The sequence below is a fragment of the Streptomyces silvisoli genome (assembly GCF_029269905.1).
GTDB lineage: Bacteria > Actinomycetota > Actinomycetes > Streptomycetales > Streptomycetaceae > Streptantibioticus_A > Streptantibioticus_A silvisoli_A.
The window spans coordinates 1-57,671 of the sequence record NZ_JARJBC010000011.1 but is presented as its reverse complement, the minus strand read 5'-3'; the positions used below and the strand labels follow the sequence as shown (position 1 = coordinate 57,671).

General features: G+C 70.6%; 46 protein-coding genes and 2 tRNA genes (1 of these 48 running past the window's edge). 30 read left to right on the top strand and 18 right to left on the bottom strand.

Annotated features, from left to right (window positions below; genetic code table 11):
- On the bottom strand, nucleotides 1–980 hold the 5' portion of the coding sequence (locus P3G67_RS18820) for an ROK family transcriptional regulator (RefSeq protein ID WP_276094533.1). 187 nt of this gene lie to the left of the window's left edge; 980 of the gene's 1,167 nt are visible here — the first part of the coding sequence; its start codon is at nucleotides 978–980; the stop codon falls past the left edge of the window.
- A gap of 250 nt (nucleotides 981–1,230) precedes the next feature.
- Nucleotides 1,231–2,295, bottom strand: a complete 1,065-nt coding sequence (locus tag P3G67_RS18815; RefSeq protein WP_276094532.1) for a mechanosensitive ion channel family protein — start codon at nucleotides 2,293–2,295, stop codon at nucleotides 1,231–1,233.
- A gap of 317 nt (nucleotides 2,296–2,612) precedes the next feature.
- On the opposite strand from P3G67_RS18815, the gene P3G67_RS18810 reads away from it, so the two are divergent.
- On the top strand, nucleotides 2,613–3,149 hold the full coding sequence (locus P3G67_RS18810; protein WP_269853978.1) for an HNH endonuclease: 537 nt from the start codon (nucleotides 2,613–2,615) through the stop codon (nucleotides 3,147–3,149).
- A 342-nt stretch (nucleotides 3,150–3,491) separates the two neighbouring features.
- Nucleotides 3,492–3,668 carry a DUF397 domain-containing protein gene (locus P3G67_RS18805; protein WP_269853979.1) on the top strand — a complete coding sequence of 59 codons (177 nt, stop codon included), beginning with the start codon at nucleotides 3,492–3,494 and terminating at the stop codon, nucleotides 3,666–3,668.
- Here P3G67_RS18805 and P3G67_RS18800 read toward each other — a convergent pair.
- Together P3G67_RS18800 and P3G67_RS18795 are read right to left on the bottom strand one after the other, a co-directional pair.
- Nucleotides 3,607–4,131, bottom strand: coding sequence for a hypothetical protein (locus P3G67_RS18800; RefSeq protein ID WP_276094474.1), 525 nt, complete (start codon nucleotides 4,129–4,131; stop codon nucleotides 3,607–3,609). The two genes, P3G67_RS18805 and P3G67_RS18800, sit on opposite strands and share 62 nt — an antisense overlap.
- A gap of 81 nt (nucleotides 4,132–4,212) precedes the next feature.
- Nucleotides 4,213–7,662, bottom strand: a complete 3,450-nt coding sequence (locus P3G67_RS18795; RefSeq protein ID WP_276094473.1) for a beta-N-acetylglucosaminidase domain-containing protein — start codon at nucleotides 7,660–7,662, stop codon at nucleotides 4,213–4,215.
- A gap of 219 nt (nucleotides 7,663–7,881) precedes the next feature.
- Here P3G67_RS18795 and P3G67_RS18790 point away from each other — a divergent pair, with 219 nt between their 5' ends.
- The 4 genes from P3G67_RS18790 (at nucleotide 7,882) to P3G67_RS18775 (ending at nucleotide 11,964) form a co-directional block, all read left to right on the top strand.
- Nucleotides 7,882–9,327, top strand: coding sequence for an amidase (locus tag P3G67_RS18790; protein WP_276094472.1), 1,446 nt, complete (start codon nucleotides 7,882–7,884; stop codon nucleotides 9,325–9,327).
- A 72-nt stretch (nucleotides 9,328–9,399) separates the two neighbouring features.
- Nucleotides 9,400–9,603, top strand: coding sequence for a hypothetical protein (locus P3G67_RS18785; protein ID WP_269853983.1), 204 nt, complete (start codon nucleotides 9,400–9,402; stop codon nucleotides 9,601–9,603).
- A complete protein-coding gene (malQ, locus tag P3G67_RS18780; RefSeq protein WP_276094471.1) occupies nucleotides 9,603–11,681 on the top strand; it encodes a 4-alpha-glucanotransferase in 2,079 nt (692 codons plus the stop codon). Before P3G67_RS18785 ends, malQ begins: the two co-directional genes overlap by 1 nt.
- Before the next feature lie 49 nt (nucleotides 11,682–11,730).
- Complete coding sequence (locus tag P3G67_RS18775; RefSeq protein WP_269853985.1) at nucleotides 11,731–11,964, top strand: hypothetical protein; 234 nt, start codon at nucleotides 11,731–11,733, stop codon at nucleotides 11,962–11,964.
- Between the two features lie 76 nt (nucleotides 11,965–12,040).
- On the opposite strand, the gene pepN (P3G67_RS18770) is transcribed toward P3G67_RS18775, so the two are convergent.
- The 3 genes from pepN (P3G67_RS18770) to pepN (P3G67_RS18760) form a co-directional block, all read right to left on the bottom strand.
- Entirely contained in the window at nucleotides 12,041–14,638 is a 2,598-nt protein-coding gene (pepN, locus tag P3G67_RS18770; RefSeq protein ID WP_276094470.1) for an aminopeptidase N, read from the bottom strand.
- A gap of 87 nt (nucleotides 14,639–14,725) precedes the next feature.
- Nucleotides 14,726–15,733, bottom strand: a complete 1,008-nt coding sequence (locus P3G67_RS18765; protein WP_276094469.1) for a hypothetical protein — start codon at nucleotides 15,731–15,733, stop codon at nucleotides 14,726–14,728.
- Between the two features lie 254 nt (nucleotides 15,734–15,987).
- On the bottom strand, nucleotides 15,988–18,525 hold the full coding sequence (gene pepN / locus P3G67_RS18760; RefSeq protein ID WP_276094468.1) for an aminopeptidase N: 2,538 nt from the start codon (nucleotides 18,523–18,525) through the stop codon (nucleotides 15,988–15,990).
- Between the two features lie 188 nt (nucleotides 18,526–18,713).
- Between pepN (P3G67_RS18760) and P3G67_RS18755 the strand changes: the two genes are divergently transcribed.
- Entirely contained in the window at nucleotides 18,714–19,352 is a 639-nt protein-coding gene (locus P3G67_RS18755; protein WP_269853989.1) for a mycothiol-dependent nitroreductase Rv2466c family protein, read from the top strand.
- Between the two features lie 118 nt (nucleotides 19,353–19,470).
- On the opposite strand, the gene P3G67_RS18750 is transcribed toward P3G67_RS18755, so the two are convergent.
- The 3 genes from P3G67_RS18750 to P3G67_RS18740 form a co-directional block, all read right to left on the bottom strand.
- Nucleotides 19,471–20,109, bottom strand: a complete 639-nt coding sequence (locus tag P3G67_RS18750) for a superoxide dismutase (RefSeq protein WP_276094467.1) — start codon at nucleotides 20,107–20,109, stop codon at nucleotides 19,471–19,473.
- Between the two features lie 126 nt (nucleotides 20,110–20,235).
- A complete protein-coding gene (locus P3G67_RS18745) occupies nucleotides 20,236–21,639 on the bottom strand; it encodes an amino acid permease (protein WP_391858291.1) in 1,404 nt (467 codons plus the stop codon).
- A gap of 164 nt (nucleotides 21,640–21,803) precedes the next feature.
- Nucleotides 21,804–23,201 carry an amino acid permease gene (locus tag P3G67_RS18740; protein WP_276094466.1) on the bottom strand — a complete coding sequence of 466 codons (1,398 nt, stop codon included), beginning with the start codon at nucleotides 23,199–23,201 and terminating at the stop codon, nucleotides 21,804–21,806.
- A gap of 256 nt (nucleotides 23,202–23,457) precedes the next feature.
- On the opposite strand from P3G67_RS18740, the gene P3G67_RS18735 reads away from it, so the two are divergent.
- Entirely contained in the window at nucleotides 23,458–24,057 is a 600-nt protein-coding gene (locus P3G67_RS18735; protein WP_276094465.1) for a biotin transporter BioY, read from the top strand.
- A gap of 58 nt (nucleotides 24,058–24,115) precedes the next feature.
- Here the strand turns inward: P3G67_RS18735 and P3G67_RS18730 are convergent, their stop codons facing one another.
- Complete coding sequence (locus tag P3G67_RS18730; RefSeq protein WP_269853993.1) at nucleotides 24,116–25,576, bottom strand: amino acid permease; 1,461 nt, start codon at nucleotides 25,574–25,576, stop codon at nucleotides 24,116–24,118.
- Between the two features lie 220 nt (nucleotides 25,577–25,796).
- Between P3G67_RS18730 and P3G67_RS18725 the strand changes: the two genes are divergently transcribed.
- Nucleotides 25,797–26,285 carry a ribose-5-phosphate isomerase gene (locus tag P3G67_RS18725; RefSeq protein ID WP_276094464.1) on the top strand — a complete coding sequence of 163 codons (489 nt, stop codon included), beginning with the start codon at nucleotides 25,797–25,799 and terminating at the stop codon, nucleotides 26,283–26,285.
- Between the two features lie 8 nt (nucleotides 26,286–26,293).
- Entirely contained in the window at nucleotides 26,294–27,103 is an 810-nt protein-coding gene (locus tag P3G67_RS18720; protein WP_276094463.1) for an Fpg/Nei family DNA glycosylase, read from the top strand.
- 237 nt (nucleotides 27,104–27,340) lie between these two features.
- On the opposite strand, the gene P3G67_RS18715 is transcribed toward P3G67_RS18720, so the two are convergent.
- Nucleotides 27,341–28,570: a GNAT family N-acetyltransferase gene (locus P3G67_RS18715; RefSeq protein WP_276094462.1), complete on the bottom strand. Its 1,230-nt coding sequence runs from the start codon at nucleotides 28,568–28,570 to the stop codon at nucleotides 27,341–27,343.
- A 413-nt stretch (nucleotides 28,571–28,983) separates the two neighbouring features.
- Here P3G67_RS18715 and P3G67_RS18710 point away from each other — a divergent pair, with 413 nt between their 5' ends.
- Together P3G67_RS18710 and P3G67_RS18705 are read left to right on the top strand one after the other, a co-directional pair.
- Entirely contained in the window at nucleotides 28,984–30,102 is a 1,119-nt protein-coding gene (locus tag P3G67_RS18710; protein ID WP_276094530.1) for a PP2C family protein-serine/threonine phosphatase, read from the top strand.
- Nucleotides 30,103–30,256: 154 nt separating this feature from the next.
- Nucleotides 30,257–30,451, top strand: coding sequence for a hypothetical protein (locus tag P3G67_RS18705; RefSeq protein ID WP_269853997.1), 195 nt, complete (start codon nucleotides 30,257–30,259; stop codon nucleotides 30,449–30,451).
- A gap of 121 nt (nucleotides 30,452–30,572) precedes the next feature.
- On the opposite strand, the gene P3G67_RS18700 is transcribed toward P3G67_RS18705, so the two are convergent.
- A tRNA-Gly gene (locus P3G67_RS18700) sits at nucleotides 30,573–30,643 on the bottom strand.
- A gap of 117 nt (nucleotides 30,644–30,760) precedes the next feature.
- Between P3G67_RS18700 and P3G67_RS18695 the strand changes: the two genes are divergently transcribed.
- The 5 genes from P3G67_RS18695 (at nucleotide 30,761) to clpX (ending at nucleotide 35,495) form a co-directional block, all read left to right on the top strand.
- A tRNA-Pro gene (locus tag P3G67_RS18695) sits at nucleotides 30,761–30,837 on the top strand.
- A 158-nt stretch (nucleotides 30,838–30,995) separates the two neighbouring features.
- Nucleotides 30,996–32,384: a trigger factor gene (gene tig, locus P3G67_RS18690; RefSeq protein ID WP_269853998.1), complete on the top strand. Its 1,389-nt coding sequence runs from the start codon at nucleotides 30,996–30,998 to the stop codon at nucleotides 32,382–32,384.
- Between the two features lie 320 nt (nucleotides 32,385–32,704).
- Complete coding sequence (locus tag P3G67_RS18685) at nucleotides 32,705–33,307, top strand: ATP-dependent Clp protease proteolytic subunit (protein ID WP_269853999.1); 603 nt, start codon at nucleotides 32,705–32,707, stop codon at nucleotides 33,305–33,307.
- A 76-nt stretch (nucleotides 33,308–33,383) separates the two neighbouring features.
- Complete coding sequence (locus P3G67_RS18680) at nucleotides 33,384–34,055, top strand: ATP-dependent Clp protease proteolytic subunit (RefSeq protein WP_269854000.1); 672 nt, start codon at nucleotides 33,384–33,386, stop codon at nucleotides 34,053–34,055.
- Between the two features lie 150 nt (nucleotides 34,056–34,205).
- Nucleotides 34,206–35,495 (top strand): ATP-dependent Clp protease ATP-binding subunit ClpX, encoded by a 1,290-nt coding sequence (gene clpX / locus P3G67_RS18675; protein WP_269854001.1) that lies wholly within the window; start codon nucleotides 34,206–34,208, stop codon nucleotides 35,493–35,495.
- Nucleotides 35,496–35,593: 98 nt separating this feature from the next.
- Here clpX and P3G67_RS18670 read toward each other — a convergent pair whose 3' ends face one another.
- The gene (locus P3G67_RS18670; protein ID WP_276094461.1) at nucleotides 35,594–36,643 is read right to left on the bottom strand and encodes an MDR family NADP-dependent oxidoreductase; all 1,050 of its coding nucleotides are present in this window, start codon (nucleotides 36,641–36,643) and stop codon (nucleotides 35,594–35,596) included.
- A gap of 142 nt (nucleotides 36,644–36,785) precedes the next feature.
- Between P3G67_RS18670 and P3G67_RS18665 the strand changes: the two genes are divergently transcribed.
- The gene (locus tag P3G67_RS18665; protein ID WP_276094460.1) at nucleotides 36,786–37,757 is read left to right on the top strand and encodes an Lrp/AsnC family transcriptional regulator; all 972 of its coding nucleotides are present in this window, start codon (nucleotides 36,786–36,788) and stop codon (nucleotides 37,755–37,757) included.
- On the opposite strand, the gene P3G67_RS18660 is transcribed toward P3G67_RS18665, so the two are convergent.
- Together P3G67_RS18660 and P3G67_RS18655 are read right to left on the bottom strand one after the other, a co-directional pair.
- Nucleotides 37,741–37,971, bottom strand: coding sequence for a DUF7848 domain-containing protein (locus P3G67_RS18660; protein ID WP_276094459.1), 231 nt, complete (start codon nucleotides 37,969–37,971; stop codon nucleotides 37,741–37,743). The two genes, P3G67_RS18665 and P3G67_RS18660, sit on opposite strands and share 17 nt — an antisense overlap.
- Nucleotides 37,968–38,147 (bottom strand): hypothetical protein, encoded by a 180-nt coding sequence (locus P3G67_RS18655; RefSeq protein ID WP_276094458.1) that lies wholly within the window; start codon nucleotides 38,145–38,147, stop codon nucleotides 37,968–37,970. Before P3G67_RS18655 ends, P3G67_RS18660 begins: the two co-directional genes overlap by 4 nt.
- 71 nt (nucleotides 38,148–38,218) lie before the next feature.
- On the opposite strand from P3G67_RS18655, the gene P3G67_RS18650 reads away from it, so the two are divergent.
- On the top strand, nucleotides 38,219–39,469 hold the full coding sequence (locus tag P3G67_RS18650) for a helix-turn-helix domain-containing protein (protein WP_276094529.1): 1,251 nt from the start codon (nucleotides 38,219–38,221) through the stop codon (nucleotides 39,467–39,469).
- Between the two features lie 108 nt (nucleotides 39,470–39,577).
- On the opposite strand, the gene P3G67_RS18645 is transcribed toward P3G67_RS18650, so the two are convergent.
- On the bottom strand, nucleotides 39,578–40,426 hold the full coding sequence (locus tag P3G67_RS18645; protein ID WP_276094457.1) for a DUF3824 domain-containing protein: 849 nt from the start codon (nucleotides 40,424–40,426) through the stop codon (nucleotides 39,578–39,580).
- Nucleotides 40,427–40,576: 150 nt separating this feature from the next.
- Between P3G67_RS18645 and P3G67_RS18640 the strand changes: the two genes are divergently transcribed.
- From P3G67_RS18640 to P3G67_RS18590, 11 genes are all read left to right on the top strand, one after another.
- Nucleotides 40,577–43,201: a valine--tRNA ligase gene (locus P3G67_RS18640; RefSeq protein WP_276094528.1), complete on the top strand. Its 2,625-nt coding sequence runs from the start codon at nucleotides 40,577–40,579 to the stop codon at nucleotides 43,199–43,201.
- Nucleotides 43,202–43,292: 91 nt separating this feature from the next.
- Entirely contained in the window at nucleotides 43,293–44,807 is a 1,515-nt protein-coding gene (gene folC / locus P3G67_RS18635; protein WP_276094456.1) for a bifunctional tetrahydrofolate synthase/dihydrofolate synthase, read from the top strand.
- 6 nt (nucleotides 44,808–44,813) lie between these two features.
- Nucleotides 44,814–45,146, top strand: a complete 333-nt coding sequence (locus tag P3G67_RS18630; protein ID WP_276094455.1) for a DUF4233 domain-containing protein — start codon at nucleotides 44,814–44,816, stop codon at nucleotides 45,144–45,146.
- A gap of 77 nt (nucleotides 45,147–45,223) precedes the next feature.
- Nucleotides 45,224–45,637 carry a nucleoside-diphosphate kinase gene (ndk, locus tag P3G67_RS18625; RefSeq protein ID WP_269854009.1) on the top strand — a complete coding sequence of 138 codons (414 nt, stop codon included), beginning with the start codon at nucleotides 45,224–45,226 and terminating at the stop codon, nucleotides 45,635–45,637.
- Between the two features lie 280 nt (nucleotides 45,638–45,917).
- Nucleotides 45,918–46,937, top strand: a complete 1,020-nt coding sequence (locus P3G67_RS18620; protein WP_255932338.1) for a rod shape-determining protein — start codon at nucleotides 45,918–45,920, stop codon at nucleotides 46,935–46,937.
- A 188-nt stretch (nucleotides 46,938–47,125) separates the two neighbouring features.
- Entirely contained in the window at nucleotides 47,126–48,112 is a 987-nt protein-coding gene (gene mreC / locus P3G67_RS18615; protein WP_269854010.1) for a rod shape-determining protein MreC, read from the top strand.
- 3 nt (nucleotides 48,113–48,115) lie between these two features.
- The gene (gene mreD, locus P3G67_RS18610; protein ID WP_276094454.1) at nucleotides 48,116–48,781 is read left to right on the top strand and encodes a rod shape-determining protein MreD; all 666 of its coding nucleotides are present in this window, start codon (nucleotides 48,116–48,118) and stop codon (nucleotides 48,779–48,781) included.
- A gap of 211 nt (nucleotides 48,782–48,992) precedes the next feature.
- Nucleotides 48,993–51,218 (top strand): penicillin-binding protein 2, encoded by a 2,226-nt coding sequence (gene mrdA, locus P3G67_RS18605; protein WP_269854012.1) that lies wholly within the window; start codon nucleotides 48,993–48,995, stop codon nucleotides 51,216–51,218.
- Entirely contained in the window at nucleotides 51,215–52,420 is a 1,206-nt protein-coding gene (rodA, locus tag P3G67_RS18600) for a rod shape-determining protein RodA (protein ID WP_276094453.1), read from the top strand. Before mrdA ends, rodA begins: the two co-directional genes overlap by 4 nt.
- Before the next feature lie 145 nt (nucleotides 52,421–52,565).
- Nucleotides 52,566–54,074 carry a CYTH and CHAD domain-containing protein gene (locus tag P3G67_RS18595; protein WP_276094452.1) on the top strand — a complete coding sequence of 503 codons (1,509 nt, stop codon included), beginning with the start codon at nucleotides 52,566–52,568 and terminating at the stop codon, nucleotides 54,072–54,074.
- A 73-nt stretch (nucleotides 54,075–54,147) separates the two neighbouring features.
- Nucleotides 54,148–56,100, top strand: coding sequence for a TIGR03960 family B12-binding radical SAM protein (locus P3G67_RS18590; protein WP_276094451.1), 1,953 nt, complete (start codon nucleotides 54,148–54,150; stop codon nucleotides 56,098–56,100).
- 353 nt (nucleotides 56,101–56,453) lie between these two features.
- Here the strand turns inward: P3G67_RS18590 and P3G67_RS18585 are convergent, their stop codons facing one another.
- Nucleotides 56,454–57,539, bottom strand: a complete 1,086-nt coding sequence (locus P3G67_RS18585; protein WP_276094450.1) for a methyltransferase domain-containing protein — start codon at nucleotides 57,537–57,539, stop codon at nucleotides 56,454–56,456.
- Between the last annotated feature and the right edge of the window lie 132 nt (nucleotides 57,540–57,671).

The following is a 57,671-nucleotide window of genomic DNA, read 5'->3' as shown; positions in this document are numbered from 1 at the left end:
ACGCCACCGGAGAGCACGACGAGCTGCGGGTCCAGCACGGCGACGATCGAGGCCAGCCCGGTGGCGAAGCGCACCGCCAACTCCTCCAGTACCGCCAGCGCGTCCTGGTCGTCCGGGTTGCCGGTGGCCTCCGCGACCGCCCTGGCGACCGCCTCCTGCGGGGTGCGGGCCTTCAGCCCGTTGAGCCGGGCCAGTTTGAGGACGGCCTCGCCGCCCGCCAGTTCCTGGAAGCCGCCGGTGTTGGCGCGGCTGACGTTGTGCAGTACGGGCGCCCCGGGCAGCGGCATGTAACCGACCTCGCCCGCGCCGCCGGTCGCGCCGCGGTGCAGCCGACCGCCGAGCACTATGGCCGCGCCGAGCCCCTCCTCCGCCCAGAACAACACGAAGTCCTCGCAGCCGACGGCCGCGCCGATCCGCTGCTCGGCGACGGCGGCGAGGTTGACGTCGTTCTCCACCGCGAGCGGCACCCCGAGCGTCTCGCGCAGTTCGTCGAGCAGGGTGGGGGAGTGCCAGCCGGGCACATGGCCCGCGTACCGCAGCTTGCCGGAGACCGGGTCGAACGCGCCGGGGATGCCGATGACCACGCGGTTCAGCCTGGACCGGTCGGTTCCGGCGGCCTTGGCCGCCGCGTCCACCGCCTCGATCACCTGGCTGAGAGTCCGGCCGGCGCGCCGCCCCTTGGTGCTGATGGTGTGCTGGCCGCGCGGTTCGCCGCCGATGTCGGCGACGGCGGCGAGGATGCGGTCCGGGGTGACGTCGAGCGCGGCCACGTATCCGGCGTCCGGGTTCACCCGGTACAGCTGGGCGCTCGGCCCGGGGCGTCCGGCGGTGGTGCCGGTGGCGACTACCAGGCCCGCGGCCTCCAGCCGGGCGAGCAGCTGGGAGGCGGTGGGCTTGGACAGGCCGGTCAGCTCGCCGATCCGGGTGCGGGACAGCGGGCCGTGCTCCAGCAGCAGGTCGAGCGCGGCGCGGTCGTTCATGGCGCGCAGCACGCGCGGTGTTCCCGGTGTCCCGGCCACGGTCCTGATCCCTCCCTCGCGGGTCCCTGGTGATCGTAGGTGAAGCGACGGTGCGGGCACCGGCGAGTGCACTATTAGGAAACTTTCCTATCGATGACTGGAAAGTTAGGGCCCGCCGATTGCCCCGTCAAGGGGCGTGCACCGGGAAATCGAAGCGCTGCCGGAAACGCGAGCGGCGCCCGGCATCGTGCGGGGCGCCGCTACTGCTCTGTCACTTCTCCAGATGCGGGGCCGTCGGCGGCTCCGGCGGCAGCGGAGCGGCGGCCGTCGACTGCGGGGAGGTCGGGTTGGCCAGCGCCGAGGGGGCGGCCATGGCGGCCGACGGGTCGGCGGCGGTGTCCTCGGTGAGCGCGGTGGGCGCACCGCCGACGATCACTATGCCCTCCGCGTCGAACGCCTTCTTGATGCGCCAGCGCAGTTCGCGCGCGACGGCGGCGGCCTTGCCCGGCATGGTCTTCGCCTGCGCCTGGATCACCACCGAGTCCGCGGAGACGGACTCAAGGCCGAGCACATCCACCGGCTCCCAGAGCGTCTCGTCCCACGGCGCCTCCTCGCTCATCTCCTTCGCGGCCTGCCCGATCACCGTGCGCGCCCGGTCCAGGTCCTCGGAGTAGCCGACCTGGACGTCCACCACGGCCGTCGCCCAGCCCTGGCTCAGGTTGCCGATCCGCTTGACCTCGCCGTTGCGCACGTACCAGATCTCACCGTTGTCCCCGCGCAGCTTGGTCACCCGCAGGCCGACCTCGATCACCGTGCCCTGGGCGACACCCGCGTCGATCACGTCACCGACGCCGTACTGGTCCTCAAGGATCATGAACACGCCGGAGAGGAAGTCGGTGACCAGGTTGCGCGCGCCGAAACCGACCGCCACACCCGCGACACTGACGCTGGCCAGCACCGGGGCGAGGTCGATCCGCATCAGGGAGAGCACCATCAGTGCCGCGGTGCCCATGATCAGGAACGACGCGACGCTGCGCAGCACGGAGCCGATCGCCTCGCTGCGCTGCCGCCGCCGCTCGGTGTTGACCAGCAGTCCGCCCAGCCCGCCGATCTGCCGGTGCTCGGAGTGCTTGTTCATCCGGGCGATCAGCTGGGTGATCATGCGGCGGACCATGGCCCGCAGGACCATGGCGATGACCACTATCAGCACGATCTGCAGACCGGTGGTGAGCCAGTTCGCCCAGTTGTTCTCCACCCAGGTCGCGGCGTTGGAGGCCGACTTCTGGGCGTGGTCGAGGCTTGCGGCACCGGGGGTGGAGTCGGCAGCCGCGATCAAGGACCAGGGCCGGAGCACAGATGAAACCTTCCTTAGCGGGATGCGTCCGGCCTTCGGGCCGGATCGGGCCGCCACGCTGCGGCGGGCCGAACAACCACCCTAACGGGGTAACGCGGTCAACCTGACGCGTTGATCGTGGCTGATCAGGGCTGGTCGCCTGGTGGGCTGTCCGTAATGCTCTGATGTAAGGAAGTGTGCGGGAAAACACCCTGAGGTCGTTACCCGGTCATGGTGGCGCCATGACCAGGCTTGCGGCGACACTGGGAGAGATCGTCCCGGCGCGAGCCACGCGCCGCCGGCGTATAAGGGAGGCATCCGTGCCGCATGTCCTTGTCCTCAACGCGTCGTACGAGCCGCTCGGCGTCGTACCGCTCCGCCGCGCGCTCATCCTCGTACTGAACAACAAGGCCGTATGCCTAGAGGAGTCCGGCGCCCTGATGCACAGCGCGACCCGCGTCCTTCCGGCGCCCAGCGTCGTCAAGCTCACCAAGTTCGTACGCGTCCCCTTTCGGGGGCCTGTTCCACTCACCCGTCGCGCGCTGTTCGCGCGGGACGGCGGTAAATGCGCCTACTGCGGGTGCGCCGCAACCAGCGTCGACCACGTCATTCCGCGCAGCCGCGGTGGTCAGCACTCCTGGGAGAACGTGGTCGCGGCCTGCCGCCGCTGCAACCACGTCAAGGCCGACCGCCATGTCGCCGAACTCGGCTGGCGGCTCCGCCATCAGCCAGCTCCGCCGTCCGGCCTGGCCTGGCGGATCATCGGCACGGGCCATAGGGACCCGCGCTGGCTGCCATACCTGCAGCCATACGGCGCGGACGACGCCATGGCCCGGATCGACGGCATCTCCGCCTGACATCCGGGCCTTCGTGTGTCCGGCGATCCCCGGACCGCAGCGGGTGCGGTCCGGGGGTTCGCCTGTGCGGGCGGCCTGGGCGGAGCTTGGGCTCGGCCAGCTCGCCGTACGGGCATGAGCGGAACGCCGAACCCCTTGTGAGCGTCCGGCTGGGTCGCGGTGATCTCCCAGCCGGTGGCCATCGACGTCGCCACCGCGTGAAGCACCGGCCAGCCGCCTTCCGGGTACAGAGCGGACAGCCGCCGGTGGCCCGCCCCCAGCGTGGAGTCTCCCGTTGCGGTGACCCCTCTTCTTCCAGAACCATGGCCGCCGCAGGAAGTTGTTGAGGGGGAAAGGAAATCCGTGGCGCTTGAGGTCACCACAGGGGAGGACGGGATGATCTACATCCGGGAGACGGACGAGCCGGATGTCGTCGCCGTGACCACGCCCGCCAAGTGGGATGCCTTCGTCAAGGGGGTCAAGGCTGGGGAGTTCGATCACTTCGTGGAGGGGGTGGAGGACCCGGAGGGTGCGGAGTAGGGCACGGAAGGGCGGGGTCCGCGCGGTTGGGTGAGCAGGTGACCACGGCCACCGACAGGAACGTCGGCCGGGTCAGGTAGTAGCCGAGCGAGACGTCGCCGCCGTGCGCCAACGTCTGCGCGGCGCGCGCCACTTGGCGGGCCAGCCGCTCCGGATCCCGGTCGTGCTCGGCGGCGAAGCGCGGGCGGTACTCGCGCAGCACCCCGTCCAGCCAGCCGACCGCCTCGGCCGGGTCGTCCCAGGTGCCACGGATCAGGGCCGGGGACTTCAGCAGCCAGTGCGCCGTCTCCAGCGGCGGCACCTCGGAACGGGTGAACGTCTCCGTCCAGGCCCGGTAAGCGGCCTGCCGCTGCACCGTCTCCTCCGGGTCGTCCGCCGCCCAGGGCGCCACCGGCATCCGTCGCAGCCCGTCGTCGTCGAAGACGGCCTTGTCGCCGACCCAGAGGTAGCCATGGTGGTGCACGCTGTCCGATGGTGCACAGCGCCACGGGCGCCGAGCGCCGACGCGCCCGCGCCCGCCCGGTGAATGGCCCGGGTGGCAGCGCTACGACGCGCCCTGCACCGCGTACGCCTCCAGCTCCCACAGCGAGATCCCGTACGGTGTCGCCCGCTGGTCGCACTGGACGCGGATGAACCGGGTGTCCGCCTCGTCCATCCGCACCGTCTCCGTGCCGCCCTGCCCCGTGGTGACCGTCGCCGCCGTGCGCCATGAGCGGCCGTCCGACGAGACCAGCACGCGGTAGGCGCTGGCGTAGGCGTCCTGCCAGCGCAGCACGACCCGGCCGACCCGGGCCGGACGGGACAGCTCGACCTGCACCCACTGGCCGTCCTGGGCCGGTGAGGACCAGCGGGTGTCCAGCCTGCCGTCCGCCACCGCCGAGGCGGGGAACGCCGCCGTCTCGTCGCCGGACGAACTGGCCCGGGCGCCACGCACCAGGTCGGGCCCACCGGTGCGCGGGAACGCGCGCACGGTGGCCGTCTGCGTCACCGTCCGGCCGTCCGCGGTGAACGCCACGGTGATCGGGTACGCGCCGGCCTTGGCGTCCCCCGCGACGGACACCGCGAGCGGCACCGCCTGCGTCTCCCCGCGCCGCAGCACCAGCTGACCGGGCGCCCGTACGCTCAACCCCTTCGGGGCCTTCACCTCCACCGTGCCGTGCACGTCGTCCGGGCGCAGGGTGGAAAGCCGCGCGCCGACGGTGGCCTGGCCGCCGACGTCGGCGTCGGCCGTGGGCTGGTCGACGGTGAGCCGGGCGGCGGGGGCGTCGCCGAACCACGGCACCACCGCGTAGACGGCGGGCGGTGTCGCGCCGGACACCCAACTGATCCGCACCGCGTCCGCGCGTATCCCGTGGGCGGCCAACTCGGTCCATCCGTCGCCGAGTTGACCGACCCGCTGCCAGCCGCGGCCGTCCACCTCGGCCTCCACCGTGCCCCGCGCTCCGCCGCCGGGCGCGGTCAGCACGGTGAGCCCGTCCAGGGCGCGGGACGCGCCGAACGCCATGGTCAGTGCGCCGCCGTCGCGGCCGGCCGCCTGGTACGGGACCTCCGGATCACCGCTGACCACGGTGGACGGCGGCGTACCGTCGGCCGAGGACGGCCCGGTGACCCGGGGCTGGAACGCGCCGACCGCGGTCACGTCGAAACCGCGCACCGCCACCGCGTTGGGCTGTGCGGAGGCGGCGCGCAGCCGTACGTAGCGTGCGGTCGCGCCCTTGGGGAAGGCGGCGGTGACGGTCTGCTGGTTCTGGTACGTACCGGCGGTCCGCCACGTACCGCCGTCCGCCGAGTACTCCAGCACCGCGTCCCGCAGGATGTCCTCGGCCGCCGGGGAGTCGTCGCCCGAGCCCATCGCGATCCGCACCCGGCTGACCGGGCGGGCCGAGCCGAGGTCCACGCCGAAGGTGTCCCCGGGCTGCGGCGGGTGGTCGCTCCACCAGTACGTGGCGTCGTTGCCGTCGGTCATCAGCGACGGGTCGGTGGAGCGCGCCGAGCCCAGCGACGTCGTCGCCTGCGGGCGGTCTGCGCGCACCCCCGTCCAGGCGTTGGCGGCGCCGAGCGCCTTGATCAGGAACGGCCCCAACACCCCGTCGCCCACGGTGGCGGTGGACTGCGCGATGGCGTGCTGGGCGCGCTGTACGGCGAGTTGCCGCTGCCAGCCCTGTGCGCCGTCACCGTGCCGCTGGGCCAGCAGCATGTCGACAGCGGACCCCCCCGCCTGCCCGTAGAGCCCCAACTGCTGCAGCCAGGGCCGCACTTCGGTGCCGAAGGCGCCGCCCGCCAGGGCGCCCAGCCGCCGCGGGGCCTGTGCCATGGTGTCGAAGGCGGCGTGCAGCCGGTCCGCCGCGGTGCGCAGCGCGGAGTCGTCGGTGCCCGCGTAGGCGTTCCAGAAGCCGTCGATCAGCGGGCGCAGATAGGCGGACTCGCCGTTGGAGTCCAGTGGGGACGAGGCGTCGTTGCCGGCCAGCGCGGTCAACGCGGCGCGGGCGTCCGGGTCCTGGCCCGCCAGGTCGTTGACGGCCGCCTGCCAGGACTCCTGCGGCTGGTAGCCATTGGGGTTCCAGGCGTAGTCGGCGGCGGTGAACAACGGGATGCGGCCCGCGGACGGCTGCTGCATGGCGTTGGCCAGCAGACCCGCCGAGGTGGCGGCGACGGCCGGGTCGCGGCCCGCGTAGGGACCGAGGAAGATACGGTCCTGCGCGTAGTCGTTCACCGGGTAGTTGTCCATGGTCAGCAGTGGATGCCGGAACGCGGCCCGGGCGTCGGCGAACTGGCCTCCGGTGATCTTCGCGGGTACCACCCCGACGCCGGTCCAGGCCACCTCGACGCCGGGAGCGAGCGCGGCGGCCAGCGCGCCGCGGTAGGCGGTGGTGCCGTCCTGGTAGTACTCGGTGGGCAGCACCGACAGCGGCGGCGCCGCGCTGCCGTAGCGCGCGGACAGGTGCAGGGCAAGGGCGTTGGCCACCTTGGCCTGGGCGCGGGCCGCGGCGCCCGGGCCGTTACCGAAGGCGGCGGCGTCCGCGGAGCAGTGCCACTCGGTGTAACTGACGTCCTGGAACTGGAGTTGGAAGGCGCGCACCCCCAGCGCCCACATCGCGTCCACCTTGCGGAACAGCGCCTTGAGGTCGTCGGCGGAGGAGAAGCACAGGGACTGGCCGGGCGCCACCGCCCAACCCAGGGTGACGTGGTTGCGCTGGGCGCGTGCCGCCAGCGTCCGCCAGTCGTCCCGCGCCGCGGCGGGGTAGGGGGCGCTCCACCGCGACGTACGGTACGGGTCGTCGCCCGGGGCGTAGAGGTAGAAGTCCTGCTTGGTGCGGCCCATGAAGTCCAGTTGGGCGAGCCGCTGCTGGGTGGTCCAGGGCTGGCCGTAGAAGCCCTCGGTGATGCCGCGCTGCGCGGTGGACGGCCAGTCGCGGACCACCACGCCCGCGAAGCCGCGCTGCGCGCCGCTGGTCTGGGTGAGCTGGCGCAGCGTCTGCGCGGCGTGGAACAGGCCGTCCGGGCCGACCCCGGACAGCGCCACGGTGTCCCGGTCGCCGTTGTGTCCGACGGCCAGCTGGTAGCCGCCGGACGGCAGGTCGCCGCGGTCGGGCGCGCCCAGCGCGTTCAGCGCGGAGTCGGCGCCCGGGCCGTCCGCGTAGACCACCAGCGCCTGCGCGGGCAGCGGTGCGCCGGGAGCGGTGTCCCGGATGTCGCGGGCGCCCGCCGTGCGCAGGGTGTCGCGTAGCGAGTCCAGCGCGTAAGGGTCGGCGCCGCCGCCGGCGACCAGCGCGACGGTGGGGGTGACCGGTGTGAACTGGCCCTGTGCGCGCAGTGACTGCGGTCTCGGCCACACCGCGGGCGGCTGTCCGGCGGCGGTCCCGCCGTCCGGTGTGGTCAGCAGGGTCAGACCGGTCGCCGGCGCGGCGACCGCGCAGGGCGCGCCACCGAGCACACTGCCGATGACGGCGGCGACGAACGCCGCCACGGTGGGCTTCCTGCGCCGGGGGAGCACGGTTCCTCCTTGCGGAGCGGGGGGAGAGGAGGGCAACGCGTTCGCGGACGCGTGAGGCTGGGGGGACGGTTTCACGCGACGCGTCGAGCCCATCACCGGCTCGCCGCAGTGTCAACGCGCCTGATCATTATGTCGGTTACGTCCCGCTAGGGGGTTCGCGGTGCCTGCCCCCGAAGAACGAAACCGGCAAACCCCCGCGCGAGGCGTACTGTCAAGGACATGGCGGAACCACATGAGTTGACGATGCTGGAGCAGGCCGCGGCCATCCGGGAGGGCGAGCTGTCGCCCGTCGAACTGACCCGGCACTACCTGGCCCGCATCGACCGGCTGAACGACACCGTCGGTGCCTACCTCACCGTCACCCCGGAACGGGCACTGGACGACGCCCGGCGCGCCGAGCGGCGGCTGACCGAGGGGGACGCGCCGCCGCCGCTGCTCGGGGTGTCGGTGCCGGTGAAGGACCTGGTTCCGGTGCCCGGTGTGCGGTTCACCATGGGCTCGGCCGCCTTCGCCGACCACGTGGCGGGCGCGTCCAGCCGCCAGGCCGAGCTGCTCCACGAGGCCGGCACGGTCCTGCTGGGCAAGACCAACACGCCCGAGTTCGGGCTGCCCGCCTACACCGAGAGCCTGGTCGGGCCCCCCGCCCGCACCCCGTACGACCTCACCCGGGGCGCGGGCGGATCCAGCGGCGGCGCCGCGGCCGCGGTCGCCGCGGGGCTGGCGTCCGCCGCGCACGGGTCGGACGGCGGCGGCTCCATCCGGATCCCGGCCAGCTGCTGCGGCCTCGTCGGGCTCAAGCCCAGCCGGGGCCGCATCAGCCCGGCGCCGCTGGGCGACGTCAGCGGGCTCGGGGTGCCCGGCCCGCTGGCCCGGACCGTACGGGACGCCGCCGCCCTGCTGGACGTGATGTCCGCGCACGTACCGGGCGACCCTGCGCCGCTCGCCCCGCCGGAGCGCCCGTTCCTCGAATGGTGCGACGCGCTGGAGCGCGCCCCGCGCCGACTGCGCATCGCCCGCTGGGCGCGGCCGGACGTCCCCGGGGTGACCGTCGACCCGCGGATCCTGGAGGTCTACGAGAAGACCTCCACGCTGCTCGCCGAACTCGGCCATGCGGTGGTCGACGTACCGCAGCCGCTCGATCCTGGGGACCGGGACGCCTTCACCCCGGTGTGGGCGGTGCTGGCCGCGCTGCCCTCGGTGCCCGCGGCGCGCGAGTCGGAGCTGACGCCGATGACCCGCTGGCTGCGCGCGCAGGGGCAGGCGGCCAGCGGTCTCGACTACGTGCGGGCGCTGGCGGCGATGCAGTCGGTCGGCCGGAAGTTCGCCACCGCCGTCGCCGGGTACGACGCGGTGCTCACCCCGACGCTGGCCCAACTCCCGCCACCGGTGGGCGCGTTGCGCGACGACGCCGATCCGGCCGCGGACTTCGCGGCGCAGATCGCGTTCACGCCGTTCACCGGGCCGTGGAACATCGCGGGGCTGCCCGCGATCTCGCTGCCGGTGGGCTGGTCGGAGTCGGGGCTGCCGATCGGCATGATGCTGGGTGCGGCGCACGGCGCGGAGGGGCCGCTGCTGGCGCTCGCCGCGCAGGTGGAGACCGCCGCGCCATGGGCCGGGCGGGCAGTGGTGGAAATCGGGACGGATGGCTCCGCTCCGATTGGGTAGATGGTGACGTGTCCGTCCCCACCGACGGCCGGAGGATTTCCGGTCGTCCCTAGCGAGCACCGGAGGATCTCCGTGGCCGTTCCCACAGATCTACTTCCGTTCGACCTCCCCGACGCCAAATGCGGGTGCCCCGAGCAGCCGCTCACCTCGGAGCCCGCCCTGGTCGAGGACGCGCCGCTGACCAGCGAGCCGCCGCTGCCCGCCGAGCCCGCGCTGACCAGCGAGCCGGTGGCCGTGGTGACCACCGCCGCGAGCCTGGGGCCGATGGAGATCTGATGGGAACGGCGCCCGCGGAGGTGGAGGACGCCGACTGCCATCCACTGGCGCGGCTCGCCGCGCTGCACGGAGTCGACACCCGCTACGAGCCCGCGCCGGGCCGGGTGGTCCGGGTGCCCGAGGCCACCGTGATCACGGTGCTCGCCGCGCTCGGCGTGGACGCCTCAAGCCCGCAGGCGGTACGCGACGCGCTGGCCGCGCACGAACAGCGGCTGCGCACCCGCCTGTTGCCGCCCTGCCTCGTGCTGCGCGCGGGCGCGGCGCTCCGCTCCCGGTTGCCGGAACTGCCGGACGGCACGGTGTGCGCGGTCGAGTTGGAGACCGGCGAGCAGGTGCCCGGGCACGCCGATCCGCTGCCCCTCGGCTACCACATGCTGCGGGTACGGGTACCGGACGGGCGCACCGCGGTCGCGCCGCTGATCGTGGTGCCGCAGCGGGTTCCGGAACCGCGGGGCCGTTCCTTCGGGTTCATGGTGCAGCTCTACTCGCTGCTGTCCGACCGCTCCTGGGGCATGGGCGACCTGGGCGACCTCGCCGATCTCGCGGCCTGGGCCGGGCGTTCGCTGGGCGCCGGGTTCATCACCGTCAACCCGCTGCACAGCGCCGTCCCCGGCGCGGACCCCTCGCCGTACCGACCCTCCGCACGCCGCTTCCCCGACGCCGTCTACCTGCGGGTCGAGGACATCCCCGAGTACGCCTACCTGCCCCCGGCGGCCCGGCAGCGGGCCGCCGAACTGCTCGCGCAGGCCGCCGTGCTGCGCGAAAGCGTGCTGGAGAAGCGGGAGTTGATCGACCGCGACGCGGTGTGGCGGCTCAAGAGCGCCGCGCTGGAACTCGTCAGGACCGTGCCGCTGACCCCCGGACGGCGCGCCGCCTACTGCGACTTCCTCGCCGAGCGCGGGCAGGCCCTCGACGACCACGCCACCTGGTGCGCGCTCGCCGAGGTCCACGGCCCCGACTGGCGTTCCTGGCCCACGGGCCTGCGCGACCCGCGCTCACCGCAGACCGCCCGCGCCCGTACCGAGGTGCTGGACCGGGTCGACTTCCACTGCTGGCTGGCCTGGCTGACCGACAGCCAGCTCCAGCACGCCCAACTCGCCGCGCGGGACGCCGGAATGGCGCCGGGCATCGTCCATGACCTGGCGGTCGGCGTCCACCCGTCCGGTGCCGACGCCTGGGCACTACGGGACGCGCTGGCGCCCGGCATGTCCATCGGCGCGCCACCGGACGCGTTCAATCCGCACGGCCAGGACTGGGCGCTGCCGCCCTGGCGCCCGGACGCCCTGGCCGCCACCGGCTACGCGCCGTACCGGGAACTGCTGCGCGGTGTGCTGCGCCGGGCGGGCGGACTGCGCATCGACCACATCATGGGACTGTTCCGGCTGTGGTGGGTGCCGCGGGGCCGCCCGCCCACCGAGGGCGCCTATGTGCGCTACGACCCCGAGGCCATGCTCGGCGTCCTCGCCCTGGAGGCGCACCGGGCAGGAACCGTGGTGATCGGCGAGGACCTGGGCACCGTGGAACCGGGCGTGCGGGAGGCGCTAGCCGAACGCGGAGTGCTGGGCACCTCGGTTCTGTGGTTCGAGCGCGACGGCGACGGCCGACCGCTGCCCCCCGAAGCCTGGCGCTCCGGCTGTCTGGCCACCGTCACCACACATGACCTGCCCAGCACCGCCGCCCGCCTCACCGGTGAGCATGTGGAGCTGCGGCACCGGCTCGGCCTCCTGGCCCGGCCGCTCGCCATCGAGCAGGCCGAGGACGCCGCCGACGTCGCCCAGTGGCTGGCGCTGCTGCACCGGCTCGACCTGCTGCCGGAGGGCCCCGGCGACGAGGAGGGCGCGATCCGGGCCGTACACCGGTTCCTGCTGCGCACCCCCGCCCGGATGGTCGGGATCTGGCTGCCGGACACCATAGGAGACCGCCGCCCGCAGAACCTGCCGGGCACCTTCGACCAGTACCCCAACTGGCGGCTGCCGATCGCGGACCCGACCGGCCGCCCGGTCACCCTGGACCAGCTCGCGGCCTCGCCCCGGCTGCACGCCCTGGTGGACGAGGTGCGCGAGGGCCTGCACCGGTAAGGGCCACCCCGGCCGCGCGGTGTCCAGGAACCTTCGCTACGTTGGGAACGTGGTCAACAAGAATGCCCTGCGCGCCGGTGCGATAGCCGCCGGTACGACGCTGATGCTGCTGATGTCGTCCCCCGCCTTCGCGCTCATCCACGACGACGGTGAGGACCCCGGTCCCGGCCTGAGCATCGGCCAGACCCTCGGGCTGTACGTGGGTATCCCGGTGCTGCTGTTCGTGGTGATCGCGGGCTTGGTGATCGTCACGGACAAGAGCCGCAAGAAGACCAGGAGCTAGGGCCTTCGGCACGGCGGGGTGCGGGGGAGGTCCCCCGCACCCCTTTTTGCTGCGCTTTCGCGCCGCGCCCTCCGCGTCAGCTCCGCGCGGCGCCCGCCGCACGGTCCGCCCTCTGTGCCCGCAGCGCCCGCTCCACGCCCGCCCGGGACTCCACCACCAGCCGCCGCAGCGCGGCGTTCGGCTCGGCCGAGTCCAGCCAGGCGTCCGTGGCGTCCAGCGTCTCCTGGGAGACCTGGAGCGTCGGGTACAGGCCGACGACGATCTGCTGCGCCATCTCGTGCGAGCGGGTCTCCCAGGCCTGCTTGACCGCCGCGAAGTACTTCTCCGTGTACGGTGCCAGCAGCTCCCGCTGGTCGGTCTGGACGAAGCCGCCGATCACGGCCTCCTGGACGGCGTTCGGCAGCTTGTCCGACTCCACGACCGACTGCCACCCGGCAGCCTTGGCCTCCGCCGTCGGCCGGGCCGCGCGGGCGGTGGCCGCGTGCCGTTCGCCCGCCGCGGTGGCGTCCCTGGCCAGCTCGGCGTCGATCGCCGCCGCGTCCGCCCTGCCGGTGGCCGCCAGCCGCTCCAGCAGCGCCCAGCGCAGCTCGTCGTCCACCACCAGGCCGTCGATCTGCTGCGAGCCGTCCAGCAGCCCGGCCAGCAGGTCGAGCTGCTCGTCGGTGCGCGCGGTGGCCGCGAACGCCCGCGCCCAGGCCAGCTGGTGGTCGCTGCCCGGTGCCGCCGCCCGCAGCTGCTCCAAGGTGGCCTCGGTCCAGCGGGCCAGACCGGTCGGCCGCCACTCGGGGTCGGCGTACAGGTCGAGCGCCAGCTTGACCTGCCGGTGCAGCGACTGCACCACGCCGATGTCGGACTCCCTGGCGGCGCCCTGCAGCACCAGCTCCAGGTAGTCGCGGGTGGCCAGCTCGCCGTCGCGGGTCATGTCCCACGCCGACGCCCAGCTCAGTGCGCGCGGCAGCGACTCGGCGAAGTCCGAGATGTGCCGGGTGACCACGGCCAGCGAGTCCGGGTCCAGCCGCACCTTGGCGTACGACAGGTCGTCGTCGTTCAGCAGGACGACCGCCGGACGGTGCCGGCCCACCAGCTGCGGCACCTCGGTCAGCTCACCGGTGACGTCCAGCTCGATCCGCTCGGTGCGCACGAGCTTGCCGTCCCGCATCTCGTAGACGCCGATCGCGATGCGGTGCGGGCGCAGCACGGGCTCGCCCTTGGCGCCCTGCGGTAGCTCCGGGGCCTCCTGCTTGATGTGGAACGCGGCGATCCGGTCGTGTGCGTCCAACTCGATCTGCGGTCGCAGGACGTTGATCCCCGCGGTCTCCAGCCACGCCTTCGACCAGGCCTTCAGGTCCCGGCCGCTGGTCTCCTCCAGCGCGCCCAGCAGATCGGTCAGCCGGGTGTTGCCCCAGGCGTGCCGCTTGAAGTACTGCCGTACGCCCTGGAAGAACTCCTCCATCCCGACATAGGCCACCAACTGCTTGAGCACGCTGGCGCCCTTGGCGTAGGTGATGCCGTCGAAGTTGACCAGGACGTCGTCCAGGTCGCGGATCTCGGCCATGATCGGGTGGGTGGACGGCAGCTGGTCCTGTCGGTACGCCCAGGTCTTCATCGAGTTGGCGAACGTCGTCCAGGCGTGCGGCCAGCGGCTGTTCGGCGCGTACGCCTGGCAGGCGATCGAGGTGTAGGTGGCGAACGACTCGTTCAGCCACAGGTCGTTCCACCACTCCATGGTGACCAGGTCGCCGAACCACATGTGGGCCAGCTCGTGCAGGATGGTCTCGGCCCGGGTCTCGTAGGCCGCGTCCGTCACCTTGGAGCGGAAGACGTACTGGTCGCGGATGGTGACCGCGCCCGCGTTCTCCATCGCGCCGGCGTTGAACTCCGGTACGAACAGCTGGTCGTACTTGGCGAAGGGGTACGGGAAGTCGAACTTCTCCTGGAACCAGTCGAAGCCCTGCCGGGTGACCTCGAAGATCGCGTCCGCGTCGAGGTGCTCGGCGAGCGACGGGCGGCAGTAGAGGCCCAGTGGGACGCTGCGGCCCTCGCCCTCCCAGGTGCTGTGCACGCTGTGGTACGGACCGGCGATCAGCGCGGTGATGTACGAGGAGATCCGCGGGGTGGTCTCGAAGACGTGCTGGACGGTGCCGCTGTCCGGCTCGGTCGCGGTGGCCCGCACCGGCGCGTTGCTGATCACCTCCCAGCCCTTGGGAGCGGTGACGGTGAAGGAGAACGTGGCCTTCAGGTCCGGCTGCTCGAAGTTGGCGAACACCCGGCGGGCGTCCGGCACCTCGAACTGGGTGTACAGGTACGCCTGCTGGTCGACCGGGTCGACGAAGCGGTGCAGGCCCTCGCCGGTGTTGGTGTACGCGCAGTCGGCGACGACCTTCAGCTCGTTGCGTCCGGCGGTCAGTGACGGCAGCGCGATCCGGCTGTCCTGGAAGGTCTCGGCCGGATCCAGTTCCTTGCCGTTCAGTACGACCTGGTGCACGGTCGGCGCGATCAGGTCGATGAACGAGTCCGCGCCGTCCTCGGCGGAGTCGAAGCGCACGACGGTCTCGGACCGGAACGTGCCTCCCTCCTGGGCCCCGCTGAGGTCCAAGTCGATCTCGTAGGAGTCGACAGTGATCAGACGCGCCCGCTGCTGCGCCTCTTCGCGGGTGAGGTTGGTGCCCGGCACGGGAGCTCCTTCTGGGGTGCGATGTGCGGCCTGGTAAGACTTGACGCCATCCTGCCACGGGCGTGTAACGCGTACAGCGTGGCGTGATCAGCGGGGGAGCACCGCCACGTAGGCGTGCGGGCCCCGGTCGTCGGCGCCCAGCAGCGCGGTCCTGACGACGGCCGCCTGCTGCTCAAGCGACTCGCGCAGCTTCCTGGGGGTCGTGATGATCACGTCGATGCCCAGTTGCTCCAGGTGCTCACGGGCACGGGCGTGCTGCTGCCACAGCGCGTCGTCGTCGTGCCGGGGCGCCCTGGCGTCCAGTTCCAGGGCGACGGCGTGGTCCGGCCAGTACGCGTCCACGCTGCCCAGGTGCGGGCCGCCGGGCAGCCGTAGGTCGACGTTCCACACCGGGTCGGGCAGGCCGTACTGGCGGACCATCTCGTACAGACGGCCCTCCGCGATGGCCCGGCCCTCGGCGAGCAGGGCGTCGACGGCGCGCTCCACGTGCGGGCGGGAGAGCAGTCGGGCGTTGTTCAACTCCCTTACCACGGAGGCGGCTTCGCAGTCTCCGGTGCGTACCGACTCGGTGAGCAGGGCGCGGACCGCCTCGGGGTCGCCGAGCCCGGCGACGGCGTCGGCGACCGCCCTGGGCACCGGGGCGCACGGCAGCCCGAGGACCGACACCGGCCGCGGCAGGGAGTTGGCCCGGCGGATGCGGACATCGCCGACGGCGCGTAGTCGGCGTTGGCGGGGAACGAGGACGTCGACGCGGTCCAGGGCGCACAGCGGGGGGACGGTACGGAAGCCGTGCAGGGCGAGCGCGGCGAGGCCGGTGACCATCGCCTGGGTGGCCCGGCTGTCCAGTCCGGAGGACGGTTGTCCGGCGTACAGCAGGGCGGCGTGCAGGCGCTCCTCGCCGGTGGCGGGGCCGGAGTGCAGCAGGAAGACCCCTGGCAGCAGTTGCTGCCAGGGGCCGCCCGGCCGGCACCGGTCGGCGAGCACACTCGCCGGTACACCGTGGGCGCGCAGTTCGCGTGCGGTCATCACACGGCGCTGGGTGCGCTCGAGATGGACGAGGTGGCGGGGGCCGAGGGGGGTGGTGTCATGGCTCATGTCCACCGAATTCCCGCGTGTGGCACGGCACTTAACCCCTGTTACAGGGTCGTCGACAAATCGGGACACCGTGGGGCTAAAGTACCCATGTTCGACCCCCGTTCGGTTGTTCCCCCTGCCCCTCCACCCCACACGGGGGCGCCCCCTGGATCCCCTTGGGCTGCGCGTCGGTGCCCGAATTCTTTCCACCGCGACGGCGCGCAACCCCCGCTGCGGAGGCGGGAGGTTTTCAACTGGCCCTGGCCGGCCCCCGATCACCCCCGGCTGGAGGCCTCCTGGGCGCGCAGGGAACGGGTCAGGTCGGAGTGGGACTCCTGGATCAGACGGCGTAGGGCGGGGGCCGCGTTGGGGTGGGTGGTCAGCCAGGCGGCCGTGGTGTCGGCCGTCTGCCGGGTGGCCTGGAGCATGGGGTAGAGGCCGCGGACGATGGCCATGCCGATCTCGATCGAGCGCTCGGCCCACACCCGCTCCAGCGCGGCGAAGTACTTCGCCGCGTACGGCGCCAGCAGCTCCCGCTGGTTGCCCTGAGTGAAACCCGAAATCACCGCCTCCACAAGGGCGTTGGACAGCTCGTCGGACTCCACCACCTGGCGCCAGGCCTCCGCCTTCACCTCGGCCGACGGCCGCGCGGCCAGGCACCGCACCTGGTGCCGCTTGCCGGAAGCGGTGTTGTCGCGGGCCAGCTCGGCCGCGATGTCCGCCTCGTCCGCGGCACCGTGCGCGGCCAGCGGCAGCAGGAACGTCCAGCGCAGCTCCTGGTCCACCTCCAGCCCCTCGACCTTCTCGGCTCCGTCCAGCAGGCCGCGCAGCAGCCGCAGTTCGTCCTGGGACGAGGCCGTCGCGGCGAAGAACCGCGCCCACGTCAACTGGTGCCCGCTGCCCGGCTCGGCCGCCCGCAGCTCCCGCAGCGCGCCCTCGGCCAGCGCCCGGCCGCCCTCCGCGCGCCACTCGGGCGCGACGTAGTGGTCGAGCGCGCTCTGCGCCCAGGTGTGCAGCATCTGCAGCACGCCGATGTCGGTCTCCCGCCCGGCGAAGTCCAGCAGCAGCCGCACGTAGTCCTGCGCGGGCAGCAGCCCGTCCCGGGTCAGGTTCCACACCGCCGACCAGGACAGCGCCCGGGCCATCGGATCGGTCAGGTCGCCCAGGTGGCTCCGCAGCGTGTCCAACGACCGCTCGTCGAAGCGGGCCTTGCAGTACGTGAGGTCCTCGTCGTTCACCAGCACCAGTTCCGGCCGCTCGGCCCCGGCCAGCTCGCCGATGACCGTTCGCTCACCGGCGACGTCCGCCTCCACCCGCGCGTAACGTTCCAGCGCGCCGTCCGCGCCGCACCGGTACAGCCCGACCGCCACCCGGTGCGGGCGCAGCGGCGTGCCCTCCTGGAGCACCGCGAGCTCCGCCACGCGACCGTCCGCACCGCATATGACCTGCGGGGTGAGGGAGTTGAGTCCCGCGGTCTGCAACCACACCCGGGACCACTCGGCCATGTCCCGACCGGAGGTCTCCTCCAGCACGGACAGCAGGTCCGCCAGCCGGGTGTTGCCGAACGCGTGCCGCTTGAAGTAGCGCCGGGCGCCCTCCAGGAAGGCCTCCTGGCCGACGTACGCGACGAGCTGCTTCAGCACGCTCGCGCCCTTGGAGTAGGTGATGCCGTCGAAGTTGAGCTTGGCGTCCTCAAGGTCGTGGATGTCGGCGGTGATCGGATGGGTGGACGGCAACTGGTCGGCCCGGTACGCCCACGCCTTGCGCCGGTTGGCGAAGGAGACCCAGCCGTTGGTGAACCGGGTCGCCTCCACCAGCGAGAACGAGCCCATGAAGTCCGCGAACGACTCCTTGAGCCACAGGTCGTCCCACCACTCCATGGTGACCAGGTCGCCGAACCACATGTGCGCCATCTCGTGCAGCACGACGGTGGCCCGGCCCTCGTAGGAAGCCTGGGTCACCTTGCCCCGGAAGACGAACTCCTCACGGAAGGTGACCAGTCCGGGGTTCTCCATCGCGCCGATGTTGTACTCCGGCACGAACGCCTGGTCGTACTTCCCGAACGGATACGGGTAGTCGAAGTGGTCGTGGAAGAAGTCCAGGCCCTGCTTGGTGATCTGGAAGATGTCGTCCGCGTCGAAGTACTGGGCGAGCGACCTGCGGCACATCGCGCCCAGCGGGACCTCCAGGTCGCCGCGCCGGTAGGTGTCCGTCACGTAGTGGTACGGGCCCGCGACCACGCAGGTGATGTACGTCGAGATGGGCGCGGTCCGCGCGAACCGCCACACACCGCCGTCCCGGGACTCCTCCGCGCCGTTGCTCCACACCGTCCAGCCCTCGGGGGCCGTCACCGCGAAGCGGAACCGCGCCTTCAGGTCCGGCTGCTCGAAGTTGGCGAAGACCCGCCGGGCGTCGGCCGGTTCGTACTGGGTGTAGAGGTAGACCTCGCCGTCCTCGGGATCGATGAAGCGGTGCAGCCCCTCGCCGGTCCGGCTGTACGCGCAGGCCGCGTCCACCACCAGTTCGTTGCTCTCGGCGAGGCCGTCCAGCGCGATCCGGGTGCCGTCGAAGACCGCCGAGGGGTCCAGCTCGCGCCCGTTGAGCCGCACCGAGCTGACCGAGGGGGCGACCAGGTCCACGAAGGTCGCCGCGCCCGGCCGGGCACAGCGGAACCGGACCGTGGTAACCGAGCGGAAGGTGTTCTCCCGCGGCTGTACGGCGGACCGTAGGTCGAGCGACACCTCGTACCCGTCCACCGCGATCAGTGCGGCCCGCTCGCGGGCCTCGTCTCGGGTCAGGTTCTCGCCGGGCACGGTGACTCCTTCGTCTCGTGGCTCGTCCGCCGCGTCCACCGACCCCGTCGCCGGTGCGGCCGAAGTCGCATCATCGCATGTGGCGGCGGAGGTGACACGCGTCCCTTCGGCCGGGAATGCCCGCACGATCGCCCGTGTTTCAGCCCCCGGAGTGTGTCGTTTCATATCGAACGACCTTGGGAGAGGCTGTGACGACGACCGAGACCGACAAGATCCCGGCGGATTTCTGGTTCGACCCGCTGTGCCCCTGGGCTTGGATGACCTCGCGCTGGATGCTTGAGGTCGAGAAGGTGCGCCCGGTGAGCGTGCGCTGGCATGTGATGAGCCTTGCCGTGCTCAACGAGAACAAGGAAGACCTGCCCGAGAGGTACCGCGAGCTGCTGGCCACCGCCTGGGGACCGGTACGGGTCTGCATCGCCGCCGAGCAGAAGTACGGCGGCGAGGTGCTCGGCCCGCTCTACACCGCGCTGGGCACCCGGTTCCACAACCAGGAACTGCCCAGGACCCGCGAGACGATCGTCGCCGCGCTGGAGGAGGCCGGCCTGCCCGCGGAGTTGGCGGACGCCGCGGACACCGACGCCTACGACACCGAGCTGCGCGCCTCGCACCAGGCGGGCATCGGCCTGGTCGGCGAGGACGTCGGCACGCCGGTGATCGCGGTCCCGGGCGCCGACGGCGAGCAGGTGGCGTTCTTCGGCCCGGTGGTGACCCCGGCGCCCAAGGGCGAGGCGGCGGCCAAGCTGTGGGACGGCACGCTGCTGGTGGCGTCCACGCCCGGCTTCTACGAGATCAAGCGCACCCGCACGGTCGGGCCGATCTTCGACTGAACCGGCCCGCTATGATCCGGCCCCCGGGCTGTCCCTGGCGGGACGGCCCCTCGGGTAAGGGGAAGGCCCCCGCGCGACACCACCGCGCGGGGGCCTTCCGTCCGTGGGGCCGCGATCGTCACGGAACCAGCAGGCCGGAAGGCAGCTGCTTGGCCTTGAGGTAACGCGCGTTCACGTCCTGCCAGTTGACCACCCGCCACATCGCCTCCACGAAGTCCACCTTCTGGTTGCGGTACTGCAGGTAGAAGGCGTGCTCCCAGGCGTCGAAGACCAGCAGCGGAACGCTGCCCTGGCCCACGTTGCCCTGGTGGTCGTAGACCTGCTCGACGATCAGCCGGCCGCTGACCGGCTCGTAGGCGAGCACGCCCCAGCCGGAGCCCTGCGTGGTCGCCGCGGCCTTCGACAACTGCGCCTTGAACCGGGCGAACCCGCCGAAGTACTCGGCGATGGCGTCGGCCAGCTCACCGGTGCCGTCCTTCTCCAGCGGCTCACCGCCGCCGTCACCGGTCATGTTCTGCCAGTAGATGCTGTGCAGGATGTGGCCGGACAGGTGGAACGCCAGGTTCTTCTCCAGGCCGTTGATCGCCCCCCAGGCGTCCTTCTCCCGCGCCTCGGCGAGCTGGTCCAGGGTGTCGTTGGCGCCCTTCACATACGCGGCGTGGTGCTTGTCGTGGTGCAGCTCGATGATCTCTCCGCTGATGACCGGCTCCAACGCGGCGTAGTCATAAGGGAGTTCAGGAAGGGTGTACGTGGACATGCTGGGTCCTCCGGCTGCGGCTTATTGCAACACATTCGCAATTGCAGGCTATCAGCAGCAACCCCGAACGCACTGGAGGGCCGGACCACCGGGTCCGGCCCTCCAGTCGAGCTGCCGCCAGGGACGTCAGCGGCGCTTCGCCGCGAGCTGGCGCGCGTAGCCGACGGCCGCCAGTACGACGGTCGCGCCACCGGTGAAGTACAGCTGCACCCGGGTGTCGGGCTGCCGTGCCATCAGCACCAGCACCGCGCCGATGCCCAGCAGTGCCACCCAGGTCAGATAGGGGAAGGCCCACATCCGCACCACCAGCTTCTCCGGCGCCTCACGCTCCAGCCGACGCCGCATCCGCAACTGCGCCACCGCGATGAACGCCCACACCACCAGCACTGCCGCCCCCACGATGTTCAGCAGCCAGGCGAACACCGTGGTCGGCCACCAGTAGCTGAACAGCACGGCGAGGAAGCCGAACCCGGAGGAGGCCAGCACCGCCAGCCGCGGCACTCCACCGTTCAACCGGCCCAGCAGCCGCGGCCCCTGGCCCCGCGCCACCAGCGAGTACGCCATCCGCGACGAGCCGTAGATGTTGGCGTTCATCGCGGAGAGCAGGGCGACCAGGATGACCACGTTCATCAACTGGCCCGCGCCCGGCACCCCGATGTGGTCGAGCACCGCGACGTACGGGCCGTGCTTGGTCAACGAGCCGTCGTTCCACGGGATCAGGGTGACGATGACCAGCATCGAGCCGACGTAGAACAGCGCGATGCGCCACATCGCGGTGCGCACCGCCTGGCCCACGCTCTTGACCGGGTTCTCCGACTCGGCCGCCGCGATGGTCACCGTCTCCAGCCCGCCGTACGCGAACACCGAGGCGAGCAGGCCGACCACCAGGCCGTTGGCGCCCTTGGGCAGGAAACCCCCCGCACCGGTCAGGTTCGCGGCGCCCACCGCGTGCGTGCCCGGCAGCACCCCGAAGATCGCCAGCACGCCCAGGATGAGGAAGAGGGAGATGGCACCGACCTTCAGTGCGGCGAACCAGAACTCGAACTCGCCGAAGTTCTTCACCGCCGCCAGGTTCGTACCGCAGAAGACCGCCATGAAGACGGCCACCCACATCCACGAGGGCGTGCCAGGGAACCAGTTGGTCATGATCCCGGCCGCGCCGATCGCCTCGGCCGCCACGCCCACGCACAGCAGGGTCCAGAAGGTCCACCCCGCGGCGAAGCCCGCCCATGGGCCGATGGACCGGTCGGCGTGCACCGAGAAGGAACCGGAGGCCGGGTTGGCCGCGGACATCTCGCCCAGCATCCGCATCACCAGCATGACCAGCACGCCGGACAGCGCGTACGCCAGCACGATGGACGGCCCGGCGGCGGCGATGCCCGCCGCCGAACCGACGAACAGTCCGGCGCCGATGACCCCGCCGAGGGCGATCATCGACAGATGGCGCTGCTTGAGTCCGTGGCCGAGACGCTGTTCCGAGGCGGTCGCGGCGGGTGCCGTATCGGTTATCGGGGAGGGTGTCCGATTCATTGGCGTGACCGTCCAGTGGGTGAGAGCGGTACGGATCGCCACAGTGTGCGGGGGAGCACCGCCCACAACAACGACGCGTTCGCCATCCGGACACTTTGTTAACGCAATGTGACTGATTACTCGTCAGTTATGCGCTGATTGTGTCGTGCGTCTCTTTTGTGGCTTTAGTCGCGCCGGGCGCGCCACTCGCGTACCCCTGCCGCCAGCAGCACCACGCCGGTGGCGACGGCGGACCAGAGCACCTGGGGACGGGAGCCCGGGTCGCCGAGCATCAGGGCCAGGACCGCGAGCATTCCCAACAGCGCCGCCCAGCTCAGATAGGGGAAGGCCCACATCCGCAGGGACAGGGTGTGGGGTGCCTCCCGCTCGATCCGGCGGCGCAGCCTCAGCTGGGAGCCGCAGATCAGGCCCCAGACCACCAGCAGCACCGCGCCCACCGCGTTGAGCAGGTAGAGGAAGACCGAGTGCGGCCAGATCAGGTTGAGCAGTACCGAGACGAAGCCGAAGGCCACAGAGGCCAGCACCGCCCGGCGCGGCACCCCGCCGCCGGTCACCTTCAGCAGCCCGCGCGGCGCCTCACCGCGCTCCGCCAGTGAGAAGACCATCCGCGAGGCCCCGTACAGGTTGGCGTTGAGCGCGGACAGCAGCGCGACGAACACCACCACGTTCATGATCTGCGCGGCGGCGGGCACCCCGATCCGGTCGAGCACCGCCACATACGGGCTGGCTCCCGGTTTGATCGAGGTCCACGGCAGCAGGGTGACCACGACCAGCATCGAGCCGATGTAGAAGACCGCGATCCGCAGCACCGCGCTGCGCACCGCCCGTCCGACCGCGCGGGCCGGGTCGTCGGACTCTGCCGCGGCGATGGTGACGACCTCCAGGCCGCCGAAGGCGAAGACCACCGCCAGCACTCCGGAGACCACTCCGCTCCAGCCGTTCGGCAGGAAGCCGCCCCGGCCGGTGAGGTTGGCCAGGCCGACCGCATGGGTGTCCGGCAGCAGCCCGAGGACCGCCAGCAGCCCGAGCGCCAGGAACAGCACGATCGCGCCGACCTTCAGCGCGGCGAACCAGAACTCGAACTCACCGAAGTTCTTCACCGCCGTCAGGTTCGCGGTGGTGAACACCACCATGAACAGCAGCACCCAGGCCCACTGCGGCACCACCGGCAGCCAGCCGGACGCGATGGTCGCCGCGCCGGTGGCCTCCACCGCCAGCACCACGACCAGCATGAACCAGTACAGCCAGCCGACCGTGAACCCGGCCCAGCGCCCGAACGCCCGCTCCGCGTGCACCGAGAACGCGCCGGAGGCGGGCATCGCCGCCGACATCTCGCCCAGCATCCGCATGATCAGCATCGCCAGCAGGCCCGCGATCAGATACGAGACCACGATGCCCGGTCCCGCCACGGCGATCCCGGCGCCCGAGCCCACGAACAGGCCCGCGCCGATCACCCCGCCCAGGCCCAGCATGGTCAGATGGCGCTGCTTGAGTCCGGCCGACAGCGGTTCTCTCCCGCCGTCGGCAAGCTCGCGCGCGGCGGCGGGCGAAGCATCGTGCATGGCGCTGCTAACTCTCAGGTTCAGTTGGGGAGACTCCACAGTGTCCCCGCATCGCGTGTCGGGCCGCAAAGTGGTTCATCTTCGACGGTCTCCCCAGTGACCAGCGTCACGCCGACCCCTGCCCCGCTCTCGCTCTTTGTGCGGAACCGACTACGGGTGGGAACGAGCCTTTGTCATCCACTCACCGTGTTGCCGGTCACGGCGCTGGGTTACGGTCACGTTGTCCTGAACCGCCCTCCTTCAAGCGGGAGACCCGATGAGCCTCGCAGTCGCACCCGTCCGTCCGCAGCAGGTCCTGGCCGACCTGCTGCCCGCCTCCACCGCCACCCGCGCCCGGCTGCGCGACGCGGCCCTGGTCCTCGGCGGCGCCGCGCTCACCGGCCTGGCCGCCCAGATCGCGATACCGGTGCCGGGCTCGCCGGTGCCGGTCACCGGGCAGACCTTCGCCGCACTGCTGGTGGGCACCGCGCTGGGGGCCCGCCGCGGCGTGCTCTCCCTGGCGCTGTACGCGGTCGCGGGCCTGGCCGGGGTGCCGTGGTTCGCGGGCGGCGCGCACGGCGCGGGGCTGGTGACCTTCGGCTATGTGCTGGGCATGGTGCTCGCCTCGGCGGCGGTCGGCGCCCTGGCCCGGCGCGGCGCGGACCGCGGCGTGTGGCGGACGGCGGGCGCGATGCTGGTCGGTGAGGCGGTCATCTACGCCGTGGGCGTCCCCTACCTCGCCTTCGCCGCGCACATGTCCTTCGGCCAGGCGCTCGCCCTGGGCTTCACGCCGTACCTGATCGGTGACGCCCTCAAGGCGGCGCTGGCGATGGGCTTGCTGCCGGCCGCGTGGAAGCTGGTCGGCCGCAAGGGCTGACCCCGCATACGCCGATGGCCCGCACCCCCCGAGGGTGCGGGCCATCGCCGTATCCGGGTCAGCGCTGGTCGAGCGCCGAGCGTCGGCGGCCGCGGATGAACGCGACGGCCAGTACGAGGCCCGCTGCCAGGAAGGACATCAGCACCTGGTCGCGCCCGCTCTTGTCGGTCAGCATGTAGCCGATGACGAACACGATCATCCCGATGGTCACCCAGGTCAGATACGGGTAGGCCCACATCTTCACCGACAGCCGCTCCGGCGACTCCCGTTCGATGATCTTGCGCATCCGCAGCTGCGAGAAGCAGATCACCAACCAGACGAACAGGGCCACCGCACCAGAGGAGTTGAGCAGGAACTGGAAGATGGTCTTCGGGTACTGGTAGTCGAAGTAGACGGCCACGAAGCCGAAGACGACCGAGGCGAGGATCGCCGTCGCGGGCACACCGCGCGAGGTGGTGCGGCTGAAGGCGCGCGGGGCGTCGCCGCGCTCGCTGAGCGAGAACGCCATCCGGGAGGCCGTGTACAGACCCGAGTTGAGGCAGGAGAGCACGGCGGTCAGCACGATCACGTTCATCAGCTCACCGGCGTGCGGGATGCCGACGTGGTTCAGCACCGCGACATACGGGCTCTTGGCGACCTCGGGGGAGTTCCACGGCAGCAGCGTGACGACGAGCAGGATCGAGCCCAGGTAGAAGACGCCGATCCGCCAGATCACGCTGTTGGTGGCCTTGACCACGGCCTTGCGCGGGTCCTCGGACTCACCGGCGGCCAGCGTGACGATCTCGCTGCCCATGAAGGAGAAGACCACCATCAGCACACCGGTGAGGATGGCGCCCGGCCCCTTCGGCAGGAAGCCGCCCTGACCGGTGAGGTTCGCCAGGCCCACCGCGTGGTCGTGGGTGCCCGGCAGCACACCGAAGACCGCCAGTCCGCCGACCACGATGAACGCGGCGATCGCGACGACCTTGATCCCGGCGAACCAGAACTCGAACTCACCGTAGGAGCCGACCGAGAACAGGTTGGTGGCGGTGAGCACGACCATCACGATCAGCGCCCAGCCCCAGGTCGGCACGGCCGGCATCCAGCTGTTGAGGATGCCCGCACCGGCCATCGCCTCGACCGCGAGCACGACGACCCAGAAGAACCAGTACAGCCAGCCGATGGTGAAGCCCGCCCAGCGGCCCAGCGCCCGGTCCGCGTACGCGGAGAAGGAGCCGGAGACCGGGTTGGCCGCCGCCATCTCGCCGAGCATTCGCATCACCATGACGACGAGCGCGCCCACCAGCGCGTACGACAGCAGGATGGCGGGACCGGCGGCGGCGATGCCCGCGCCGGAGCCGACGAACAGGCCGGCGCCGATGACACCACCGATGGCGATCATCGACAGATGTCGGTTCTTCAGCCCTGCTTGCAGGCCATGACCGGCTGCCTCATGGCCGTACGCGGTGGCGGCGGCCGAGGCCGGGCCGGAGTTGCCGGGCCTGGCGTCCTCCGTCGTGAAGGGCGGTTGCGCACTCATTGACGTGTCCCTCGTCTCTCGGTTCGCGAGTTCCCGAATGCAACCCCAGACATCGGCCGAAACGGAACACCTGTGTCCGAATCGTTGCATCACCGGGTTCAGGGGCCCAGTGTGAAATCGGCCACCCCAAACGCAGGCCCGGCGCGGGAGCGGACCTCGAAAACACAGGCGCGCGCCCCCGGAAACAGAGGTGCGGGTACACGCATGGCACACTCTCCGCATGCGCGTGTACCTCGGCTCCGATCATGCCGGTTACGAACTGAAGAACCACCTCGTCGAGTGGCTCAAGGCCAACGGCCACGATCCGGTGGACTGCGGTCCGCACATCTACGACGCCCAGGACGACTACCCGCCGTTCTGCCTGCGCGCCGCGGAGCGCACCGCCCAGGACTCCGACAGCCTCGGCATCGTCATCGGCGGCTCGGGCAACGGCGAGGCGATCGCCGCCAACAAGGTCAAGGGCGTACGTGCCGCACTCGCCTGGAGCGAGGAGACCGCCAGCCTCGGCCGCGAGCACAACAACGCCAACGTGGTCAGCATCGGGGCGCGGATGCACTCCGAGGAGGAGGCCACCCGCTTCGTGGAGGTCTTCCTCAGCACCCCCTTCTCCGGGGGCGAACGGCACGTCCGCCGGATCGACATGCTCAGCGCCTACGAACTCACCGGGAAGCTGCCGGAGATCCCGGCCGACCACCCGCGGCAGGACTGAGCGCGGGAATGCCCGAAGGGCACACCATTCACCGACTGGCCGCCGACCACCAAGCGAGGTTCGGCGGCCGGGCCGTCTCGGCCAGCAGTCCGCAGGGCAAGTTCGCGGACGGCGCGGCGCTGGTCGACGGACGGGTCCTGGAGCGGGCCGAGGCGCACGGCAAGCACCTCTTCCTGCGGTTCGGCCCGGAGCAGTGGGTCCATGTCCACCTGGGGCTGTTCGGCAAGTACGCCTTCGGCACCGGGCCCGCGCCCGCGGCGACCGACACCGTACGGCTGCGGCTTGCCAACCCCGACGGCTACGCCGACCTGCGCGGTCCCACCGCCTGCGAGCTCATCGCCGACGGCGAGAAGCAGGCGATACACGACCGCCTGGGACCCGACCCGCTGCGCCCCGGCACCGACCACGAGCCCGCGTGGCGGCGGATATCCCGCAGCCGCACATCGGTGGCCGCGCTGCTGATGGACCAGAAGGTGGTCGCGGGCGTCGGCAACGTCTACCGGGCCGAGGTGCTGTTCCGGCACGGCATCGATCCGTACCGGGCCGGGCGCGATCTGAGCCGAGCCGAATGGGACGCGATCTGGGCCGATTTGGTCATACTGATGAGGGAGGGGGTGCGGAACAACCGGATTGACACCGTCCGCCCGGAACACACCCCCGAGGCGATGGACCGCCCACCGCGCGTGGACGACCACGGCGGTGAGGTCTACGTCTACCGCCGGCACCAACTGCCCTGCCTCGTCTGCGGAGCGCGGGTGCGCACCGCGGAACTGGCCAACCGCAACCTGTTCTGGTGCCCGGGCTGCCAGACGCGGTAGCCCAGCGACGACCTGCTCGACCTGATCGATTCGGGGCCGGTGCTCTCGTGGACGAGGACGTCGTGGATCTTCTGTGGGCACGGTGGGGCTCGACCTGGCCACCGCGACCCTGGCCGAACAGGCCGACGCCCAGGACCTCGCAATGGAGTGCCGCCGAGACCTTCTCGAACTGACGCGGCCGCGTGCCCTGCGGCCGGCCGAGTCCCGGTCGGGCGCCGGGCACGCGGAACCAATCGTCTAGAAGCCGTGCGGCAGCCAGGGCGCGACCGGGTGGCCGAAGGCCGTCGCGGCTTCGGTCAGCGCGCCGGGGCGCAGCTCACGTATCCGTCCGGCGCCCGCGAGCGCCGTCAGGCCGAAGCCGCCCAGATAGCCGCAGGCCAACTCCCGCACCGACAGGGCCATATCGGCCGAATCCGTCGTTCGCTCGCACGTGGCGCCCTTCTGGTCGCCGCTGAGCCGCCAACGGCCCTCGTTCCACGGGCAGAAGGCATCCTCGACCTCCAACACCACGTCCACCGGCGCCGCGTACGTACGGGCGGCGAGCGCCGCGCCGACGTCCACCAGCCGTACGAACATCCCGTCGCGCACGCGCAACCGGCACCGTCGTACGTCGGAGACCAGGTGCAGCAGCGGGTCGTCCGCCGGCCGGTTGGAGGCGATGACCGTCGAGGTCAGGTCCACCTCGAACAGATGGCGCCACAACGCCGCGTAGCCCGCCGGGTCCAGCGCCTCGACGTCCCGTACCAGTACCGAGCCCTTCGGTCCGGCCTCGTCCCAGTCCGACTTCACCGCGAAGCGGGCGAACCCCACCACCTCCCCGTTCCGTTCGGCCAGCACGCACCCCACCTCGCCGGCCCCGCGCCGCTCCGACGGCGGGTCGAGCAACGGCAGCCGCTCCCAGCCGGGTTGCCGCGCCAGCATGCCCGGACGTCCGGCCACCCGGCGCGCGTACACCGCCTCGCAGGCCGCGATGCCCGCCCGCGGTGGGACCAGGCGCAGCCGTATCTCGTCCGTCCCCGTGGGGGCGGTCAGCCGCACCCGGGCGCTGTCGATCTCCATCCGCAACCGCTCGGTCGCCAGCCCGTACCCGAACCGGCCGTAGATCGGCGGCTCCGAGGCCGTCAGCACCGCCAGCGGCTCTCCCCACCGCCGCACATCGTCCAGCTGCCGCCGCATCATCGCGGTGAGCACGCCGCGCCGCCGGTGCGTCGAGCGCACACCGACACAGGTCACCCCGGCCGTTGGAACCAGCGAACCACCCGGCACCGACAACCGGAACGAGAACGCTCCGGTCGTGCCCACCAACTCGTCGTCGTCCCAGGCCGCCAGGGAGCGCTCGCATTCGGTCAGATCGTGCCACAGGGAGCGTTCCTCCGGGGACTCCTCCGCCCCGCCGAACGCCCGCTCCAACTCCCCGTACCAGCGGTCCCACCGCCCTGGTTCGAGCACCCGCAGTTCAACCGTCATGTCCCCTGCCTAGCAGCGGCGCGGCGGTACGGGCGAACGAATTACCGGCGGAACCGACCGCCCGTCCGAGCCAGGCCGGAAACGATCGGCCGACGCACCGTGCCCGACCGATATACGGCGAGTCGCGAATCGACGCGCCGCCGAATGGGTGGATAGGGTCGCCGGGAATGGAGGACGAGTAACGGCGCGTACGGCGCCACGGAAGCCGGGTGGCCGTGGGCGACGGTATCGAGACCAGGAGCGCGGAGCAGAGCCCCGCGCGTCCGGACGTCGAGGCGTCTCCCGTGCCGCGGGCCAGGCTCGGGCGGGAGGGAGACGGGATCGAGACCAGGGACGCGGAGCGCCCCGTACCGAGCGCGCGGCCGGTGGGCACCCCCACCCCGCGCCCCCGGCGCGGGCGCACCGGTGACGGAGTGGTGGCCAAGGCGCGCAGGACGCTGCACCGGGGCCGCACCCTGCTGCGCAAATCCGCCGTCGACTACTTCCGCGGCGACGGCTCCGACTGGCTGCCGCTGGTCGGCCTGCTGCTCACCGTTCCCGCCCTGGCCTGGGCCACCACCGCCCTGCCCGACTGGTGCCCGCCGACCGCGCTGGTCTTCCCGGTCCTGCTGGGTGGACTGCTGCTGCGCCCGGCGAGCCTGCTGCTGCTCTACGCCGCCGCGGCCAGCGCACTGGTGGTCGAGGACGCGGTGCTCGGCCCGTACCACTCCGGCGCGTCGCGGACCGTCACACCGGGCACCGTGCTGGTGGTCAGCGCGGTCGCGTTCGCCGGGCTGATGATCGCCCAGTTCCGTAGCCGGGTCGGAGTGCCCTGGCGGCGCGGCGGCACCATGCTGTTCGACCTGCGCGAACGCATCCGCGTGCAGAGCCAGTTGCCGCAGCTGCCGGACGGCTGGCACGCCGAGATGGCGCTGCGCCCGGCCGGCGGCCAGTCGTTCTCCGGGGACTTCGTGGTCGCCACCCGCACCGGCGGCGGCCAGGTGCTGGAGGCGGTGCTGACCGACGTGTCCGGCAAGGGCATGGACGCCGGTTCCCGCGCCCTGCTGCTGTCCGGGGCGTTCGGCGGGCTGCTCGGCTCGCTGCCGCCGCACCAGTTCCTCGCCGCCGCCAACGGCTATCTGCTGCGCCAGGACTGGGACGAGGGGTTCGCCACCTCCGTCCACCTCGTACTCGACCTGGAGAGCGGCGACTACGAGCTGCTGTCCGCCGGACACCTGCCCGGTATGCAACTGTGCGCGGGCACCGGGCGGTGGGAGGAGAAGGCCGCCGACGGCATGATGCTCGGGGTCTTCGAGGGCGCCGAATTCGACGGTGTGAAGGGCACGTTGAACTCCGGTGACGTGCTGATGCTGTTCACCGACGGGCTGGTGGAGGCGTCCGGGCGTGATCTGGCCGAGGGCATCGACCGGTTGATCGGCGAGGCCGAACGCCTGGTGGCGCACGGATTCCGGGGCGCCGCCTGGCGGTTGATAGAGGCGGTCGCCAAGGACGTCAACGACGACCGGGCGCTGCTCATCATCTGCCGTGACTGATCACCGTGTTGACGCCGGTCAGGGACACACGCCCTCGTGGCGGGTCCACGGAAGGGCTGGTTGGTGGCACGATGGACGGCGCGGGGAGAAGTGGCGGCGGCGCAACCCCGTACCGGCGTGGCGTAGGCCGTAGTGAGCGAGGAAGTGATCCGTTGTGGCCATCTCCCTTTCCGTTGTCGTGGTGTTGGCGATCGTCCTGTTCGTGATGTTGCGAGGGGGGACGCTCAAGGGAGGACCGGCCATCGTGGCCATACTGTTCGGCTTCTTCCTCGCGTCGACCGGGCTGGCACCGGACATCCACCGGTTCCTGGACTCGTTGGCCAACACCATCAACCAGATAAAGCTCTGAACGTGACGAAGGACGCAGCCACGCGAACCGGGGCGCACACGACGGCGTAACACTGTGGCGTGAAAAACGGTCCGGCCCGGTCGGAGGGAACGTTCCCTCCGACCGGGCCGGACTCGTACAGAGCGGGCGACGGGAATCGAACCCGCGTAGCCAGTTTGGAAGACTGGGGCTCTACCATTGAGCTACGCCCGCAACGGCCAGTCATTCTGGCACACCGCATCGTAGCTGGTCGACTCGGCCCCTGTCGCCCACCGGATTAATTGGCGGCCGGAACGTGCGGAGCCATGTACGCTACGTGTCGCACTGAAACGGGGTGTGGCGCAGCTTGGTAGCGCGTCCGCTTTGGGAGCGGAAGGCCGTGGGTTCAAATCCCGCCACCCCGACCATTTGTTCGAAAGGTCCCGGGCGTGGGACAGTCGTGCCGCTCGTACCGGTACTATGCGAGTTGGCCCTGTATACGGGGCGACGTAGGGGCGAGGACCCCGGGAAGTACGTCTCGTCGGCCACGTAAAGCCCCTGACTGTCAGCCCAAGGAGACCCAACCGTGAAGAGCGCCGTGGAGACTCTGAACCCGACCCGGGTTCGACTCACCGTCGAGGTGCCCTTCGAGGAGCTCAAGCCCAGCCTCGACGCGGCGTACAAGAAGATCAACCAGCAGGTCACGGTGCCGGGATTCCGCAAGGGCAAGATCCCCGCGCGCGTCATCGACCAGCGGTTCGGCCGGGGCGCGGTGCTCGAAGAGGCCATCAACGACGCGCTGCCGAAGTTCTACACGGAGGCGGTCAACGAGGGTGAGCTGAACGTCCTCGGCCAGCCCGAGATCGACATCACCGAGTTCAACGACAACGAGCAGCTGAAGTTCACCGCCGAGGTGGACATCCGCCCGGCCATCGAGATCCCGGACTTCTCCGGCATCGAGGTCACCGTCGACGCCGTCGAGGTTTCCGACGAGGACGTCGACAAGTCGGTCGAGCAGCTGCGCGAGCGCTTCGCCTCCACCACCCCGGTCGAGCGCGCCGCCGCCGACGGTGACGTGGTCACCATCGACCTGGAGGCCAAGGTCGACGGCAACGTGCTGGAGGACGGCGTCGCCAAGGGCGTCACCTACACCATCGGTTCCGGCCAGCTGCTGGACGGCATCGACGAGGCCGTCATCGGCTTGGAGGCCGGCGGCTCCGCCACCTTCTCCTCCGAGCTCAAGGGCGGCTCCGCGGCCGGCAAGACCGCCGAGGTCAAGGTCGACGTCACCGCCGTGCAGGCCCGTGAGCTGCCCGCGCTGGACGACGAGTTCGCCCAGCTGGCGAGCGAGTTCGACACCCTTGAGGAGCTGCGCGCCGACAGCCGCAAGCGCCTTGAGCGGATGAAGAAGTACGACCAGGCCACCCAGGCCCAGGAGAAGGTGCTGGACGCCCTGCTGGACCTGATCGAGGTGCCGATCCCGGAGAAGCTCCTCAAGGACGAGGTCGAGACCCGCAAGCACAACCTGGAGCAGCACCAGTTCCCGATGATGGGGCTGAACTGGGACAGCTTCCTGGAGCGCGAGGGCAAGACCGCCGAGGAGTACGACGCCGAGCTGGAGAAGCAGGCGACCAAGGGCATCAAGACCCAGTTCGTGCTGGACGAGCTGGTCTCCAAGGAGCAGCTCTCGGTCAACCAGGAGGAGCTCACCGAGCACCTCATGCGTCGTGCCGCCACCTCCGGCATGAGCCCCGACCAGTTCGCCCAGGCCGTGGTCGAGGGCGGCCAGGTGCCGATGCTGGTCGGCGAGGTCGCCCGCGGCAAGGCGCTGGCCCTGGTGGTCGAGGCCGCCAAGGTCGTCGACAGCAACGGTGAGACCGTCGACCTGGACGACGAGGACGAGGAAGGCGAGACCGTCGAGGCCGCCGCCGAGGAGTCCACCGAGGACGCCGCCGAGGAGAAGTCCGAGGGCTGATCCAGGCGCTAGCAGCAGGAGCATGACAACGCACCCGGACGCCATGGAGTGTCCGGGTGCGTTCGTTTTCCGCCTCGAACGCGATCACTTTCGGGGTTGCCTGCGCTCACAGCGAACAGTTTCGCGTGGGGGATTGCTGGGCCCGACCTGCGCGTTAGGGTCCGTAGTAACGAGGGCAGGGGAGTCCCTTGACGGCGCTGGAGTCAGCTCGCCAACGCACCCCCGCGCCCTACGAGAAGACGCGAAGACGGCGCGTCGCCGTCCGACAACGAGCAGGTGGATACGTGACGACTCCGCAGATTCAGACGCCTGGACTTCTGATGCCCACCGCCAGCACGCCGACCGGCGGGCCGGGCCTGGGCGACGCGGTCTACAGCCGACTGCTCGACGAACGCATCATCTTCCTCGGCCAGGCCGTAGACGACGACATCGCCAACCGGATCTGCGCGCAGATGCTGCTGCTCGCCGCGGACCCGACCAAGGACATCTACCTCTACATCAACTCGCCGGGCGGCTCCGTGACCGCCGGTTTCGCGATCTACGACACCATGCAGTACATCAAGAACGACGTGGTGACGATCGCGATGGGCCTGGCCGCCTCCATGGGCCAGTTCCTGCTCACCGCGGGCACCCCCGGCAAGCGCTTCGCCCTGCCCAACGCCGACATCCTGATGCACCAGGGCTCGGCCGGTCTGGGCGGCTCCGCCTCCGACATCAAGATCCAGGCCGAGCAGCTGCTGCGCACCAAGAAGCGCATGGAGCAGCTGACCGCGGCGCACACCGGCCAGACGGTTGAGACGATCAACCGCGACGCCGACCGGGACCGCTGGTTCACCGCGGAGGAGGCCAAGGAGTACGGGCTGATCGACGAGGTCATGAGCACCGCCGCGGACGTCCCCGGTGGCGGCGGTACCGGCGCGTGAGGCCGCTCCGCTCGACCAGCGGCCACCCGGTTACGCTTCCCCTCCCCGCTCACCCCTCAGGACGGTGAACCCCATCATGAACACCCCGAACCCGCTCGCCCTCCAGGAGGGCGTGGACGCCCGCCGATCGCTCGGCGCCGAGTCCCGTTACATCGTGCCGCGCTTCGTTGAGCGCACCTCGCAGGGCGTGCGCGAGTACGACCCGTACGCCAAGCTCTTCGAGGAGCGGGTGATCTTCCTCGGTGTGCAGATCGACGACGCCTCCGCCAACGACGTGATGGCGCAGCTGCTGTGCCTGGAGTCGATGGACCCGGACCGCGACATCTCGATCTACATCAACTCGCCCGGCGGCTCGTTCACCGCGATGACGGCGATCTACGACACCATGCAGTTCGTGAAGCCGGACATCCAGACGGTCTGCCTCGGCCAGGCGGCCTCCGCCGCGGCCGTGCTGCTCGCCGCCGGTACGCCCGGCAAGCGGATGGCGCTGCCCAACGCCCGGGTGCTGATCCACCAGCCGTACACCGAGACCGGCCGGGCACAGATCTCGGACCTGGAGATCCAGGCCAACGAGATCACGCGGATGCGCACCCAGATGGAGGAGATGCTGGCCAAGCACTCCAGCCGGTCCGAGGAGCAGATCCGCGAGGACATCGAGCGTGACAAGATCCTGACCGCCGAGGACGCGCTGTCCTTCGGTTTCGTGGACCAGATCACATCGTCCCGTAAGGCCGCGGTCTCGGCCTGAGACAGGCCCGACGGCACCGTTAACCCCTTGGGTCGCCAGGACGAGTCGGCCCAAGGGGGGCCCACACGAGGGGTCCGGCAAGGTACCGTCGGAGATTAGGCACCAGGCTCCGTTGAACAAGGCGGATCCCAGGCGAAGGGGAAGCACCTCGTGGCACGCATCGGTGATGGCGGCGATCTGCTCAAGTGCTCGTTTTGCGGTAAGAGTCAGAAGCAGGTGAAGAAGCTCATCGCAGGGCCTGGTGTGTACATCTGCGACGAGTGCATCGACCTGTGCAACGAGATCATCGAGGAGGAGCTGGCCGAGTCCTCCGAGGTGCGGTGGGAGGACCTGCCCAAGCCGCGCGAGATCTACGAGTTCCTTGAGGGCTACGTCGTCGGCCAGGAGCCCGCGAAGAAGGCACTGTCGGTCGCCGTCTACAACCACTACAAGCGGGTGCAGGCGGGCGAGAACGGTGGCGGTAGAGGCCACGACGACGGCATCGAACTGGCCAAGTCCAACATCCTGCTGCTCGGCCCCACCGGCTCCGGCAAGACGCTGCTGGCCCAGACCCTCGCCAGGATGCTGAACGTCCCGTTCGCCATCGCCGACGCCACGGCGCTCACCGAGGCCGGCTACGTGGGCGAGGACGTCGAGAACATCCTGCTGAAGCTGATCCAGGCGGCCGACTACGACGTCAAGAAGGCCGAGACCGGGATCATCTACATCGACGAGATCGACAAGGTCGCGCGCAAGAGCGAGAACCCGTCCATTACTCGTGATGTGTCGGGTGAGGGTGTCCAGCAGGCGCTGCTGAAGATCCTGGAGGGGACCACCGCCTCGGTGCCGCCGCAGGGCGGGCGCAAGCACCCGCACCAGGAGTTCATCCAGATCGACACCACGAACGTGCTGTTCATCGTCGGCGGCGCGTTCGCCGGTCTGGAGAAGATCATCGAGGCCCGTGCGGGCGCCAAGGGCATCGGCTTCGGCGCGACCATCCGCTCCAAGCGGGAGCTCGACCAGGCCGACCAGTTCGCCGACATCATGCCGGAGGACCTGGTGAAGTTCGGGATGATCCCGGAGTTCATCGGCCGTCTGCCGGTGATCACCAGCGTGCACAACCTCGACCGCGAGGCGCTGCTGAAGATCCTGGTCGAGCCGCGTAACGCCCTGGTGAAGCAGTACCAACGACTTTTCGAACTCGACGGTGTGGAGCTGGAGTTCGACCGCCCGGCCCTGGAGGCCATCGCCGACCAGGCGATCCTGCGCGGCACCGGGGCGCGGGGCTTGCGCGCCATCATGGAAGAGGTGCTGCAGTCGGTGATGTACGAGGTGCCGTCCCGCAAGGACGTGGCCCGAGTCGTCATCACCGAGGAGGTCGTTCACTCGAACGTGAACCCCACGCTGGTACCGCGCAGCACGCGCGGTGACGCGGGGGAGCGGCACGAGAAGAGTGCGTGACGCTCGCCGCTGGGCTTGACGTGTGGGGGCCGCCCCCCGGGGCGGCCCTCAGCCTGTAAGGGGCGCTCGCCATTGGCGGGCGCCCCTTACCTCTTGACCTAGAGCGCCACGACGACAGCACCCAGGTGCCGCCCCTCGATCACCTCGCACAGGGCTCGCGGGGCGTGTTCGATGCCGGTGACACGGGTGTGCGGGAAGTGGAGGTCGCCGGAACGCAGCCAGTCCGCGAACTTCTCGGGCCACCGCCCGCGTTCCGGGGCGGGGATGTCGTCCGCACTGAAGCCGCGCATCGCGATCCGCTTCAGCAGCAGTTGGAACGAGTCCAGCTCGACCGGTGCCGCCGTGCCCCTACCGTGCCGCGCCAACTGCCCGGACAGCGCGCCGACCAGTACGAAGCGTGCACCGCTGCGGGCGGCCGAGACGGCCGCCCGCAGCTGGTCGCCGCCGACGTTGTCGAAGAGGACGTCGATGCCGCCGGGGGCGGCCTCGGTCAGCTGCTCGGCCATCGGCCGGGCACCACGCAGCACGGCCGCGTCATAACCCAGCTCGGCCACCAGGCGGTCGGCCTTCCGCTGGGATCCGGTGCTGCCGATGACACGGGCCGCGCCCATCAGGCGGGCGAGCTGCCCGGCCATCGAGCCGATCGCCCCGGCCGCGCCGGAGACGAACACCGTGTCGCCAGGCCGGACTTCGGCGCCCCAGCGCAGCGCGGCGTACGCGGTCCAGGCGTGCGAGAGATGGGCGACCGGGTCGGGCAGCGCACCGTCCAGCGGGGTGCACTGGGCGGCGGGCACGGTCGCGTACTCGCGCCAGCCCTGCCAGTGCGAGACCAGGTCGCCGGGGTGCAGGCCGCTGCCCTCGGGGGCGGACACCACCTCGCCGATCGTCTCCTCGAACGGCGTCTCACCCGGGCGCACCACGGGGAACGGCACGCCGTCCACGTTCTCCGCGCCGCCACTGATCATCATCCGTAGTGAGGCGGAGACGCGGAAGAAGCGGTTGCGTATCAGCGCCTCGCCCGGTGCTGGTTGCGGTAGCGGGGCTTCGGTGACGGTGAAGTGTTCGGGGCGGGGCAGACCGTCGGGGCGGGTGAGCAGGCGCACGGTGCGGTGGCTTCGCGGCAGGGCGGGAGTCGTGGGGTTCGGCATCGTCGGATGGGTCCTTCCGGGGTTCCAGAGCGGCCACTGAGGTCATGGGCCAGCGTGGAACGACGGACGCGGTAGGTTCCATGCTGCGTGCCTGCTTGGTGGATTGATTCCACTCGAAGTCGATTTTTGAGGGAAAGCACTGATGCTCGACGAGGTGGACCGAGGTCTGATCCACGCCCTGCACCTCGACGGGCGGGCGTCGTTCGCCCGTATCGCCGAGGTGCTCGGGGTGTCGACGCAGACCGTTGCCCGCCGCTACCGGCGGCTGCGCGCCGACGCGTCGCTGCGGGTGGTCGCGCTCGCCGACCCGGACCGCGCGGACCAGGCGCAGTGGATCGTGCGGCTGACCGCCAGCCCGCGCACCGCCCAGGACCTGGCACACGCCCTGGCCCGCCGACGCGACACCTCCTGGGTGAAGCTCGCCTCGGGCGGTACGGAGATCCTGGCGATCGTGCGCACCCCGACCGGCGCCGGCCATCCGCTGCTGCTCGCGGACATCCCGCGCACCGCGGGCATCACCGGGGTGAGCGCCCACTACGTGCTGCACACCTACCTCGGCGGCCCCACGGCCTGGCGCGGTCACCTGGGCACCCTGGACGACGGCCAACAGCGCCAACTCCGGCCTCCGACAGGTCCGTTGTCCCACTCCGGCAAGCCCCTGGCCGACTCCGACGGCCCCTTGCTGACCGCCCTGCAACGCGACGGCCGCGCCAGCCATGGCGAACTCGCCACGGCCACCGGCTGGTCACCGGCGACCGTCGCCCGCCGTCTGGCCGACCTCCGATCGAGCGGCGCGATCTTCTTCGACGTCGAGTTCAACGACGCGCTCCTGGGCGCGACCACTCAGGCACTGCTGTGGGTGGCGGTGGCCCCCGCCCACCTGGACCACGTCGCCACCGCTTTGTCCCAACACCCCGAACTGGCCTACGTGGCCGCCACAACAGGCCCCACCAACCTCCTGGCCCACGCCCTGTGCCCCACCCCGGCAGCCCTTCACGACTATCTCGTCCACCGCTTGGGCGCCCTGGAGGCAATCCACACTCTGGAGACGGCGCCGGTACTGCGCACTGTGAAGGCGGCCGGCCCCCTTTCCACGATCAGCCGTCGCGCGTGACCCTGGCGTGGTCGCTGAAGGCCCGCCGGAACAGGTCGTGTCCGGTGCGGCCGGTGTGCCGTAGGCACCAGTCGAGTACGGCGTCGGGATCGCCCTGGGGGCCGGACCCCGCGTCGCAGCCGTGCATTACGCAGAACGCCTCGCAGACGATGCCGCCTTCGGGGACGTGGCGGATGGTGTGTGGGACCCAGCGGTAGACGGCCCTGGCGGTCATCCGGCCACCGCCACGCCGTGCACGTTCCGCAGGTGGCGCCGTGCCAGGACTCGGTAGTCGACCTCCTTGCTCGGGTCGCGGTCGTATCGGGCCTTTTCCTCACCGGCCTTGAACCGAGTGCACTCGGGGCAGCTTGGCGCGTACGGCAGTTCGGTGACGTGGGTGTGTGCTGTCATGCCTTGACCGTGACGGATGGTGCCGCCGGTACCCAGCCCAAGGCCGTATAGGACGGCCCTATAGTCGAGCCATGGGGGATCACTCTGTGGATCTGTGGGCTCACCCTCGGCTCGTTTCTGCGATCGCCAGTGAGGACTGGGCTGCCGTCCTCCGTACCTACCGCCAACTCGCGGGCGGCGTGAGTCAAACCAGGCTTGGCGAGCGGGTGGGTTTGTCGCAGTCGGACGTTTCCGACATCGAACGCGGTCGGCGGCGTGTGACGTCCGTGGAAGTCCGGCAACGGATCGTTGAGGGGCTCGGCATTCCCGACAGGCTGCTGTACGGTGCCGCCCGGCCCGACCCGGGGCCAGTGGCCAGCCTGGCGTTGCCGGGTCTGGCGCCGGACGAAGACCTGTTGGCCCGGGTCACGAGCGCTGTGATCGGTTCGACGCGCCCGGACAGCGCGACCCTGGACTGGTTCGATCGCCTGCTGGCCGAGCACAGGAGGGCAGAGGACCTCATCGGATCGCGGCCACTTGTTGACGTGATGCGCCAGCAGTTGCGGACCGTTGTGGGCCTCCACGGTTGTGCTGCGGGGGCGTTGTCGGACCGAGTGGTCCGACTGGCCGCCGAACACGCCCAGTTTCTTGCGTGGATGGCGCAGGACCAAGGCGCGAGCGCTGCGGCGCTGGCCTGGTATGACCGGTCCCACGAATGGGCGTTGGAGTCCGGAGACGCCAACATGGCGGCCACAACGCTGAGCATGAAGGCTCACATGGCATGGTCCGGAGGGCGCGGCACGCGGTGCGTACGGCTCGCGGAAGCCGCGCGCTGGTCGGCGCCCGGGACCTCGCGGGGAGTCCAGGGCATGGCGGCGCAGATGGCGGCCCGCGGCCACGCGCTGAACGGGGAAGGCGACGATGCCCGACATCTGCTCGACGAGGCCCAGGAGCTGATCGGCCGCGCCGCCGAGCGTTCCGAGGACGAACCACCGTGGATGTACTTCTATGACGAGACGTGGTTCACCCTCCAACGCGGCATGGCCGAACTGCACTTGGGCGGGTGGCGTGCCGCGATCGACCAACTGACGACAGGGCTGGCCGCGCTTCCCGACCACTACCGGCGCGACAAGACCTGGTACCGCTCCTGTCTGGCGCATGCCTTCGCCGGGGCGGGGGAGGCACCTGAAGCCTTGGCGATCGCGATCGGCTGCCTGCCGGACGCCGCAGCGGTCGGCCGTCCGCACTCGTGGAACGAACTCCACACGACCGCTGCGGTGTTGTTGAGGCACGACGCCAAGGAAGGGCGAGAACTGATCTCCGTGCTCAAGCAGTACGACTGAGTCGGCCGCGTGGACTCGCGTATCGGGCGCGGGTGCTGCCCGACGAGCGTCGGCCTCACCTGTAAGGGCGCTCGCGTCTGGCGAGCGCCCTTACAGGTGGCGGTGACGCTACTTCTTAACCCGCACCTCGCTGCGCAGCTTGGCCGTGGTCTGGGCCCAGTCGGAGATGGACGGGGCGGTGGGAAGGCTGGCGGTGGGATTGGACGGATCGATGTTGGGCATCCACATGGCTATGGCGACCGTGCTGCTGTCGCCCCAGACACAGAAGGGCATCGACGCGACGCCTTCGTTCTGCTGACCGCACTTCATGATCGTGCCGTCGAAGCCGGACGGAGTCTGCTTCGTGGTGGTGGCGCCCTTGAGCCCCTCTGAGATCACCTTGTCGACGGCGCCACTCGGGTCGGAGACGTTGCCGTACGCGCCGCTGAGGACCACCCCGTCGCTGCCGCCGGTCCAGACAGCGGCAGCGGTCTTACCCTCCGAGATGCCCGAGTCGTTGACCGATGAGTCCATCTGGTTCGTCATCTGCGACGACTTTGCCGTGTCCTTGCTGTACTTGCCGTCCAGCACCGTGTCCGGTGTCGTCAGCTTGTAGTCGCCGCCGCCTGTGAGGCCGCCGCCGCTGCCCACGACGGCGAAGGCGATGCCCGCGCCCGCCACGACCACGACGGCGGCGAGGATGCCGATGACCTTGCCCGCGTTGCTCTTCTTGACCGGCGGGGGCGGTGGGACCTGGGCGCCCCAACCGGGCTGCTGGACATAGGGGTTCTGGCCCTGGGGCGGCATGCCGTAGGGGGCGTTGGCCGGGGGCTGGCCGTACGGGCTGGTGGGCGGTTGGCCGGGCTGGCCGTAAGGGTTCGGCTGCGGGGGGACGCCGCCCTGCTGGGGATAGCCGTAGCCGGGCTGCGGGCCGGGCTGCTGGCCGTATGGGTTGGGCGGTGGCTGGTTGAAGCTCATGGGTCTTGCGTCCTCCCGTTGACTGTCTTGCGAGCGCCACATCCTTCCTCATTCCATGGGCACGTCAAAAGCCGGGTCCTCGTCCTGTCAGCGGACCAAAGCCGTTCGGAGACCGGGCCGTGCCGCCCCTAGAATTGCCGCGTGACCGACATGAACCCGCGCCCCCTGGACGGGGCCAGCAGCAGCCCTGACAACCTGCCGACCCAGTACGTTCCGGCCGAGGTAGAGGGGAAGCTGTACGAGCGCTGGGTAGAGCGCGGTTACTTCGAGGCCGACGCCAAGAGCGACAAGCAGCCGTACGCCGTCGTTATCCCGCCGCCGAACGTCACCGGCAGCCTGCACCTGGGCCACGCCTTCGAGCACACGCTGATCGACGCCCTGACCCGCCGCAAGCGGATGCAGGGCTACGAGACGCTGTGGCAGCCGGGCATGGACCACGCCGGTATCGCCACCCAGAACGTGGTCGAGCGTGAGCTGGCCAAGGAGGGCAAGTCCCGGCACGACCTGGGCCGGGAGGCGTTCGTCGAGCGGGTGTGGCAGTGGAAGGCCGAGTCCGGCGGGCAGATCTCCGGCCAGATGCGCCGCCTCGGCGACGGCGTGGACTGGTCCCGTGAGCGGTTCACCATGGACGAGGGCCTCTCCCAGGCCGTCCAGACGATCTTCAAGAAGCTCTACGACGACGGGCTGATCTACCGCGCCGAGCGCATCATCAACTGGTGCCCGCGCTGTCTGACCGCCATCTCGGACATTGAGGTGGAGTACCAGGACGACGACGGCGAGCTGGTCTCGATCAAGTACGGCGACGGGGACGACGCCATCGTCGTGGCCACCACCCGGGCCGAGACGATGCTCGGCGACACCGCCGTCGCCGTCCACCCCGACGACGAGCGGTACAGGCACCTGGTCGGCCGTGAGATCGAGCTGCCGCTGACCGGCCGCCGGATCCCCGTCGTCGCCGACGCCCATGTGGACCCCGAGTTCGGCACCGGCGCGGTCAAGGTCACCCCGGCCCACGACCCCAACGACTTCGAGATCGGCCAGCGGCACAACCTGCCGTCGCTCAACGTGCTGGACGAGCACGGCATCATCACCGCGCACGGCCCCTTCCAGGGCCTGGACCGCTTCGAGGCCCGCTCCACGATCGTCGGCGCGCTGCGCGCCGAGGGCCGGATCGTCGCCGAGAAGCGCCCGTACACCCACTCCGTCGGGCACTGCTCGCGCTGCAAGACCACCATCGAGCCGCGGCTGTCGCTCCAGTGGTGGGTCAAGGTCGGCCCGCTGGCGCAGGCCGCCGGTGACGCGGTGCGCGACGGCCGGGTGAAGATCCACCCGAAGGAGATGGAGTCCCGCTACTTCGGCTGGGTCGACAACCTCCACGACTGGTGCATCTCACGGCAGTTGTGGTGGGGCCACCGCATTCCGGTCTGGTACGGGCCGAACGGCGAGGTCGTCTGCGTCGGCCCGAACGAGGAGCCGCCGACCGGTGACGGCTGGCACCAGGACACCGATGTGCTGGACACCTGGTTCTCCTCCGGGCTGTGGCCGTTCTCCACGCTCGGCTGGCCGGAGCGGACCGACAGCCTGGCGAAGTTCTATCCGAACTCCGCGCTGGTCACCGGCTACGACATCCTGTTCTTCTGGGTCGCCCGGATGATGATGTTCGGCCTGTACGCGATGGACGGCACGCCTCCGTTCCACACGATCGTGCTGCACGGCATGGTCCGCGACCAGTTCGGCAAGAAGATGTCGAAGTCCTTCGGCAACGCGGTCAACCCGCTGGACTGGATGGACGCCTACGGCTCCGACGCCGTCCGCTTCACCCTGGCCCGCGGCGCCAACCCCGGTGTGGACGTGCCGATCGGCGAGGACTGGGTGCAGGGCTCCCGCAACTTCGCCAACAAGATCTGGAACGCCACCCGCTTCGCGCTGATGAACGGCGCCACGGTCGAGGGCGAACTGCCGTCCGCCGAGCGGCAGTCGGCGACCGACCGGTGGATCCTGTCCCGGCTGAACTCGGTCGTCGCCGAGGTGGACGCGTACTACGACGACTACCAGTTCGCCAAGCTCTCCGACACCCTGTTCCACTTCGCCTGGGACGAGGTCTTCGACTGGTACGTGGAGCTGGTCAAGACCACGTTCGCGGCGGGTGGCGAGGCAGCCGACGTCTCGCGCCGCGTGCTGGGCGAGGTCCTGGACGTCACGCTGCGGCTGCTGCACCCGGTGGTGCCGTTCGTCACCGAGACGCTGTGGACCTCGCTGACCGGTGGCGAGTCGCTGGTCATCGCCGACTGGCCGAGCGACAGCGGCTTCCGCGACCGGGCCGCCGAGCAGGAGATCGCCACCCTCCAGCAGGTGATCACCGAGGTCCGCCGGTTCCGCTCCGACCAGGGCCTGCAGCCCGGCCAGCGGGTTCCCGCCCGGCTTGACCTGGACGGCACGCCGCTGGCGCCGCACGAGGAGGCCATCCGGTCGCTGCTGCGCCTGCAGCCCGCGGGCGAGGGCTTCCACGCCACCGCCTCGCTGCCGGTCGCGGGCGCCACGGTGGCGCTCGACCTGTCCGGCGCGATCGACTTCGCGGCGGAGCGCAAGCGGCTGACCAAGGACCTGGCCGCCGCCGAGAAGGAGCTGGCGCAGGCCAACGCGAAGCTGGGCAACGAGGCGTTCCTGGCCAAGGCGCCCGACCACGTGGTGGACAAGATCCGCGCCCGGCGGGAGGCCGCCGAGGCCGACATCGCCCGTATCGGCGCCCAGTTGGCGAACCTGCCGGAGGCCTGAGCGCCCCCGGTCCGCTGACGGTCAGGGCCCCCGAGCCTCCGCTCGGGGGCCTTGACCGTTTCTGTCAGTCCCCCTCCGTAGACTGGTCACCGTGAGCGAGCGCCCCCAAAACGATGCCCCCGACCCGGACGAGTTCGACGAGATCATGGCGAACGAGACCGACCGGGACCCCGACCTTGCCGTGATCGAGGCCGGAAGCCGGACGCTGCGCGCACAGGTCCCGCCGACCCCGCAGGACGACGCGCCCGCTGGGCCCAGGACGCCCGAGGAGGCGCAGGCGCTGCGCGAGGTGGAGGCGGAACTGGCGGGCCGCTGGCCGGAGACGAAGCTGGACCCGTCGCTGGACCGGATGGCCGCGCTGATGGACATCCTCGGCGAGCCCCAGCGCTCCTACCCGTCGATCCACATCACCGGCACCAACGGCAAGACCAGCACCGCCCGCATGATCGAGACGCTGCTGCGCGCCTTCGAGCTGCGGACCGGCCGCTACACCAGCCCGCACGTCCAGTCGGTGACCGAGCGGATCAGCCTGGACGGCGCGCCGATCTCCGTGGACCGGTTCGTCAGCACGTTCCAGGACATCAAACCGTACGTCGAGATGGTGGACGGCTCCCAGCCGCACCGGATGTCGTTCTTCGAGGTGCTCACGGGCATGGCGTACGCGGCCTTCGCCGACGCGCCGGTCGACGTGGCCGTCGTCGAGGTCGGCATGGGCGGCAGCTGGGACGCCACGAACGTGGTGGACGGCGGGGTCGCCGTGGTCACCCCGATAGCGCTGGACCACACCGACCGGCTGGGCGGGACGCCCGGCGAGATCGCGGTGGAGAAGTCCGGGGTGATCAAGCAGGGCGCCACGGTGGTGCTGGCCCAGCAGCCGGTCGACGCCGCGCAGGTGCTGCTGCGGCGCGCCGTGGAGGTGGACGCCACGGTGGCCAGGGAGGGCATGGAGTTCGGAGTGGCGTCCCGCGAGGTCGCGGTCGGCGGGCAGATGCTGACGCTGCGCGGGCTCGGCGGTGAGTACGAGCAGATCTTCCTGCCGCTGCACGGCGCACACCAGGCACACAACGCGGCGGTCGCGCTCGCCGCGGTAGAGGCGTTCTTCGGGGTCGGCTCCAGCAGGGCCGCCCGCCCGCTGGACATCGACACGGTGCGCGGCGCGTTCGCCTCGGTCACCTCGCCGGGCCGCCTGGAGGTCGTGCGCCGTAGCCCCACGGTGGTGCTGGACGCCGCGCACAACCCGGCCGGCGCCCAGGCGGCCGCCGAGGCGGTCCGGGAGGCCTTCGGCTTCACCCATCTGGTCGGGGTGATCGGCCCGAGCGGGGACAAGGACGTACGCGGGCTGCTGGAGGCCTTCGAGCCGATCTTCGCCGAGGTGGTGGTGACCCGGAACTCCAGTCACCGCTCGATGGACGTGGACGAGCTGGCGGCGATCGCGGTCGAGGTCTTCGGCTCCGAACGGGTGCAGGTCGAGCCGCGGTTGGACGACGCGCTTGAGGCGGCCATCACGCTGGCCGAGGAAGAGGGCGAGTACGCGGGCGCGGGCGTGCTGGTGGCCGGTTCCGTGATCACCGTTGGAGAGGCCCGGCTGCTGCTGGGCCGGAAGTGAGAGCCGATGAGAACGCTGTGTGCGAGCACCCTGATCGGTGAGGCCTTCGTCATCGGCCTGGCGGGGCTGGTCGCGATGAACCTCTCCGGCTATTCGACGGCCACCGTGTGGACGGTGTGCGGTGTCGCGATGGCGGTCTGCGTGCTGCTGTGCGGCGTGGTCACCAGGCCGGGCGCGGTGGCGGTCGGCTGGCTGCTCCAGGCCGGGCTGGTGGCCTCGGGCTTCGTGGTGTCCATGATGTTCTTCCTGGGCGCGGCGTTCGCCGGTCTGTGGTGGGCCGCGGTGCACTACGGAAGAAAGATCGACGAATTCAAAGCGAAGGTCGCGTCGACCGCGTAGCCGCTGGTCACGGGTGCCGGTTGGCCCGATAGGGTCAGTGCACCCGTGAAGCATCGTGTTATGCAAGGAGCCGCAGCATGAGCCAGCGCACCCTCGTCCTCCTCAAGCCGGACGCCGTACGGCGCGGCCTGGTCGGCGAGATCATCGGCCGGATCGAGCGCAAGGCCGGTTGGACCATCGGCGCGTTGGAACTGCGCACGCTGGAGCGCGCGACGCTGGAGCAGCACTACGCCGAGCACGTCGGCAAGCCGTTCTACGAGCCGCTGGTGGAGTTCATGTCGTCCGGCCCGTCCGTCGCCATGGTCGTGGAGGGGGAGCGGGTGATCGAGGGGCTGCGCGCGCTGGCCGGTCCGACCGACCCGATCGCCGCCGCGCCGGGGAGCATTCGTGGAGATTTCGGCACCATTGTGCGCGAAAACCTGATCCACGCGTCGGATTCCGTGGAGTCCGCGGAGCGTGAGATCAAGATTTTCTTCCCGGAACTCGGCTGACCCTGACTGACAATCCGTCATACGGCGACCGGCGGATTCCGGCCGCCGTAGGGCATATGCCGAGGATTTACGGGAACCAATAGCCCCGACACGTCGTCACCATTACAGGGGACGGCCGCGTGTTCTGCTGACAATGGCCGAGGCGTCCTCGCGCCCGGTCCCACGGGCGCACTTAAGATGGACCCGCCGCTACGGACCCCGCAGCACATCGCACCTCCGCGCCCTCAAGTCCCCATCGCTCCAGCTCGGGAAGGCCAGACGTATCCTCATGGCGAACAACATGTCGTTCATCGGCCGTGACATGGCTGTCGACCTCGGCACCGCCAACACGCTGGTGTACGTCAGGGGTCGCGGGATCGTCCTCAATGAACCGTCTGTCGTCGCCATCAACACCAACACCGGCGGCATCCTGGCGGTCGGCGCCGAAGCCAAGAAGATGATCGGCCGCACTCCTGGCAACATCGTTGCGGTCCGCCCGCTCAAGGACGGCGTGATCGCGGACTTCGAGATCACGGAGCGGATGCTCCGTTATTTCATCCTCAAGATCCACAAGCGGCGTTATCTGGCCCGCCCACGCGTGGTGGTCTGTGTGCCCTCCGGCATCACCGGAGTTGAGCGGCGCGCCGTGATCGAGGCGTCCAGCCAGGCTGGTGCCCGCCAGGTGCACATCATCGAGGAGCCGATGGCGGCGGCGATCGGCGCGGGACTGCCGGTGCACGAGGCCACCGGCAACATGGTGGTCGACATCGGCGGCGGTACCACCGAGGTCGCCGTGATCTCGCTGGGCGGCATCGTCACCGCGCAGTCGATCCGGGTGGCGGGCGACGAGCTGGACAACGCGATCATCCAGCACATCAAGAAGGAGTACAGCCTGTTGCTCGGCGAGCGCACCGCCGAGCAGATCAAGATCACCATCGGCTCGGCCTATGACTTCGACAAGGACGAGCACACCGAGATCCGTGGCCGCGACCTGGTCAGCGGACTGCCCAAGACCGTGGTCATCTCCGCCGCGGAGGTCCGCAAGGCGATCGAGGAGCCCGTGAACGCGATCGTGGACGCGGTCAAGACCACCCTCGACAAGTGCCCGCCGGAGCTGTCCGGCGACATCATGGACCGCGGCATCGTCCTCACCGGCGGCGGCGCCATGCTGCGCGGCCTGGACGAGCGGCTGCGGCGCGAGACCGGAATGCCCATCCACATCGCCGAGGACCCGCTGGACTCGGTCGCCCTCGGTTCCGGCAAGTGCGTCGAGGAGTTCGAGGCGCTCCAGCAGGTGCTGGACGCCCAGCCCCGCCGCTAGCGCAGGGGCGATCCGCCGTACGGGTGACTGCCCGGCCCGGCGGCGGATCGTTTCCCAACCGACGGTTCCTCGGCACGGACCGTTCGGCAGCACGACAAGGACAGACCCCAGGTTCGCCAGGTACCACATCGCTGACCGGTCGAAGCCCGTAGCCGACCGGTCCCACGAGGAAGGCACGGCCGCCGCACGTGAGGGACACACGAGAGAGCAGGTTGCTCTTGGTCCTACTGGTCGCCATCGCGTTCGCGCTGATCACCGTGGACATCCGCGGCGGCGACCAGTCTCCGCTGGATGGTGTGCGGTCCGCCGCCGCCTCTGTCTTCGGCCCGGTGGAGAACGGGGTCGCCTCCGCCGTCAATCCGGTCGGCAACGCCATAGAGGCGGTACGGGACTCCGGCGCCCGGCACGACAGGATCGCCCAACTCCAGCAGGAGAACGAGGAGCTGAAGCAGAAGCTCGGCAGCAGCGACATCACCCGCAACCGCGCCGCCGAACTCGACAAGCTGCTCAAGACCGCCGGAGCGGGCCAGTACGGCATCAAGGCCGCCCAGGTCGTCGCCATAGGAGCCACCCAGGGCTTCTCCTGGACGGTCACCATCGACGCTGGAAGCAACGACGGCATCCAGCGCGACCAGACCGTCATCAACGGCGACGGCCTGGTCGGCCGGGTCACCACAGTGGCTCCGTCCACCTCCACCGTGCTGCTCGCCATCGACCCCGACTTCACGGTCGGCGCCCGGATGGAGAAGTCGATGGAACTCGGCTTCAGCACCGGCCAGGGCGACCGCCCGATGCGCGTCCAACTGCTCGACGGCAAGGCCAATGTGAAGCCGGGCGACCGCATGGTCACCTTCGGCTCGCAGGGCGACAAGCCGTTCGTGCCGGGCGTGCCGCTCGGCCAGGTCGTCGCGCTCGACCCGGGCGCGGGCGGACTGACCAGGGCCGTCGAGGTCCAGCCGTTCGTCGCCTTCAGCAGGCTGGACATCGTGGGCGTCGTGGTGGTGCCGCCGCGTCGGGACCCGCGCGACACCGTGCTGCCGCCCGCCCCGAAGGCGGTGCCCACCCCGACGGTCACCGTCACCGTGTCCCCGAGCGCCTCCGGATCCGCGTCGCCCTCGTCCTCCGGTTCACCGTCTTCCGCCGGGTCACCGTCCCCGTCCCCGTCTGCGAGCTGACCGATGCGCATCAACCGGATCCTGCTCACCGCCGTCCTGGTGGTGGTCACCCTCGTCTTCCAGGTCAGCGTGCTCGCCCGGCTCCATCTGCCGGGCGCGGTACCCGACCTGATGCTGCTCGTCGTCCTCGGCCTGGCCCTCACCTACGGCCATGTCGGCGGCTGTCTGGTCGGCTTCGGCGCGGGACTGCTCTCCGACCTGGCCCCGCCCGCCGACCACGCCGCCGGGCGGTACGCCCTGGTGCTGTGCGTCATCGGCTACCTCGCCGGGCTCGCCAAGCCCGATAGCGGCCAACTGCGGTCCGCGGTCATGCCAATGGTGGTGGTCGGCGCCGCGGCGATCGGCTCCACACTGCTGTACGCCGGGGTGGGCGCGCTGGTCGGCGACACCGCGGCGCGCCATGTCGGCATGGTCAAGCTGCTGTTCACCGCCACGGTCTACGACCTGCTGCTCGCGCCGTTCACCGTGCCCTGGATCATGGCCCTGGCCCGGCGGGTGGAGAACGATCCGGTCGCCGGGGACACTTCCGGCGGCCCCGGCATCGGCCCGTACCGCTGGCTCACACCCGGAACCCCGCGGAACTTCCGCCCGGGCCGGGGCGGCCGACTGTCCCGCCCGGGCCTCGGCGGCCAGCGCGGCGGCCTGCTGAAGGGAGGCCGGAAGCTGTGACTTCCCTCCCGCCGCCCGCCACCACCCTCAACCGGGGCCCTGCGGGCCGCTGCGCCGTTTTCCCGCCGCCCGCCACCACCCTCAACCGGGGCCCTGCGGGCCGCTGCGCCGTTTTCCCGCCGCCCGCCACCACCCTCAACCGGGGCCCCGCGGGCCGCTGCGCCGTTTTCCCGTCGCCCGCCATCGTCCTCGAAGGAGGCGCCGCGCGCCGATGAGCAATATCCCCGAGACCGGCCGCACCCAGCGCGTCACCATCCGGCTGATCATCCTGCAGATCCTGGTCGTCTCACTGCTGCTCACCCTCGGCGGACGGCTGTGGTACCTCCAGATCCGCAACGGCCAGCAGTACACCCAGGAAGCCGACAGCAACCACATCCAGGAAGTCGTCGACCCGGCGGTACGCGGCCAGATCCTCGACGCGCGCGGCGTCCCGCTGGCCGACAACCAGACCCGACTGGTCGTCACCGTCAGCCGTACCGACATCATGAAGATGAAGGACGGCGGCAAGGCCGTGCTCACCCGGCTCGCGGGCGTGCTCGGCATGAAGTACCAGGACGTCGCCGACAAGGTCCGGCTCTGCGACGCCAAGACCCCGCGGCCGTGCTGGAACGGCTCGCCCTACCAGCCGATCCCGATCACCGACACGGCCACCACCCAGCAGGCGCTGCAGATCATGGAGCGCCGCGAGGACTTCCCCGGCATCGCCGCGCAGCCCACCGCGGTACGCCGCTACCCGGGCCCGGACGGCTCCAACACCGCCCAGGTACTGGGCTACCTCTCGCCGGTCACCGACGACGAGATCCAGGCGTCGATGAAGAACGGGCAGCCCACCCTGCAGCGCTCCGACCAGGTGGGCCGCTCAGGGCTTGAGCACACCTACGACAGCGAACTGCGCGGCAAGGCCGGTGTCACCCGGTACGAGGTGGACAACCGCGGCCGGGTCATCGGCAACGCGGGCGACACCCCGCCGCAGCCCGGCGACTCGATAGTGACCAGCATCGACTCCCGGGTCCAGGCGATCACCGAGAAGCAGCTCGCCGCCGCGATGCAGGACGCCCGCAACACCTACGACACCGTCACCCACGAGAACTACAAGGCCGACTCCGGCGCCGCCGTGGTGATGGACGTACACACCGGCCAGGTCATCGCGATGGCCAGCGCGCCCACGTACGACCCCAACGAGTGGGTGGGCGGCATCTCCGCCAAGGACTACGCCGCGCTCACCGGCAAGGACTCCGACTACCCGCTGCTCAACAGGGCCACACAGGGACAGTCGGCGCCGGGTTCGACCTTCAAGGTCATCTCCACCTCGGCGGCGGTCAACGCCGGGTACGACATCAACGGTCACTACTCCTGCCCGTCGAGCATGTCCATCGGCGGCCAGCTGTTCAAGAACTTCGAGGGCGAGCAGGCGGGCGACATCAGCCTGGCCCACGCCCTGGAGATCTCCTGCGACACCGTCTTCTACGGGCTCTCCTACGACCAGTGGCTCAAGGACGGCGGCAACAACCCCAAGAACCCGAAGGACTGGTTCTACAAGACGGCCCACCAGTTCGGGCTCGGCGCCAAGACCGGCATCGACCTGCCGGGCGAGGTCCCCGGTCGCGTTCCGGACCGCCAGTGGAAGCAGGCGGAGTACGACGCGATGAAGAAGTCCTGGTGCGCCCAGGCCGCGTCCGGCAAGCACGACTACGCCACCGACATCGCCCGCGAGGACTGCGTCGACGGCAACCGGATGCGCGCCGGTGACTCCGTCAACTACGCGATCGGCCAGGGCGACACGCTCGTCACCCCGATCCAGATGGCCAAGATCTACTCCGCCATCGCCAACGGCGGCACCCTCTACCAGCCGACCATCGGCAAGGCCGTCGTCAGCCCGGACGGCAAGCACATCCAGCAGATCGACCCGAAGTCGGTCGGCAAGCTGCCCGACTCGCCGCAGACCATCCACTACATCGACGACGCGCTGGCCGGGGTGATCACCAGCGGTACCGCAGCCTGGAAGTTCGGCGGCTGGCCGCAGGACAAGATCACCCTGCACGCCAAGACCGGTACCGCGGAGGTCTACGGCAAGCAGACCACCTCGTGGTTCGCGACGTACAGCAAGGACTACGCGATCGTGATGACCATCTCCCAGGGTGGTACCGGTTCCGGTGGTTCCGGTCAGGCGGTGCGCAACATCTACTCGGCGCTGTACGGCGTCCAGCCGGACGGGTCGATCGACCCCAAGAAGGGTTTGCTGCCCACCCCGCAGCAGAGCCTGCCGAAGTTCGGCCCGGACGGACTGGTCCAGCAGGCCGCCCTGACCACCCCCGACCCGACCCAGTTCGCCTACCCGGGCAACGACTCCAGCGTCCCCGGCCAGCCGGCCACGCTGGACGCGCTGGCCCCGGAGCGCAACGAGAAGCTGCTGCTCGGGCGGAGGTACCTCGCATGACGAGCAGCAGCTTCAGCGGCTACTCGATCCGCCGGTTCACCCCGGAGCGCTCCACGCTGGGCAAGCTGTTGGCCCGGGACTCGGTGGTGCGGCGGATGGACTGGATACTGGTCGCAGCCGCCATAGCGCTGTCCGCGGTCGGCTCGCTGCTCGTCTGGTCGGCGACGCGCGGCCGTACCTCCATCAACCACGGCGATCCGCAGTACTTCCTGATCCGCCATCTGATGAACCTGGCCATAGGGATCGCGCTCGCGATCGGCACCGTCGTGGTCGGCCACCGCAGGGTGCGCGGGATCATCCCGATCTTCTACGCCGTGTCGATCCTGCTGCTGCTCGCGGTGCTGTCACCGCTCGGCTCCACGGTCAACGGCGCGCACTCGTGGATCGTCATCGGCGGCGGATTCTCCTTGCAGCCCTCGGAGTTCGCCAAGATCACCATCGTGCTGGGCATGGCGATGATCCTGTCCGCACGGGTGGACGCGGGCGACCAGCTGCACCCCGACAGCCGCACGGTGCTCCAGGCCCTCGGCCTGGCCGTCGTGCCGATGTGCGTCATCCTGCTGATGCCGGACCTCGGCTCGACCATGGTCATCGTGGTGACGGTACTGGGCGTGCTGCTCGCCTCCGGCGCGTCCAACCGCTGGGTCTTCGGGCTGCTGGCCGTCGGCGCGGCGGGAGCGGTGGCGGTCTGGCAGCTCCATCTGCTCAGCAAGTACCAGATCGACCGCTTCGCGGCCTTCGCCAACCCGGCCCTGGACCCGTCGGGCGTCGGCTACAACACCGCGCAGGCGCGCATCGCGATCGGCTCCGGCGGACTGCTGGGCAAGGGTCTCTTCCACGGCACGCAGACCACCGGTCAGTTCGTCCCCGAGCAGCAGACCGACTTCGTGTTCACCGTGGCGGGGGAGGAGTTGGGCTTCGTCGGCGCGGGACTGATCATCCTGCTGGTCGGCATCATCCTGTGGCGGGCCTGCCGGATCTCCCGGCAGGCCACGGACCTGTACGGCACGATCATCGCGGCCGGGATAGTGGCCTGGTTCGCCTTCCAGTCGTTCGAGAACATCGGGATGACGCTGGGCATCATGCCCGTGGCGGGAATCCCGCTGCCGTTCGTCTCGTACGGCGGATCATCGATGTTCGCGGTGTGGATCGGCGTCGGCCTGCTCCAGTCGGTACGGATGCAGCGCCCCGTCTCGGCTTAGCGGAGACGTCCTTCCCGCCGCGGTGGCGGGGAGCCCCCGCAGCGCGGTCCGGGCGGTGCCGAACACGCCGCCACCACCGCGCGAACCGGCCCGAGCCGTTCCCGACGCCATTGCCGGGGACGGCGAGGGCAACTACCGTCCAGGCATGGGGAAGCGTCTGCGGGAGACCGAGCGCACGTACGAGGCCGGGGACGGGGCCGCCGAGCCCGACCTGTCGGGGTTGCCCGCCGTCGCCTCGGTGCGCCTGCTGAACCCGGCCGAGCTCGACGCCGTCTACTTTGACACCCCCGACCTGGCGCTCGCCGCCCGCCGCATCACCCTGCGCCGTAGAACCGGCGGCGACGACGCCGGATGGCACCTCAAGCTCCCCACCGCCCAGGCCGACACCCGTACCGAGGTGCACGCCCCGCTCGGCCGGGGCCGCCGCACCGTGCCCCCGGCCCTGCTCACCGAGGTCCTCGTGTACACCCGGGGCCGCCCGCTCGTCCCCGTCGTACGGCTGCGCAACCACCGCGAACGCTGCCAACTGCTGGACGCCGACGGCACCCCGCTCGCCGAGATCGCCCATGACCACGTCACCGCCGAGTACCCCGACGAGCGCGACCCGCTGTCCTGGACGGAGACCGAGGTGGAACTCCTCGGCGGGAAGCCGAAGTTGCTCGACGCCGTGGAGGAACGGCTGACCGCCGCGGGCTACCGCCGCTCCGCCCACCCCTCGAAACTGCTGCACGCCCTCGGCGACCGCGTCCCACCCGCCCCACCGGCCCCGCCCGACACCATCTCCACCGCGGGCGACGCCGCCCTGACCTACCTCCACGAGCAGGTACGGGCGATCGCGGCGTACGACCCGGCGGTGCGCCGCGACGAGCCCGACGCCGTGCACCAGATGCGGGTCGCCACCCGCCGTCTGCGCAGCGCCTTCAAGACCTACGGCCGGGAACTCGACCGCGCCGTCACCGACCCCATCGGCGACGAGCTGAAGTGGCTGGCCGAAGTCCTCGGCCTGGAACGGGACCGCGAGGTGCTCGCCGAGCGGCTGGCCGAACGCGGCGCGGAGCTGGACCCCGACCTGCGCACCGAGCAGCTGTGCGACCGGATCCGCGGCCCGCAGGCCGCCGCCCGTAGCAGCGCCCGCCGCCAACTGCTGCGGCAACTGTGCGAGGAGCGTTACTTCGCCCTGCTCGACCGCCTCGACGCGCTGCTGGCCGCCCCGCCACTGCGCGACCCCGCCCAGCGCCCAGCTGAGGAGGCGGTGCGCCGGGCGGTGCGCCGCGACCACCGTCGCCTGGCTCGCCGGGTGGCCGAGTCGCTGGCGCTGCCCCCCGGCACCGGCCGCGACCTCGCCCTGCACGAGGCCCGCAAGGCGGCCAAGCGGGCCAGATACGCGGCCGAGTCCGCCCGACCCGTTCTCGGCAAGCCAGCCGAGCGGCACCGCGCCCGGCTCGCCGCACTGCAGAAACTGCTCGGCGAGCACCAGGACAGCGTGATGTGCCGGGCGGCGATCCGGCGGCTCGCCGACACGGCCCGCCGCGCCGGCGAGGACACCTTCCCGTACGGGGCGCTGCACCAGATGGAGCGGGAACGCGCCGGTGCGGTGGAGGCCGCCCTGCCCAAGGCATGGGGCGAAACGGACCGGGGCCCGCTCGCGGGCTGAGGCGTGGGCGGGACTCGGTTACGCTGGATGGTCACCCCTGCCAGCTCACGAGAGACAGTCGAGAGACCCCAAGATGCCTGTCGAGTCGGTCTTCCCGCGCCTGGAAGCGCTTCTCCCACATGTCCAGAAGCCCATCCAGTACGTCGGCGGAGAGCTCAACTCCACCGTCAAGGACTGGGACGCCTGTGATGTGCGCTGGTCACTGATGTACCCCGACGCGTATGAGGTGGGGCTGCCCAACCAGGGCGTCATGATCCTCTACGAGGTGCTCAACGAGCGCGAGGGCGTGCTGGCCGAGCGCACCTACAGCGTCTGGCCGGACCTTGAGGCTCTGATGCGCGAGCACGGCGTTCCGCAGTTCACCGTGGACGCGCACCGCCCGGTGCGGGCCTTCGACGTGCTCGGGGTGTCCTTCTCCACCGAGCTGGGCTACACCAACCTGCTCACGGCGCTCGACCTGTCCGGCATCCCGCTGGAGGCCAAGGACCGCACCCTGGACGACCCGATCGTGCTCGCGGGCGGCCACGCGGCCTTCAATCCCGAGCCGATCGCCGACTTCATCGACGCCGCCGTCATCGGCGACGGCGAGCAGGCCGTGCTGGAGATGACCGACGTCATCCGGGCCTGGAAGGCCGAGGGCCGCCCGGGCGGGCGTGACGAGCTGCTGCTGCGGCTGGCCAAGACCGGCGGGGTGTACGTACCGAAGTTCTACGACGTGGAGTACCTGCCGGACGGCCGGATCGCCCGTGTCGTGCCGAACGCCTCCGGCGTGCCCTGGCGGGTCTCCAAGCACACCGTGATGGACCTCGACGAGTGGCCGTACCCCAAGCAGCCGCTGGTCCCGCTGGCCGAGACGGTCCACGAGCGGATGTCGGTGGAGATCTTCCGCGGCTGCACCCGCGGCTGCCGCTTCTGCCAGGCTGGGATGATCACCCGTCCGGTGCGTGAGCGCAGCATCACCGGCATCGGCGAGATGGTCGACAAGGGCCTGAAGGCCACCGGCTTCGAGGAGGTCGGCCTGCTGTCGCTGTCCTCCGCCGACCACAGCGAGATCGGCGAGGTGGCCAAGGGCCTCGCCGACCGCTACGAGGACGACAAGATCGGCCTGTCGCTGCCGTCCACCCGGGTGGACGCCTTCAACATCGACCTGGCCAACGAGCTGACCAGGAACGGCCGCCGGTCCGGTCTGACCTTCGCTCCCGAGGGCGGCTCGGAGCGGATCCGCAAGGTCATCAACAAGATGGTCTCCGAAGAGGACCTGATCCGTACCGTCGCCACCGCGTACGGCAACGGCTGGCGGCAGGTGAAGCTGTACTTCATGTGCGGCCTGCCGACCGAGACCGACGAGGACGTGCTGCAGATCGCGGACATGGCGACCAAGGTGATCGCCAAGGGCCGTGAGGTGTCCGGGTCCAACGACATCCGCTGCACGGTGTCCATCGGCGGCTTCGTGCCCAAGCCGCACACCCCCTTCCAGTGGGCGCCCCAGCTGTCCGCCGAGGAGACCGACGCCCGACTGGAGAAGCTGCGCGACAAGATCCGCGGCGACAAGAAGTACGGCCGCTCGATCGGCTTCCGCTACCACGACGGCAAGCCCGGCATCGTGGAGGGCCTGCTCTCCCGCGGCGACCGCCGGATCGGCGCGGTCATCCGCGCGGTGTACGAGGACGGCGGCCGGTTCGACGGCTGGCGCGAGTACTTCAGCTACGACCGCTGGATGGAGTGCGCCGAGAAGGCGCTGCCGGAGTACGGCGTGGACGTCGACTGGTACACCACCCGCGAGCGCGGCTACGAGGAGGTCCTGCCCTGGGACCACCTCGACTCCGGCCTGGACAAGGACTGGCTGTGGGAGGACTGGCAGGACGCCCTCGACGAGACCGAGGTCGAGGACTGCCGCTGGACCCCGTGCTTCGACTGCGGCGTGTGCCCGCAGATGGACACCCACATCCAGATCGGCCCCACGGGCAGGAAGCTGCTGCCGCTGACCGTGAAGAACGCCGCGACCAGCGGTGACGCGACTTCATGAGTGACGCTATGAAACGCGTCACAGATGCGCTCGCAGATCTATCGGAGGCTGAGGCAGCCGAGATCTTGGCGAACCTGGGGGTGCGCGCGCGGGAGTCGAAGCGCGTGGCGGCCCCTAGGACACCTCTCCCAGACCTCGGGGAGCGCCCCGGCATCTATAGCGAGGTCGAGTGGGTGTGACGCCGTAGCAGGGCGCTCGGAGCCCACGACGGCCCATGTGCGCCCAGGGAGCTTGTAGCGCGTGCAGACAGCAGGAGGTCCCGGCGGTCCCACAGGGAAGGGACGGACAGCCGGGACCCCTCGCCGTTCCTGGTAGGGCGATCTACGTTCAGCCCGACCGGGGGAGTCATTCATTCACTCGGTGGGCAGTGGCCAGGAAGGGCCGTTCGGCTCGTGGTACCAGACCCGCTGACTGCCCGGAGTGATCGTTAGCCCGAAGTCTTCTCGGGCAGGAGCACCAGCCGGGAAGATCAAGGCCAGTTCCTCAACCGTGTCCCAGAGCCTCTGGGGGCCGATTTGCCGGACCTTCCCCTCGACGTGGGCGCTGGCAGTGGAGCCGTCCTCCGTCCACAGTCCGACGCTGGTCAGGTTGCCGTCGTCGTCCCGCCAGGAGCACGAGTTGTAGCCGGGAAGCGCGAGAGACATCGGGAACTTGAGCCGGTTGAGTACGTCCTTCGCGGGGACCGTCGTCTCCTCGGCGGGTTGGCTTTCTAGGCCCGCGAAGTCTGGAGCCTTGCTGGGGGTGCGGCGCGGCACGAAGTGCGCGGGCGTCGAGATGAACCGTCCGGTCGCCTCGCCGTTGTTCGAGACGGTTACTCGCGCGACCCCGAAGCCGATCGGGGCGACGATGACCGAGCCCTCGCGTGCCTGCTCTAGCAGCGCGGGCGGGATGCAGCGGAGCCCAGCCGTGGCGATGATGCGGTCATACGGCGCTCGTGCCGGGTAACCCTCCGCTCCATCCCCGGCGAAGACGAGGGGGCGGTACTGGCTCTTGGCCAGGCGCTCGCGGGCGAGGTGTACCAAGTCCGGGTCAACGTCCACGCTGACCACGTTGTCGCTGCCCAGGCGCGACGCGAGCAATGCCGCGTTGTACCCGGTACCGGTGCCCAGCTCGTACACGGTGTGGCCGACTTCTGTGTCCAGTGCGTTGAGCATGGTCAGCATCAGTTGGGGCTCGCTCGAAGACGAGGTGGGGATGCCGCGCTCGTCCAGTTGCGTCGTCAGCGCCGTGTCCGAGTACACGGTCTCCAGGTAGCCCGTATCTCCCTCGGAGACCCCCTGCCACCGGCCTTGATCGTCCTGCCGGTAGAAGGTGGGGGTGAAGAGGTGCCGTGGCACGGTGGCGAAGGCGGCCAGCCATTCGCTTTGGTGCCCCTCGCCAAGGGCGGCAGCGAACTTCGCGCGCAGCTCGGCCGTTGCGCTGTTGTTCGGTCCGATCATGTAGTGGTCCTACCTTTCAAGGCATGGGTCTGATCTGGTCATTCGTAAGATCGGAGGGCCCAGGGGCTCTGGGTATGGCTGTCATGTGGGCGCCGTTGGCAAGGCTCAAGGGACTTGGCCGCCCGGAGCCCC

Coding starts and splice junctions, on each gene's coding strand:
- rodA (WP_276094453.1), top strand. CDS start 51,215: ATGACGAGCAGCAGCTTCAGCGGCTACTCGATCCGCCGGTTCACCCCG.
- P3G67_RS18765 (WP_276094469.1), bottom strand. CDS start 15,733: ATGAGCCATGACACCACCCCCCTCGGCCCCCGCCACCTCGTCCATCTC.
- P3G67_RS18650 (WP_276094529.1), top strand. CDS start 38,219: ATGGGGGATCACTCTGTGGATCTGTGGGCTCACCCTCGGCTCGTTTCT.
- P3G67_RS18585 (WP_276094450.1), bottom strand. CDS start 57,539: ATGATCGGACCGAACAACAGCGCAACGGCCGAGCTGCGCGCGAAGTTC.
- P3G67_RS18730 (WP_269853993.1), bottom strand. CDS start 25,576: ATGAGTGCGCAACCGCCCTTCACGACGGAGGACGCCAGGCCCGGCAAC.
- P3G67_RS18685 (WP_269853999.1), top strand. CDS start 32,705: ATGCCCACCGCCAGCACGCCGACCGGCGGGCCGGGCCTGGGCGACGCG.
- P3G67_RS18595 (WP_276094452.1), top strand. CDS start 52,566: ATGGGGAAGCGTCTGCGGGAGACCGAGCGCACGTACGAGGCCGGGGAC.
- P3G67_RS18665 (WP_276094460.1), top strand. CDS start 36,786: ATGCTCGACGAGGTGGACCGAGGTCTGATCCACGCCCTGCACCTCGAC.
- P3G67_RS18660 (WP_276094459.1), bottom strand. CDS start 37,971: ATGACCGCCAGGGCCGTCTACCGCTGGGTCCCACACACCATCCGCCAC.
- P3G67_RS18680 (WP_269854000.1), top strand. CDS start 33,384: ATGAACACCCCGAACCCGCTCGCCCTCCAGGAGGGCGTGGACGCCCGC.
- P3G67_RS18715 (WP_276094462.1), bottom strand. CDS start 28,570: ATGACGGTTGAACTGCGGGTGCTCGAACCAGGGCGGTGGGACCGCTGG.
- P3G67_RS18745 (WP_391858291.1), bottom strand. CDS start 21,639: ATGAATCGGACACCCTCCCCGATAACCGATACGGCACCCGCCGCGACC.
- mreD (WP_276094454.1), top strand. CDS start 48,116: ATGCGCATCAACCGGATCCTGCTCACCGCCGTCCTGGTGGTGGTCACC.
- malQ (WP_276094471.1), top strand. CDS start 9,603: ATGGGAACGGCGCCCGCGGAGGTGGAGGACGCCGACTGCCATCCACTG.
- P3G67_RS18630 (WP_276094455.1), top strand. CDS start 44,814: ATGAGAACGCTGTGTGCGAGCACCCTGATCGGTGAGGCCTTCGTCATC.
- P3G67_RS18670 (WP_276094461.1), bottom strand. CDS start 36,643: ATGCCGAACCCCACGACTCCCGCCCTGCCGCGAAGCCACCGCACCGTG.
- P3G67_RS18720 (WP_276094463.1), top strand. CDS start 26,294: ATGCCCGAAGGGCACACCATTCACCGACTGGCCGCCGACCACCAAGCG.
- P3G67_RS18790 (WP_276094472.1), top strand. CDS start 7,882: ATGGCGGAACCACATGAGTTGACGATGCTGGAGCAGGCCGCGGCCATC.
- P3G67_RS18645 (WP_276094457.1), bottom strand. CDS start 40,426: ATGAGCTTCAACCAGCCACCGCCCAACCCATACGGCCAGCAGCCCGGC.
- P3G67_RS18590 (WP_276094451.1), top strand. CDS start 54,148: ATGCCTGTCGAGTCGGTCTTCCCGCGCCTGGAAGCGCTTCTCCCACAT.
- P3G67_RS18750 (WP_276094467.1), bottom strand. CDS start 20,109: ATGTCCACGTACACCCTTCCTGAACTCCCTTATGACTACGCCGCGTTG.
- mrdA (WP_269854012.1), top strand. CDS start 48,993: ATGAGCAATATCCCCGAGACCGGCCGCACCCAGCGCGTCACCATCCGG.
- P3G67_RS18655 (WP_276094458.1), bottom strand. CDS start 38,147: ATGACAGCACACACCCACGTCACCGAACTGCCGTACGCGCCAAGCTGC.
- P3G67_RS18740 (WP_276094466.1), bottom strand. CDS start 23,201: ATGCACGATGCTTCGCCCGCCGCCGCGCGCGAGCTTGCCGACGGCGGG.
- P3G67_RS18640 (WP_276094528.1), top strand. CDS start 40,577: ATGAACCCGCGCCCCCTGGACGGGGCCAGCAGCAGCCCTGACAACCTG.
- P3G67_RS18735 (WP_276094465.1), top strand. CDS start 23,458: ATGAGCCTCGCAGTCGCACCCGTCCGTCCGCAGCAGGTCCTGGCCGAC.
- P3G67_RS18620 (WP_255932338.1), top strand. CDS start 45,918: ATGTCGTTCATCGGCCGTGACATGGCTGTCGACCTCGGCACCGCCAAC.
- ndk (WP_269854009.1), top strand. CDS start 45,224: ATGAGCCAGCGCACCCTCGTCCTCCTCAAGCCGGACGCCGTACGGCGC.
- P3G67_RS18725 (WP_276094464.1), top strand. CDS start 25,797: ATGCGCGTGTACCTCGGCTCCGATCATGCCGGTTACGAACTGAAGAAC.